The organism is Belnapia rosea (genome assembly GCF_900101615.1).
Classification (GTDB): Bacteria; Pseudomonadota; Alphaproteobacteria; order Acetobacterales; family Acetobacteraceae; genus Belnapia; species Belnapia rosea.
This window is the reverse complement of record NZ_FMZX01000001.1, coordinates 498,098-552,668: the sequence shown is the minus strand read 5'-3', so window position 1 is coordinate 552,668 and position 54,571 is coordinate 498,098. Positions and strand designations below refer to the sequence as shown.

At 70.1% G+C, this 54,571-nt stretch carries 57 protein-coding genes (2 of these 57 cut by a window edge); 20 read left to right on the top strand and 37 right to left on the bottom strand.

Annotation, left to right across the window (positions count from 1 at the left end; translation table 11 throughout):
- The 3 genes from gmd to BLR02_RS02685 all read left to right on the top strand — a co-directional run.
- Positions 1 to 679: the 3' portion of a GDP-mannose 4,6-dehydratase gene (gene gmd, locus BLR02_RS02695; RefSeq protein WP_090660193.1), read on the top strand. The gene continues 302 nt to the left of window position 1, outside the view; 679 of the gene's 981 nt are visible here — the last part of the coding sequence; the start codon falls outside the window, past its left edge; its stop codon occupies positions 677 to 679.
- Positions 680 to 707: 28 nt separating this feature from the next.
- The gene (locus BLR02_RS02690) at positions 708 to 1,673 is read left to right on the top strand and encodes an NAD-dependent epimerase/dehydratase family protein (protein ID WP_090660190.1); all 966 of its coding nucleotides are present in this window, start codon (positions 708 to 710) and stop codon (positions 1,671 to 1,673) included.
- A 72-nt stretch (positions 1,674 to 1,745) separates the two neighbouring features.
- Positions 1,746 to 5,942: a glycosyltransferase gene (locus BLR02_RS02685; protein ID WP_090660187.1), complete on the top strand. Its 4,197-nt coding sequence runs from the start codon at positions 1,746 to 1,748 to the stop codon at positions 5,940 to 5,942.
- A gap of 70 nt (positions 5,943 to 6,012) precedes the next feature.
- On the opposite strand, the gene BLR02_RS02680 is transcribed toward BLR02_RS02685, so the two are convergent.
- The 6 genes from BLR02_RS02680 to BLR02_RS02655 all read right to left on the bottom strand — a co-directional run bounded on the left by BLR02_RS02680 (position 6,013) and on the right by BLR02_RS02655 (position 10,185).
- Positions 6,013 to 6,414, bottom strand: a complete 402-nt coding sequence (locus BLR02_RS02680) for a hypothetical protein (RefSeq protein ID WP_090560838.1) — start codon at positions 6,412 to 6,414, stop codon at positions 6,013 to 6,015.
- Positions 6,415 to 6,538: 124 nt separating this feature from the next.
- Entirely contained in the window at positions 6,539 to 7,321 is a 783-nt protein-coding gene (locus tag BLR02_RS02675) for a class II aldolase/adducin family protein (RefSeq protein WP_090560837.1), read from the bottom strand.
- Between the two features lie 59 nt (positions 7,322 to 7,380).
- The gene (gene opgC / locus BLR02_RS02670) at positions 7,381 to 8,247 is read right to left on the bottom strand and encodes an OpgC domain-containing protein (RefSeq protein ID WP_090660184.1); all 867 of its coding nucleotides are present in this window, start codon (positions 8,245 to 8,247) and stop codon (positions 7,381 to 7,383) included.
- An 11-nt stretch (positions 8,248 to 8,258) separates the two neighbouring features.
- The gene (locus BLR02_RS02665) at positions 8,259 to 8,711 is read right to left on the bottom strand and encodes a hypothetical protein (RefSeq protein ID WP_090660181.1); all 453 of its coding nucleotides are present in this window, start codon (positions 8,709 to 8,711) and stop codon (positions 8,259 to 8,261) included.
- Positions 8,712 to 8,760: 49 nt separating this feature from the next.
- A complete protein-coding gene (locus BLR02_RS02660; RefSeq protein WP_090560834.1) occupies positions 8,761 to 9,123 on the bottom strand; it encodes a hypothetical protein in 363 nt (120 codons plus the stop codon).
- Positions 9,124 to 9,204: 81 nt separating this feature from the next.
- On the bottom strand, positions 9,205 to 10,185 hold the full coding sequence (locus BLR02_RS02655; protein WP_090660178.1) for a hypothetical protein: 981 nt from the start codon (positions 10,183 to 10,185) through the stop codon (positions 9,205 to 9,207).
- Between the two features lie 153 nt (positions 10,186 to 10,338).
- On the opposite strand from BLR02_RS02655, the gene BLR02_RS02650 reads away from it, so the two are divergent.
- Positions 10,339 to 11,121 carry a dienelactone hydrolase family protein gene (locus BLR02_RS02650; protein ID WP_090660175.1) on the top strand — a complete coding sequence of 261 codons (783 nt, stop codon included), beginning with the start codon at positions 10,339 to 10,341 and terminating at the stop codon, positions 11,119 to 11,121.
- Positions 11,122 to 11,132: 11 nt separating this feature from the next.
- On the opposite strand, the gene BLR02_RS02645 is transcribed toward BLR02_RS02650, so the two are convergent.
- Positions 11,133 to 12,233: a helix-turn-helix transcriptional regulator gene (locus tag BLR02_RS02645; RefSeq protein WP_218127839.1), complete on the bottom strand. Its 1,101-nt coding sequence runs from the start codon at positions 12,231 to 12,233 to the stop codon at positions 11,133 to 11,135.
- A gap of 147 nt (positions 12,234 to 12,380) precedes the next feature.
- Here BLR02_RS02645 and queA point away from each other — a divergent pair, with 147 nt between their 5' ends.
- Genes queA through queF form a run of 3 tightly spaced genes read left to right on the top strand, consistent with a single transcriptional unit; the run spans position 12,381 to position 15,026 of the window.
- Positions 12,381 to 13,427 carry a tRNA preQ1(34) S-adenosylmethionine ribosyltransferase-isomerase QueA gene (gene queA / locus BLR02_RS02640; RefSeq protein WP_090661513.1) on the top strand — a complete coding sequence of 349 codons (1,047 nt, stop codon included), beginning with the start codon at positions 12,381 to 12,383 and terminating at the stop codon, positions 13,425 to 13,427.
- Positions 13,424 to 14,563: a tRNA guanosine(34) transglycosylase Tgt gene (tgt, locus tag BLR02_RS02635; RefSeq protein ID WP_090560830.1), complete on the top strand. Its 1,140-nt coding sequence runs from the start codon at positions 13,424 to 13,426 to the stop codon at positions 14,561 to 14,563. The genes queA and tgt overlap by 4 nt, the downstream gene beginning before the upstream one ends.
- Positions 14,556 to 15,026, top strand: a complete 471-nt coding sequence (gene queF / locus BLR02_RS02630) for a preQ(1) synthase (protein ID WP_090560829.1) — start codon at positions 14,556 to 14,558, stop codon at positions 15,024 to 15,026. The genes tgt and queF overlap by 8 nt, the downstream gene beginning before the upstream one ends.
- On the opposite strand, the gene BLR02_RS02625 is transcribed toward queF, so the two are convergent.
- Entirely contained in the window at positions 15,023 to 15,679 is a 657-nt protein-coding gene (locus BLR02_RS02625; RefSeq protein ID WP_090660172.1) for a hypothetical protein, read from the bottom strand. The genes queF and BLR02_RS02625 overlap by 4 nt on opposite strands.
- 137 nt (positions 15,680 to 15,816) lie before the next feature.
- Here BLR02_RS02625 and queG point away from each other — a divergent pair, with 137 nt between their 5' ends.
- From queG to BLR02_RS30790, 3 genes are read left to right on the top strand one after another with little or no spacing between them, the layout of a single operon-like run.
- The gene (gene queG / locus BLR02_RS02620) at positions 15,817 to 16,848 is read left to right on the top strand and encodes a tRNA epoxyqueuosine(34) reductase QueG (protein ID WP_090560827.1); all 1,032 of its coding nucleotides are present in this window, start codon (positions 15,817 to 15,819) and stop codon (positions 16,846 to 16,848) included.
- On the top strand, positions 16,848 to 17,558 hold the full coding sequence (queC, locus tag BLR02_RS02615; RefSeq protein ID WP_090560826.1) for a 7-cyano-7-deazaguanine synthase QueC: 711 nt from the start codon (positions 16,848 to 16,850) through the stop codon (positions 17,556 to 17,558). The genes queG and queC overlap by 1 nt, the downstream gene beginning before the upstream one ends.
- Positions 17,559 to 17,604: 46 nt before the next feature.
- Positions 17,605 to 17,727 (top strand): hypothetical protein, encoded by a 123-nt coding sequence (locus BLR02_RS30790; RefSeq protein ID WP_256336744.1) that lies wholly within the window; start codon positions 17,605 to 17,607, stop codon positions 17,725 to 17,727.
- A gap of 40 nt (positions 17,728 to 17,767) precedes the next feature.
- On the opposite strand, the gene BLR02_RS02610 is transcribed toward BLR02_RS30790, so the two are convergent.
- Positions 17,768 to 18,697 (bottom strand): 3-hydroxyacyl-CoA dehydrogenase, encoded by a 930-nt coding sequence (locus BLR02_RS02610; RefSeq protein ID WP_090660169.1) that lies wholly within the window; start codon positions 18,695 to 18,697, stop codon positions 17,768 to 17,770.
- A 78-nt stretch (positions 18,698 to 18,775) separates the two neighbouring features.
- On the opposite strand from BLR02_RS02610, the gene BLR02_RS29235 reads away from it, so the two are divergent.
- From BLR02_RS29235 to BLR02_RS02600, 3 genes are read left to right on the top strand one after another with little or no spacing between them, the layout of a single operon-like run.
- Positions 18,776 to 18,949 carry a hypothetical protein gene (locus tag BLR02_RS29235; protein WP_176849344.1) on the top strand — a complete coding sequence of 58 codons (174 nt, stop codon included), beginning with the start codon at positions 18,776 to 18,778 and terminating at the stop codon, positions 18,947 to 18,949.
- A complete protein-coding gene (locus tag BLR02_RS02605) occupies positions 18,949 to 19,707 on the top strand; it encodes a hypothetical protein (protein ID WP_090660166.1) in 759 nt (252 codons plus the stop codon). The genes BLR02_RS29235 and BLR02_RS02605 overlap by 1 nt, the downstream gene beginning before the upstream one ends.
- Positions 19,704 to 20,789 carry a toxic anion resistance protein gene (locus BLR02_RS02600; RefSeq protein WP_090660163.1) on the top strand — a complete coding sequence of 362 codons (1,086 nt, stop codon included), beginning with the start codon at positions 19,704 to 19,706 and terminating at the stop codon, positions 20,787 to 20,789. Before BLR02_RS02605 ends, BLR02_RS02600 begins: the two co-directional genes overlap by 4 nt.
- Positions 20,790 to 20,832: 43 nt before the next feature.
- Here BLR02_RS02600 and BLR02_RS02595 read toward each other — a convergent pair whose 3' ends face one another.
- The gene (locus BLR02_RS02595) at positions 20,833 to 22,104 is read right to left on the bottom strand and encodes a serine hydrolase domain-containing protein (protein WP_090660160.1); all 1,272 of its coding nucleotides are present in this window, start codon (positions 22,102 to 22,104) and stop codon (positions 20,833 to 20,835) included.
- Positions 22,105 to 22,237: 133 nt separating this feature from the next.
- Between BLR02_RS02595 and BLR02_RS02590 the strand changes: the two genes are divergently transcribed.
- The 4 genes from BLR02_RS02590 to BLR02_RS02575 all read left to right on the top strand — a co-directional run bounded on the left by BLR02_RS02590 (position 22,238) and on the right by BLR02_RS02575 (position 25,823).
- Positions 22,238 to 23,200 (top strand): Bug family tripartite tricarboxylate transporter substrate binding protein, encoded by a 963-nt coding sequence (locus BLR02_RS02590; protein ID WP_090560821.1) that lies wholly within the window; start codon positions 22,238 to 22,240, stop codon positions 23,198 to 23,200.
- Complete coding sequence (locus BLR02_RS02585) at positions 23,200 to 24,165, top strand: tripartite tricarboxylate transporter substrate-binding protein (RefSeq protein ID WP_090560820.1); 966 nt, start codon at positions 23,200 to 23,202, stop codon at positions 24,163 to 24,165. Before BLR02_RS02590 ends, BLR02_RS02585 begins: the two co-directional genes overlap by 1 nt.
- Before the next feature lie 95 nt (positions 24,166 to 24,260).
- The gene (locus BLR02_RS02580; RefSeq protein WP_090560819.1) at positions 24,261 to 24,677 is read left to right on the top strand and encodes a hypothetical protein; all 417 of its coding nucleotides are present in this window, start codon (positions 24,261 to 24,263) and stop codon (positions 24,675 to 24,677) included.
- A gap of 84 nt (positions 24,678 to 24,761) precedes the next feature.
- Entirely contained in the window at positions 24,762 to 25,823 is a 1,062-nt protein-coding gene (locus BLR02_RS02575) for an alcohol dehydrogenase (RefSeq protein WP_090560818.1), read from the top strand.
- A 4-nt stretch (positions 25,824 to 25,827) separates the two neighbouring features.
- On the opposite strand, the gene BLR02_RS02570 is transcribed toward BLR02_RS02575, so the two are convergent.
- Together BLR02_RS02570 and BLR02_RS02565 are read right to left on the bottom strand one after the other, a co-directional pair.
- Positions 25,828 to 26,463, bottom strand: coding sequence for a nitroreductase family protein (locus BLR02_RS02570; RefSeq protein ID WP_090660157.1), 636 nt, complete (start codon positions 26,461 to 26,463; stop codon positions 25,828 to 25,830).
- 42 nt (positions 26,464 to 26,505) lie between these two features.
- Positions 26,506 to 26,985, bottom strand: coding sequence for a cupin domain-containing protein (locus BLR02_RS02565; protein WP_090660154.1), 480 nt, complete (start codon positions 26,983 to 26,985; stop codon positions 26,506 to 26,508).
- A 94-nt stretch (positions 26,986 to 27,079) separates the two neighbouring features.
- Here BLR02_RS02565 and BLR02_RS02560 point away from each other — a divergent pair, with 94 nt between their 5' ends.
- On the top strand, positions 27,080 to 27,676 hold the full coding sequence (locus BLR02_RS02560) for a cysteine dioxygenase family protein (protein ID WP_090660151.1): 597 nt from the start codon (positions 27,080 to 27,082) through the stop codon (positions 27,674 to 27,676).
- 127 nt (positions 27,677 to 27,803) lie between these two features.
- Positions 27,804 to 28,046 (top strand): DUF3297 family protein, encoded by a 243-nt coding sequence (locus BLR02_RS02555; protein WP_090560814.1) that lies wholly within the window; start codon positions 27,804 to 27,806, stop codon positions 28,044 to 28,046.
- Between the two features lie 48 nt (positions 28,047 to 28,094).
- On the opposite strand, the gene BLR02_RS02550 is transcribed toward BLR02_RS02555, so the two are convergent.
- From BLR02_RS02550 to ltnD, 19 genes are all read right to left on the bottom strand, one after another.
- Positions 28,095 to 29,090, bottom strand: coding sequence for a branched-chain amino acid ABC transporter permease (locus BLR02_RS02550; protein ID WP_090560813.1), 996 nt, complete (start codon positions 29,088 to 29,090; stop codon positions 28,095 to 28,097).
- A gap of 1 nt (position 29,091) precedes the next feature.
- On the bottom strand, positions 29,092 to 29,976 hold the full coding sequence (locus tag BLR02_RS02545) for a branched-chain amino acid ABC transporter permease (RefSeq protein ID WP_090560812.1): 885 nt from the start codon (positions 29,974 to 29,976) through the stop codon (positions 29,092 to 29,094).
- 15 nt (positions 29,977 to 29,991) lie between these two features.
- Entirely contained in the window at positions 29,992 to 31,212 is a 1,221-nt protein-coding gene (locus tag BLR02_RS02540; protein ID WP_090560811.1) for an ABC transporter substrate-binding protein, read from the bottom strand.
- 15 nt (positions 31,213 to 31,227) lie between these two features.
- Complete coding sequence (locus tag BLR02_RS02535) at positions 31,228 to 32,457, bottom strand: ABC transporter substrate-binding protein (protein WP_090660148.1); 1,230 nt, start codon at positions 32,455 to 32,457, stop codon at positions 31,228 to 31,230.
- A 19-nt stretch (positions 32,458 to 32,476) separates the two neighbouring features.
- A complete protein-coding gene (locus BLR02_RS02530) occupies positions 32,477 to 33,700 on the bottom strand; it encodes an ABC transporter substrate-binding protein (RefSeq protein WP_456303789.1) in 1,224 nt (407 codons plus the stop codon).
- A 71-nt stretch (positions 33,701 to 33,771) separates the two neighbouring features.
- Positions 33,772 to 35,001 (bottom strand): ABC transporter substrate-binding protein, encoded by a 1,230-nt coding sequence (locus BLR02_RS02525; RefSeq protein WP_090660144.1) that lies wholly within the window; start codon positions 34,999 to 35,001, stop codon positions 33,772 to 33,774.
- Positions 35,002 to 35,024: 23 nt separating this feature from the next.
- Positions 35,025 to 35,765, bottom strand: coding sequence for an ABC transporter ATP-binding protein (locus BLR02_RS02520; protein ID WP_090660142.1), 741 nt, complete (start codon positions 35,763 to 35,765; stop codon positions 35,025 to 35,027).
- Entirely contained in the window at positions 35,758 to 36,534 is a 777-nt protein-coding gene (locus BLR02_RS02515; protein ID WP_090560807.1) for an ABC transporter ATP-binding protein, read from the bottom strand. Before BLR02_RS02515 ends, BLR02_RS02520 begins: the two co-directional genes overlap by 8 nt.
- Before the next feature lie 138 nt (positions 36,535 to 36,672).
- Positions 36,673 to 37,401, bottom strand: a complete 729-nt coding sequence (locus tag BLR02_RS02510; RefSeq protein WP_176849343.1) for a glycerophosphodiester phosphodiesterase — start codon at positions 37,399 to 37,401, stop codon at positions 36,673 to 36,675.
- On the bottom strand, positions 37,398 to 38,354 hold the full coding sequence (egtD, locus tag BLR02_RS29230; RefSeq protein ID WP_176849342.1) for an L-histidine N(alpha)-methyltransferase: 957 nt from the start codon (positions 38,352 to 38,354) through the stop codon (positions 37,398 to 37,400). The genes BLR02_RS02510 and egtD overlap by 4 nt, the downstream gene beginning before the upstream one ends.
- A complete protein-coding gene (gene egtB / locus BLR02_RS29225) occupies positions 38,351 to 39,553 on the bottom strand; it encodes an ergothioneine biosynthesis protein EgtB (RefSeq protein WP_218127311.1) in 1,203 nt (400 codons plus the stop codon). The genes egtD and egtB overlap by 4 nt, the downstream gene beginning before the upstream one ends.
- Positions 39,554 to 39,688: 135 nt before the next feature.
- A complete protein-coding gene (locus BLR02_RS02500; protein WP_176849341.1) occupies positions 39,689 to 41,938 on the bottom strand; it encodes a tetratricopeptide repeat protein in 2,250 nt (749 codons plus the stop codon).
- A 1-nt stretch (position 41,939) separates the two neighbouring features.
- On the bottom strand, positions 41,940 to 43,379 hold the full coding sequence (locus BLR02_RS02495; RefSeq protein WP_090660137.1) for a tetratricopeptide repeat protein: 1,440 nt from the start codon (positions 43,377 to 43,379) through the stop codon (positions 41,940 to 41,942).
- A gap of 20 nt (positions 43,380 to 43,399) precedes the next feature.
- Positions 43,400 to 43,753, bottom strand: a complete 354-nt coding sequence (locus tag BLR02_RS02490) for a flagellar biosynthesis regulator FlaF (RefSeq protein ID WP_090561076.1) — start codon at positions 43,751 to 43,753, stop codon at positions 43,400 to 43,402.
- A gap of 113 nt (positions 43,754 to 43,866) precedes the next feature.
- Positions 43,867 to 44,700, bottom strand: a complete 834-nt coding sequence (locus BLR02_RS02485; RefSeq protein WP_090560803.1) for a flagellin — start codon at positions 44,698 to 44,700, stop codon at positions 43,867 to 43,869.
- A 108-nt stretch (positions 44,701 to 44,808) separates the two neighbouring features.
- The gene (locus BLR02_RS02480; protein ID WP_090560802.1) at positions 44,809 to 45,414 is read right to left on the bottom strand and encodes a class I SAM-dependent methyltransferase; all 606 of its coding nucleotides are present in this window, start codon (positions 45,412 to 45,414) and stop codon (positions 44,809 to 44,811) included.
- Positions 45,415 to 45,486: 72 nt separating this feature from the next.
- Entirely contained in the window at positions 45,487 to 46,908 is a 1,422-nt protein-coding gene (locus BLR02_RS02475) for a hypothetical protein (protein WP_090660134.1), read from the bottom strand.
- Between the two features lie 110 nt (positions 46,909 to 47,018).
- Entirely contained in the window at positions 47,019 to 47,273 is a 255-nt protein-coding gene (locus BLR02_RS28400; protein WP_143018024.1) for a hypothetical protein, read from the bottom strand.
- 59 nt (positions 47,274 to 47,332) lie between these two features.
- On the bottom strand, positions 47,333 to 48,229 hold the full coding sequence (ltnD, locus tag BLR02_RS02470; RefSeq protein WP_090560799.1) for an L-threonate dehydrogenase: 897 nt from the start codon (positions 48,227 to 48,229) through the stop codon (positions 47,333 to 47,335).
- A 118-nt stretch (positions 48,230 to 48,347) separates the two neighbouring features.
- Here ltnD and BLR02_RS02465 point away from each other — a divergent pair, with 118 nt between their 5' ends.
- A complete protein-coding gene (locus tag BLR02_RS02465; RefSeq protein ID WP_090660131.1) occupies positions 48,348 to 49,679 on the top strand; it encodes an NAD(P)H-dependent oxidoreductase in 1,332 nt (443 codons plus the stop codon).
- Between the two features lie 7 nt (positions 49,680 to 49,686).
- Here BLR02_RS02465 and BLR02_RS02460 read toward each other — a convergent pair whose 3' ends face one another.
- From BLR02_RS02460 to BLR02_RS02435, 6 genes are all read right to left on the bottom strand, one after another.
- Positions 49,687 to 50,187: a GNAT family N-acetyltransferase gene (locus BLR02_RS02460; RefSeq protein ID WP_090560797.1), complete on the bottom strand. Its 501-nt coding sequence runs from the start codon at positions 50,185 to 50,187 to the stop codon at positions 49,687 to 49,689.
- The gene (locus BLR02_RS02455) at positions 50,184 to 51,458 is read right to left on the bottom strand and encodes an MmgE/PrpD family protein (RefSeq protein WP_176849340.1); all 1,275 of its coding nucleotides are present in this window, start codon (positions 51,456 to 51,458) and stop codon (positions 50,184 to 50,186) included. The genes BLR02_RS02460 and BLR02_RS02455 overlap by 4 nt, the downstream gene beginning before the upstream one ends.
- Positions 51,459 to 51,468: 10 nt before the next feature.
- Entirely contained in the window at positions 51,469 to 52,425 is a 957-nt protein-coding gene (locus BLR02_RS02450) for a tripartite tricarboxylate transporter substrate binding protein (RefSeq protein WP_176849339.1), read from the bottom strand.
- Positions 52,426 to 52,613: 188 nt separating this feature from the next.
- Positions 52,614 to 54,083 carry a class I adenylate-forming enzyme family protein gene (locus BLR02_RS02445; protein WP_090660126.1) on the bottom strand — a complete coding sequence of 490 codons (1,470 nt, stop codon included), beginning with the start codon at positions 54,081 to 54,083 and terminating at the stop codon, positions 52,614 to 52,616.
- Entirely contained in the window at positions 54,080 to 54,484 is a 405-nt protein-coding gene (locus BLR02_RS02440) for a PaaI family thioesterase (protein WP_090660123.1), read from the bottom strand. The genes BLR02_RS02445 and BLR02_RS02440 overlap by 4 nt, the downstream gene beginning before the upstream one ends.
- Positions 54,481 to 54,571, bottom strand: the final stretch of a protein-coding gene (locus BLR02_RS02435; protein ID WP_090660120.1) for a zinc-binding dehydrogenase. Its footprint extends 914 nt past the window's final position; only the last 91 of its 1,005 coding nucleotides appear in the window; its start codon lies off the right edge, out of view; it ends in the stop codon at positions 54,481 to 54,483. Before BLR02_RS02435 ends, BLR02_RS02440 begins: the two co-directional genes overlap by 4 nt.

Genomic DNA, 54,571 nt, shown 5'->3' with positions numbered 1-54,571 from the left:
GACAGCCCTTGGCGCCAACAACTTGCTGGAAGCGGTACGGCTCGTCGCGCCGGGCGCGCGCTTCTATCAAGCCTCCTCCTCGGAGATGTACGGCCTGATCCAGGAGCCGGTGCAGAGCGAGAAGACGCCGTTCTACCCGCGGTCGCCCTATGCCGTGGCGAAGCTCTATGCCCATTGGATGACGGTGAACTACCGCGAGAGCTTCGGCCTGCACGCATCCAGCGGAATCCTCTTCAACCATGAAAGCCCGCTGCGCGGCATCGAATTCGTCACGCGCAAGGTCACCGACGGCGCTGCCCGGATCAAGCTTGGCTTGGCCAAGGAACTCCAGATGGGGAACCTCGACGCCAAGCGCGACTGGGGGCATGCCCGGGACTATGTCGAGGCGATGTGGCTCATGCTGCAGCAGGAGAAGCCGGACGATTACGTCGTCGCCACCGGCCGAACCGTTACCGTGCGTGACATGGTGCGCATCGCCTTCGAGCATGTCGGGCTGAACTACGAGGAATTCGTCAAGGTGGACGAAGCCTTCCTTCGGCCTGCCGAGGTGGATGTGCTGCTCGGCGATCCCTCGAAGGCAAAGGAGAAGCTTGGCTGGGCGCCCACCACCACGCTTGAGGAGATGATCCGCGAGATGGTCGAGGCGGACCTGTTCCGCCATCGCGCACGGATGCGCTGATCCCGATGCCGCATCCTGACCTCGCGCCATGACGCAGCCCGGACGCATCCTGCTGACAGGTGCCGGCGGCTTCGTCGGCAGGGCGTTGCTGCCTGCGCTGCGCGCCGCGTTTCCGGAGGCGGTGCTGATCGGCGCCGGGCGGGAAGGAAAAGTGCCAGGTACCGATATCGGCCTGACGCTTGACCTGCGGGAGACAGCAGGTCTCCCCGACGCCATCGCCGAGGCACATCCCGATGCAGTAGTGCATCTCGCTGCCCAGGCCGATGTCGCCGCCTCCTTCCGCGATCCGGGGGAGGCATGGCGGGTGAACCTCCTCGGCACGATCGCGCTCGGTGAGGCCGTGCTGCGCGCGGCACCGGAGGCGTCCTTCATGTTCATCTCCTCCGGCGAGGTTTACGGGCTCAGTTTCCAGTCCGGCCAGCCGCTCGCCGAAGATGCTGCGCTTCGGCCCGCCAATCCTTACGCTGCGAGCAAGGCAGCGGCTGACCTCGCCATCGGCGAGATGGCCTTGCGGGGCCTTCGGGCCGTGCGGCTTCGCCCCTTCACCCATATAGGTCCGGGCCAGGCGCCCAATTATGTCGTGGCTGCCTTTGCCCGTCAGGTGGCGCGGATCGAAGCAGGGCTGCAGGAACCCGTCCTGCGCACTGGCGCCCTGGATCGCTGGCGCGACTTCCTCGATGTGCGCGATGTCTGCGCCGGCTATACCCGCACCCTCGGACTGCTCGACCAGTTGGAGCCGGGCGTCGCGATCAATCTCTGCAGCGGCCATCCGCGCCAGGTCGGGGATATTCTTGGCCAACTTCTCGCCTTGGCCGGCATCACCGCGCGCACCGAGGCGGATGCCGCAAGGCTGCGTCCGACCGATGTGGTGCGTGTTCAGGGAGATCCTTCCCTTGCCCGTCAGCTCCTGGCCTGGGAGCCGCAGATCGCCTGGGAGGACACGTTGCGTACCGTCCTCGATGACTGGCGTGGCCGGGTCGCGGCGGGCGAGTAGCCCCGCACGCGACCGGGCGACTGGCCGTCCGGTTCCACCCTTCGGCCTCACGTTTCGGAACGGACTGCCCTGATGCCGAAGCCCCTTTCCTTCAAGCCGCAGGCGCTGCGCGACCTCGCCGAGATCGATGGCGCCGATGGTTGGTGGCAAGCCCTCGGCGCTGCCGCGGGCTTCCGCCTGGCGCCCTCGGACGGCAGCCTGCCGACGGGCTGGCTCCAGCTCACCATCAGCCTTCAGGCCCCGCGCAACGCCTTCAGGGTGCCGACCGTCACCTTCGACGACGGCACCGGATTCAAGCCGCTGCAAGGCGTCATGCCGCACCGCCTGGGCGATGGACGGCTGCGGGTGATGATCCATGTACCGCCCCAGGCGATCGCGCTGGCCATGGGCGCCCCCGTGGCACAGGGGCCGTTTCGCCTTGGGCCGGTGGAAGCGCGGCCGATGCACCGTCCAATCGCCGGGATGAGGCTGGCGCTGTCGCTCGGCCAGCACTGGTTGCGGGAACCGCGTCAAGGCCTGCAGGCAGCCCGCAGCCTGGGCAGCGCCTTGCGCCTTAGCGGACGGGCTGGGCTGCGGCAGGCAATCGGCCGGGCGATGCTGGAGCGGGATCCGGTCAAGGTCCCACCCACAGCGCAGGACGCGGAGCGGTACCAGCGCTGGAGCGCCGAGCAGGAGACGCTGGCGCCTTTCCTGGCCAGTGGCGCGCCGGCTCGGCGGATCAGCCTGCTCCTGCCGGTATCCCGTGGCCAGACCGCGCAACTGTCCGCAACCCTGGACAGCGTCATGGCGCAGCAAGGCGTCGAATTGGAATGCCGCATCGGCTTCGCACCGGATGCCGAGGAGTTCACGCTGGGGCCGGACCGGTATCGCCGTATCGGCCCCACCTCATCGAGGCTCGGAACCGCGGAGCGTGGCGCCATGCTGGCGGCGCTGGCGGCTGGGGCGACCGGCGACCTGTTGATGGTGCTCGACCCCGGTGATCGGCTGGCGCCCGATGCGCTCTTCACCCTCGCCACGGTCGCTGGGGCCGATATCGTCCATGGCGACGAGGACCGCATCGGCCAGGGCGGCCAGCGCCACAGCCCGTTTCTGAAGCCGGAATGGTCGCCGGAGATGCTGGAGGCCTTCAACTATTTCGGCCGGCCGACCGTGCTGGACCGCGAGGCAGCCGAGCAGGCCGGTGGCTTCGCGGCCAAGGCGGGCGCCGCGGCGGAATGGGACCTGCATCTCCGGATGGTCGCCCGGTCAGCCAAGGTCGTCCGGATCCCCCGCATCCTGTGCCACCGCCCGGCCGATGGGCGAACCGAGCGGCCGGCGGCCGATCTGGCCGAGGCCGCCGAGATGCGGGCGGCGATCGCCGCGCATTGGCGCCGCGTGGGCATCGACGCCACGATCGCCACCCAGCCCGATGGCACGCAGCGGTCCACCTGGGCGCTGGCCGAGCCGCCCCTGGTCTCCGTCATCATCCCCAACCGCGACAAGCCGAAGCTCCTGGAGCAATGCCTGCGCGGCCTCCTGGACGAGACGAACTACCCGCGGATGGAGGTCATCGTCGTCGACAGCGGGTCCACCGATCCGGAGACGCTCGACCTCTATGCCCGGCTGGAGGCAGAGGGGCGGATCAGGGTCCTGCCCTTCCACCTGCCCTTCAACTACTCCGCTGCATGCAATGCCGGAGCACGCGCGGCGAGCGGCGAGCTGCTGCTCTTCCTCAACAACGACATCGCCGTCACCTGCCCCGACTGGCTGGAGGAGATGGTGCGCTACGCCCAGCGGCCCGGCGTCGGCATCGTCGGCACCATGCTGGTCTATCCCGATGGCCGGCTGCAGCATGCCGGCGTCACCATCGGCATGCATCTTTGCGGGCTGCTGTTCCGCCTGGCGCCGGAGGCCGAATGGGGTCCCTTCGGCTCGCCCCTCATCCCCCGAACGCTCTCCGCCATCATGGGCGCCTGCCAGATGGTCCGGCGGGAGGTCTTCGCCGTGATCGGCGGCTTCGATGAGACCTATGCCATGGCGAACAGCGATGTCGCGCTCTGCCTGGCGGCACGGGCGGCCGGCTGGCGCACTGCCTATACGCCCTTCGCCCGGTTGATCCATCACGAGGGGGCCAGCCGCGGGCACCACAACCCGCCGGAGGATATGACGCGGACCGCGATCGATATCCGGCGCTTCGGCTACCGCGAGGATCCCTTCTTTCATCCGGCGCTGGATGCGGACAGCAACATCCCGCGCCTCCGCTTCGGCCAGGAGCTTGGCAACGCGGCCTGCCTGCAGCGCGACCTGCGGCGCCACGGCGCCGGCCTCGCGGCGCCGGTGCCACTCGATCTCTACAACGATGCCGAGGTCATCGAGGCGCTGGGCCTGCCCGCATCGATGGTGTTCTGGACGCCGGAGCCGGCTGCGGCCATCCACGACATCTGGTCGGCAGCGCGCTGGTGCCTCGACCTGCTGCGGCGCCGGGCCGATCTGCGCCAGCGCTTTCCCGATGCGCTCTCGGCCGGGGCGACTGGCGCCTTCGCCCGCTGGGTCATGGGCGATGGCGCGCGGGAGCTCGCCTTGCCCGACAGCGCGCTTGGGCCGATCGGGCTCGCGCTGGCAGGCGATCTCTCGGCGCAAGCCCGCCAAGCAGTGCTGGTGAGGCGCGGATTGCAGGAGGATCTCGCCCTCGCCTTCCTGCCGCCCGGCCGCATCGGCCTGCTCACTTTCCTGCTGCGGCGCGAGCAGGATCCGCTGCGGCTCGAGGAGGCGTGGTGGCTCGCCCTCGAATGCGCCGAGGATCCGGCGCGCGAGCTGGCCCGCAGCTACCGGTTCAACCCAGGCTGGCAGGCGCTCTTCCCGGATGGGCTGACGGTCTTCGGACGGGAGCGCATGGCCGCCTGGTTCCGCGCCACCTACCGCAGCGAGGCCGGCTGGACCGATCCGGCCGCCTGGCCGGAGACGCTGACCCCGGCCGAGCAGATCCGGCTTGGCTGGAACAGCCGCAGCCATTGGCGGGAGCACCACCCCGCACCCTTCGACAGCCCTGGGGCGGCATATGCCCTGCTGGGCTGGCTGGCCGGGCCCGAAGCCGGGCTGACGGCGCCGGAGCGCGCCTGGGTCGCCGCGCAGCCGGCCGAGGCACTGGCGGAGGCGCTGGCAGTGCCTGGCCTCAACGTCGTCGGCCATCTGTGCTACCCGTCGGGACTGCGCACCTCGACGCTCTCGATCATCGAGGGGCTGCGCCAGGTCGGCTACGACCTTTCCCTGCGCGACGTGCCGGTCGATGCCACGAACGACCTGCCACGCCATGCCGAATTCGACGGTCTCGAGCTCCACGACGTGACGCTGCTGCACATCCAGCCGGAGCCCTTCTTCCATCAGGCCTTCGCCCGCTCGGGCCTGCAGCCGAGGCGGCAACGCACCCATCGCATCGGCTACTGGTACTGGGAGCTGGACTCGGTACCCGAATCCTGGTCCCCGGCGGTGGCCGAGGCGGATGAGCTCTGGACCGCCACACGCTTCGTCGGCGATGCCCTCCGCTCGCGGTTCGACATACCCGTCTTCGAGTTCATGCCGGGGCTCGAGCTGCCGGTCTTCACCCGCCGCAGCCCGCAGCATTTCGGGATCCCGCCCGGGCGGTTCACCTTCCTCTTCACCTTCCACATGATGAGCATCATGGAGCGGAAGAACCCGCTCGGCCTGGTGCGCGCCTTCCTGCAGGCCTTCACCGCCGAGGAGCCGGTGACGCTCGTGCTGAAGACCTCCTATGGCGAGAAGCACCCGGCCCTGATCGCCGAGCTTCATGCAGCGGCGGCGGCATCCGGCGGACGCATCCTCATCATCGACCGGGTCTTCAGCGCGGATGAGACGATCGCGCTGATGGACGCCTGCGACTGCTACATCTCCCTGCATCGAAGCGAGGGGCTCGGGTTGACGATGGCGGAGGCGATGCTGCTGGCCAAGCCGGTCATCGGCACGCGCTATTCGGGCAACCTGGACTTCATGGACGACCAGAACAGCCTGCTGGTCGACTACCGCCTGGTCGAGATCGAACGCCCGGTGCCGCCCTACGAGGCCGGGTCACGCTGGGCGGAGCCATCCGAGGCGCATGCCGCCCTGCAGATGCGCCGGGTCTGGGAGGATCGCAACTTCGCCCGGGAGCTTGGCGCCCGCGCCCAGGTCCAGCTGCGGAACAGCCTGTCCATGCGGGCGGCGGGCCAGCGCATGGCCGATCGGCTGGCCGTCATCCGGGCTGCGCGCCGAGCAAGGCAAGCGCCCATCGGGTGAGTCCGCCTGATGGGCGCTTGCCCTGTCCCGGGCAAGCCAGTGCTGGCGCAGGACGCGCACCGGTCCCGTTTCAGCGACGGGCCGGCGCCGCTGCGCCGATGGCACGGATCGAGCCGGCCAGCGCTGCCAGGGCACGGGCCGTTCGCCCGGTCGCCATCTCCTCCTTCGCCAGGACGATGCCTGCCAGCGCTGCCTCCAGGGCGGGCGTCAGCCCATCCCTGGTGATGAGGCGGTGCAGCCGCGTCTCGGCCAGCGCCAGGTTGACCGCGCCGGCGCGCGGATGGTCCTCACGCAGGTCATGATCGGCACCGAGCAGCAGCTCGAGGAGCCGTGCCGCCTCGGGCGAGGCCGCCGGCAGCGGCAGCAGGTGCGGCACCGGCGGGTCATCCGCATGCGCCGTCCGGGGCTGGTAAGGCACCAGGCTGGCGATGAAGGCGTCGAGATAAGGGTGGCGTTCGGTTTGGTTTTGCATGGGACGATGCCTTGCAGGGGGCGATGCTTCGCCGCCCCTATCAATTGGACATCACCCCACGAAATGGTCAGCACGGCTGCGTGACGGAGCTGAAGCTTCGGTCACGCGCCCCTTACGCCGAGGCCTACTCCTTGTAGTCCGGCTCCTTGCGATCGAGGATCCGCTTCAGGGCGGAGAAGTGCCAGTCGCTGTTGGAGCGGCCGCCATACTTCACCGAGTTGTCCCGGAAGGCCGCCATGGTGTGGTCGATGACATCCTGCGGCAGGTGGCGCAGCGGCTTGTTCGTCCACATGGCGTAAAGCTGCACCTGCGCCACGCGCTCGATGTAGTAGAGCCGGTCATAGGCTTCCGCCACGGTGCGCCCGACGGTGGCGACGCCATGGTTCGCCATGATGAGGATCTTCTTGTCGCCGATGACGCCGGCAAGCCGCTCGCCCTCGGCCGGGTCGTAGGCGAGGCCCGTATAGGTGAGGTCATAGGCCGTGCTCAGCATGGTGCCGAGCTCGGTCTGGCCGATCGGCAGGATGCGCGGGTCCTCAAGGCGGGACAGCGCGCTGGCGAAGGGCATGTGCGTGTGGAAGACAGCGGCGGCTTCGGACAGCATGCGGTGCATCGGCGCATGGATGCAGTAGGCGGAGCGCTCGATCTCGCCCTCGCCGGCGAGGCGCTCGCCATCGTAGCCGATCTCCATGAAGCAGCTCGCCGTCACCTCGGACCAGTGGAGGCCGAAGGGGATCTGGTAGTAGCGGTCATCCGTGCCGGGCACGCGCAGGGTGAAATGGTTGAAGATACCCTCGTTGAAACCGTGCATGACGGCGAGGCGATGCGCGGCGGCCAGGTCGACGCGGGCCTGCCAGCGCTGGTCGGCCAGCGTGAGATCCTGGGCGGGGACGGATTCCAACGGCATCGGGCGGCTCCTTCGGCGAGAGGCCCGATGGTAGGCCTCTCCCCTGGCGAGGCAAGCGTTCACCGCGCCAGGGCGGGGTCCCGGCGCCGTCGTTCCGCGGCCTGGGCGACCGCCATGAGGCCGAGCGCGCCGCCGCCGACCAGCGGTAGGTCCAGCCAGGGGACGGCGCCGGGGAAGGCCCGGAACAGGCTGGCCGCCGCGTAGGAGAAGAACAGGCCGAGGCAGAAGACGTTGAGGCTGTTCCGCCCTGCGGCCGCCAGCGCCTGCGCCGGCCAGGCCCGCGGCGTCATCGGCCGCGGCGGGATCAGCACCACGACGACGTAGGCGAGCGGATTGAACTCCACCTCCGTCCCGCCGAGGCCCGGCAGGTGCCAGCCCCAGGCCTGCACCGCCCCGTAGAGCGCCAGCGGGGGCAGCAGCGCCCAGGCCCCCACGCGCTCCATTCCGCGGATCAGCAGCGCCAGCGCCAGCATGCAGAGGATGAAGACGGGGAGAATGCCCATGTATTGCGGCTGGTAGAGCAGGATGGCAGCCGCAGGCAGGGCGAGCCATGGCTCCACCAGCAACCACGACCAGCCCATGGCGGCAGCCTCGCCGGGCCAGCGGAAGGCCATCTCGGTGGCGATGACCAGCGCCGCGAAGCCGCAGACCACGATGAGGTGGGTCCGCCAGAGCCTGGCCACGCGCAGCATCAGGTCCCGCCAGGCGGCGCGAGGGCCGGCGCGGTGCTCCTTCAGCACAAGGACCGAGCCGAGGGCAAAGCCGGACAGGAAGAGGAATTGCTCCGAGCTGTCTGACAAGCCCCAGGCGGCCGAGATGCCCCAGATACCGATCAGCGAGCCATGGGCATGCGAGGCGAAGATCTGCAGCTGCAGCCAGCCGCGCAGCAGGTCGAGCCGGGTATCGCGCGGCGGGCGTTGCAGCATGGCGGCCTCCCTCAAGCGGCGCTCGGACGTGGCCCGAGGCCGAAGCGCGCGGCGAGGATCTGGAGTTCGTCGCGGTGGATCACGAGGATCAGCAGCGCCATCGTCCAGGTGAAGCAGGCTTCCTTGAACAGGCCGCCGCCGTCGCCGTAGGGATCGATGCCAATGGGCCCGATGGTGTGGAAGAAGATCGCCCCGCTCATCAGGCCGAGGGCCAGCAGCGCACCGGGGATTCGCGTGCGCGGGACCAGCACCAGCACCGCAGCGGCGATCTCGAGCAAGGCGACGCAGAGGCGGATCGGCCTCTCATGCGCCGGGATGCCGAACCAGTTGGCCAGCGGCTGGAAGACGCCGTCGATCGAGCCCTGGTTGCCGGTGAGCTTGTACTGCTCGTACCAGAGGAATTCCCCGGCGATCCAGAGCGAGGCGGCCCAAGTGACGAGGCGCAGCGGGAGGGTCTTGCCCATGGCGGCATGCTCCTGCGCGCGGCACCCGTGGAGGCGCCGCGCGGCATCGTCACTTCCGGTCGTACTGCACTTCGATCATGTTGCCGCTGCCGACGGTCAGCCGCGGCACCGCGCCGTCATTGCCGACGCGCATGCCGGGTGCGGCGGTGTCGTAGACCACCTCCAGCATGCCGTTGACATTCTCGAGCCGCAGCACGCGCTGTGACTGCGGCAGGCCCGGCTTCATGTCGTAGACGAGGGTGACGGAGCTGTCGTCGTTCACCATGACCTGGCGCAGCACGCGCTCGCCCATCATCGGGCCGAGCGGCATGCGCTGGCCGGGCTGCATCGGCGCGGATTGCGCGAAGGCGAAGGCGGGCGCGGCGATCAGCGCAAAGCCGAGCAGCGCGGCGAGGCGGCGGGTCTTGGACATGGCGTTCACTCCAGCCAGGTTGCGCTGGAGGTTTCGTCGCCCGCTCCCGGGTGGTTACGGCGACGGCCGGGAAATTTTGCCCTACCCGCAGCCGGGCAGCGCGATGCGGTCCGCCGGGCCGATCAGCTCGAAGCGGTAAGGCTCCGCCGCCTCCGGTTCGAGCGTCACCACCACCGCGCGGGTGTCGCCATCGCCGGGGACCATCACGCGGGTGAGGTTGGGCACGCCCGGCGCCGGATGGTCACGCAGCCAGAAATGGCTGTCGCCATGCAGCAGCAGCACCGGCTTGCCGAAATCGCGTGCCGCCGCGGCCAGCGCATCGCGGGTATCGACATGGCCGGCGACGGTGCCGCGGCCGCAGCGATCGCGGTAATACAGGTCCGCCTGCATCGCGACGACGACCGCCCGACTGCCGGCGGCGGTGGCTACGGCGAAGCCCTCGCGCAGCCAGGCCAGGTTGGCGGCGTTGCGGGCGGGGTATTCCTGCGCCGCACCCGGCGGGGTACCCGGCGCGCCGTCGCGCGGGCGGTTGTTGTCGGAGCCGGGGACATGCAGGGTGAGGAACGTCACCCCGCCGCGCTCCCACCGCGCATTCTCGACATAGAGGCGATGCTGCGGATCGAGATCGGACTGGCGTTGCAGCCGCATCGGCGCGGCGCCGAGGCTTACCGGCGCGCTGAAGAAGCGGGCGCGCAGCAGCCGCAGCCGCTCGACGGGGTCGAAGCCCCCGGCGCGGGGCTGCCAGCAATCGGTCCACTCGTTGTCGCCCGGCGTGTAGACCAGCGGCCCCCGGATGCGGGCGAACCAGCGCGCCGTGCGATCAAGGATGATCGCATCGCTGCAGGCCTCCCCACCCGCCTTGGTGTCGCCGAGGAAGACGCTGAAGTCGGGCCGCGCGGCGTTGATCGCCCCGGTCAGCGCCTCGACGCGCGCCACCTCGCCGCGGCAGGCCTCCGGGTCCCGGTTGCAATAGGGCATGTCGCCGAAGGCGGCGAAGCGGACCGGCTCGGCCGCGGCGGGCGTGGCGAGCAGCAGGAGCAGCGGCAGGAGGACGAGGCGCATGGCGGCCAGCAGTAGCGGAGGCGGCCCGGCCCGGCCAGTGACCAAGTATCGGCGGTGCCGGTTCACGGGAAAGCGACGAGCGGCTCCCCCGAACGGGTGAGGCGAGGCCGGGTGGCCGCGCCCCACCCTTGGAAGCCATCGGAGACACGCACGATGCAAGGCCTCGCTCGGCTCGCCGTTCCCTCCCTCATCCTTGCCATCCTGGCCGGCGCCCCCGCCGCCTGGCCGCAGCCGATGGCCGACAGCTTCGAGATCACGCTCGCCATGCCGGAAGGGCGCGGCCACCGCGTCGCCGTCATGCTCACCACGCCGGCGCCCGGCCGCGCCCTGCCCGGCATCGTCATCCTGCCGGACGAGGCCGGGCTCGACGGCCGCACCGCGCGCCTGGCCGATGTCATGCTGACGGAAGGCTGGGTGGCGATCGAGATGGACCCGGAGCCGCTCTCGCCCGATGGCGCCGCCGTGCCGCCGCCGCCCGCGCCTCGCCGCCTGGGCCAGCTGCTGCGGGCGCTGCATGGGGTGCTGCGGTCGGATATCCGGGTCGATCCGGAGCGCATCGCCGTGCTCGGCCTCGGCACCGGCGGCCGCGGGGCGCTGCATGCGGCCCAGGACGGGGGCGGGCCGGGCTTCGCCGCCCATGCGGCGCTCTACCCCGGCTGCGCCGGCCTCTCGGCCGAGATGGAGGCCGCGCCGGGAGCCCCTGCCCTGCTGCTGCTGCCCGGCGCCGAGGAGCCGGAGGGCGCCTGCGCCGGGCTGGGCGCGGCCGTGCTGCGGATGCCAGGGGCGACCTATGCCTGGGACCATTCCCTCGGTACCGGGATTTGGCGCTGGAGTGCCGCCGGCTCGGTTCCGATCCGCCCCGATCGCCCGACCACGGAGGCCGGCGAGGCCAAGCTGGTCAGCTTCCTTGCTTCCGCCTTCAGCGGCGTCCGTTGACGCTGACAGCCTCAAGGAAGCCCCGCAACCAGGGCGGCGAGCGCCGCCTGGCTCCGGCAGCCGGTCGCGTCGAAGCAGCGAGCCAGTTGGCTGCGTACCGTTTCGGGCGAGAGCGACAAGGCGGCGGCGGTATCCGGCACGCCAGCGCCGCCGGCGATGCGGCGCAGCACCCGCGCTTCGGCGATGGTCAGGCCGAAGGCGGCCTGCAGCACGTCCGGTGCCGGCGGCGTCGCGGCGCCGCCGACCAGGACGGCAACGCTCGCATGCGCGTCACCGAAGAGATGTTCCTCGGCGCCTGGCAGCGGCGTCACCAGCACCGGCCAGGCCGGATTGCCACGGGCACGGCTGATCCGCATGCGACCGCCGAGCCCTGCCGCCACCGCGGTTGCGATCAGCCGTCGCAACTGGCAGCCCTCGGAGGCCAATGCCGTGCCGAGCCGTCCAGGCCCGGCCGGCGCCGGGACCAGCCGCAGGCCGTCCGCCTCCCGCAGCAGCGCCTCGCCGGCAGGGTTGGCATGGCGCAGCCGCCCGGCTGTATCGAGCAGGAGCACAGCACGAGGCGCGGTATCGAGCACCGCGGCTGAGGCTGAGCCGGTGATACGGGCGGCCTGCAGCGTGCCCGCAAGGTCGAGCGCCTGGCGCAGATGCGGCGCAAGCCGGGCAAGGCGGCGCAGCAAGCCTGCCGACGCATCTGCGGCGCGGCGGTCGAGGCGGAACGCGAAACCGCCGCCGCCCTTGCCGCCGCCCCAAGGGGCGTAGTTCAGCATGGCCAAGTCCCCGATGCGCTGCGGCGCCAGCCCTTCGTCCTGCACCGCACCGTGCCGCGGCGCGGCGGTAGGCCACAAGGCGTGGTCGAGCATGGGGCCGGCCTGTGGCGCCCATGGGGTGCGGCGGGCACAGCCGTCTCGGAGATAGAGGCTGGCCAGCGCCGGGTCGAGCCGGCCGGTCACCACGAAGGCGGTCCCCGGCTCATGGCCATGGCGTGTCAGCATGCCGCCAATGGCGCCCAGGTGGTCGGCGAGGTCGGTCAGCGCCTCGGGCCACAGCGTGGGATTCCGCACCGCGGCATGCACCCGGAGCAGAGCCTGGTCGAAGCCGACCCGCCGCATCACGTCGCCTCCCAGCCCAAGGCCGGCAGGCTGCCCGAAACAGCCGGCAAGATTCTTCACAAGAGTTGCAACCATTCCGAATCGGTAGATCACGAATCGCGGAAAGCGGCGCGGTTGCCTTTCGCGCCCCGCCGGGCTACCGCCCCCGCCATGCGCACCGAGGATTTCGATTTCGACCTGCCCGAGCGGCTGATCGCCCAGGCGCCGGCCCGGCCGCGCGATGCCGCGCGGCTGCTGGTCGTCGGGCGGGACGGTGCCGGAGATCGCGGCATGCGCGACCTGCCCGGCCTGCTGCGCCCGGGCGACATCATGGTGGTGAACGACACGCGGGTGATTCCGGCCCGGCTGCGCGGCCAGCGGGGTGATGCCGCCGTCGAGATCATGTTGAACCGCGCCGAGGGCGGCGGCCTCTGGGAGGCGCTGGTGCGCAATGCCAGGCGGCTCCGGCCGGGCGATACAGTGGCGATCGAAGGCGCCCCTGCCCTCGCCCCGCGCGTCGTCGAGCGCCGGGAGGGCGGCATGGTGCTGCTCGATTTCGGCCCCGATCAGGCTGCCCTTGCCATGGCGCTGGAGGCCGCGGGCGAGGTGCCGCTGCCGCCTTATATCGCCCGGCCCGAGGGCCCGCGCCCGGAGGACCGTGAGGATTACCAGACCATCTTCGCCGCCCGCCCCGGCGCCGTCGCCGCCCCGACCGCGAGCCTGCATTTCACCCCGGCCCTGCTGGCGGCGATTGCCGCGCGCGGGGTCGGCCAGGCGGTGGTGACGCTGCATGTCGGCGCCGGCACCTTCCTGCCGATGCGCGCCGAGGACCCGCGCGAGCACAAGCTCCACCCGGAATGGGGCGAGGTGACCGAACAGGCCGCCGCCGCCATCAACGCGGCACGGGCGGCGGGCGGGCGCGTCGTGGCCATCGGCACCACGGCGCTGCGGCTGCTGGAGACGGCGGCGCAGGCGGATGGGCGAATCGCGCCCTTCCGCGGCCTCACCGACATCTTCCTGCTGCCGGGCCACCGCTTCCGCGGCGCCGACCTGCTGCTGACCAATTTCCACCTGCCGCGGAGCACCCTCTTCATGCTCGTCTCGGCCTTCGCCGGCACGGCGCGGATGCGGGCGGCCTATGCCCATGCCATCGCCGAGGGCTACCGCTTCTACAGCTATGGCGATGGCAGCCTGCTCAGCCGCGAGGACGCCGCATGACCCTCCACTGGACCTCCGTCGCGCGGGACGGCGCGGCGCGCGCGGGCGTGCTGCACACCGCCCATGGCATGGTGGAGACGCCGGTCTTCATGCCGGTCGGCACCGCCGGCACCGTCAAGGCGATGACCGCCGATGCGGTGCGGGCGACCGGCGCGCGCATGGTGCTCGGCAATACCTACCACCTCATGCTGCGGCCGGGAGCGGAGCGGTTGGCGCGGCTCGGCGGCCTGCACCGCTTCATGGACTGGCACGGGCCGATCCTCACCGATAGCGGCGGCTTCCAGGTGATGAGCCTGGCGGGTCTCCGCACCATGGATGAGGAAGGCGTGACCTTCCGCAGCCATGTCGATGGCGCACGGCACCGGCTGACGCCGGAGCGCAGCATCGAGATCCAGCACCTGCTCGGCGCCGATGTGACGATGTGCTTCGACGAATGCACGCCCTTCCCGGCGACCGAGGAGGAGGCGGCGAGTTCCATGCGCCTCTCCATGCGCTGGGCCGCCCGCTCCCGCGCCGCCTTCCGGCCGCGTGAGGGGCACGGGCTCTTCGGCATCGTCCAGGGCGGGGTGCATCCGGTGCTGCGGGCGGAGAGCGTCGCCGCGCTGACCGCGATCGGCTTCGAGGGCTATGCGGTCGGCGGCCTCGCGGTGGGCGAGGGGCAGGCGGCGATGTTCGCGACCCTAGACTGCACCACGCCGCTGATGCCGCAGGAGGCGCCACGCTACCTGATGGGCGTCGGCACGCCGGGCGATATCCTGGGCGCCGTCCGGCGCGGGATCGACATGTTCGACTGCGTGATCCCGACGCGATCGGGCCGTACCGGCCGGGCCTATACCAGCGGCGGCATGCTCAACCTCCGCAATGCCCGCCATGCGGAGGACCCCTCGCCGCTCGACCCGGCCTGCGGCTGCCCGGCCTGCGCGCGGCATTCCCGGGCCTACCTCCACCACCTCATCAAGGCCGAGGAGATGCTCGGGCCGATGCTGCTGACCTGGCACAACATCCAGTACTATCAGGATTTGATGCGGGGCATCCGGCACGCCATATGCGAGGGGCGCCTGGCCGATCACGCGGCGGCGCTGGAGGCGGGATGGGCGGCGACGCCCCCACCCCCCGCGGAGGAGAAGGATGGCTGAGGCGACCACCGATACCACCGGCCTGACCCTGCTCGGCCGGCCCGCCGGCCTGCCGGCAAGCCCGGAGGAGGCGCGGCTGGAGCGGGTGCCGAACCCGCATCCCGGCACGCGCTACTGCGTGCGCTTCGCCGCGCCGGAATTCACCTCGCTCTGCCCGCTCACCGGCCAGCCGGACTTCGCCCATCTGGTGATCGACTACATCCCCGGCGAGTGGCTGGTGGAGAGCAAGTCGCTGAAGCTCTATCTCGGCAGCTTCCGCAACCATGGCGCCTTCCACGAGGCCTGCACCGTCGCCATCGCGCGGCGACTGGTCGACGAGCTGTCACCGGAATGGCTGCGCATCGGCGGCTACTGGTATCCGCGCGGCGGCATCCCGATCGACATCTTCTACGCGACCGGGCCGGTACCGGAAGGTGTCTGGGTACCGGATCAGGGCGTGCCGGGATATCGCGGCCGGGGCTAGAGCTCCGCCTCGATCTCCTCCGCCGTCATGAAGGGGAAGCGCATCCAGAGGGTGCTCTTCGGGTCGCCCAGCGCTTTGCACCAGGCCGGGATCTTGCCGGCCGGCGCCGTCTTGATGCCGGTGACTGCTCCGCCATTCGGATATTGCCGGACCTGTGGGTTCATGAAGGCGTGGCCGGCGCTGAGATGGCCGTAGACGCCATAACCTTCCTGTGCCCAGGGCTTCATCGCCTCCGAGATGCGCCAGGCATAGCCGCCATCCACGGCGCAGGAGCAGGCATAGAGCACCACCTTCACCGAGTACTGCCCGCAGGCCCAGACCGCGTTGGTCAGCTGATCGATCGACTTCAGCCCGAAGCCGGCCGAGGGCATGCCGTCCTTGTAGCCATGGCCGAAATAGACGATGGCGTCGTACCAGCCCCCACCGGCGCCGATGCAGAGCGCGTTCAGGATCTGCGCCCGCCGCTGGTCGGCCGGCAGATGGTTGTCGAATTTGTACATCGTCACGTCGCAGCCGAGCTTCTTGTAGTATTTCTCGTACATGGCGGCGCCGGGCTGGAAGGCCCCGGTCGCGTCATTACCCTGCGGGTTATGGATGTCTGGCGCCTGATTATGCATCGGATAGAAGACGAAGCTGCGCTGGGGGGATTCCATGGCTGGCACCTCTTTCTTCCCGTGCCATGTAACCCGATATTCTGGCGTGACGGCCGTCAGTTGCGCGTGAATATTGTTGCGGCGCCCCAGGCGCCGCGCCCCCTGCCAGCATGTGCCATCGGTGCTAAGGACCGCCCGTGACCAAGGACCTGATCCGCGCCGAGGCGCAACGCCTCGGCTTCGATGCCGTGGGCTTCGCCGCCGCCACCCTGCCGGCGGAGGCGCGCGCCCGGCTCGACCGCTTCCTCGCCGAGGGGATGCACGGGACCATGGGCTGGATGGAGGCCCGCGCGGAGCAACGCGCCCATCCCCGCGCGCTCTGGCCCGAGGCGATCAGCATCGTCTCGCTCGGCCTCAGCTATGCGCCGGCGGAGGACCCGCTGGCCAATCTCTCCCGGCGCGACCGCGGCAACATCAGCATCTACGCCCGCAACCGCGACTACCACGACGTACTGAAATCCCGCCTGAAGGCCCTCGCCCGTTGGATGGTGGCGACATGGCCGGAGGCGCTGGTGAAGGTCTTCGTCGATACCGCGCCGGTAATGGAGAAGCCGCTGGCGCAGGAGGCAGGCCTCGGCTGGCAGGGCAAGCACACCAACCTGGTTAGCCGGCAACACGGGTCCTGGCTCTTCCTCGGCGAGGTCTACACGACGCTCTCCCTCCCGGCCGATCCGCCCGGCGCGGATCGTTGCGGCCGCTGCAGCGCCTGCCTCGACATCTGCCCGACCCGCGCCTTCCCCGAGCCGCGCCGGCTCGATGCGCGGCGCTGCATCAGCTACCTGACCATCGAGCATCGCGGCCCGATCCCGGAGGAGCATCGCGCGCCGATGGGCAACCGCATCTATGGCTGCGACGACTGCCTCGCCGTCTGTCCCTGGAACAAGTTCGCCCGCGCCCATAGCGAACCCGGCTTCGCTCCGCGCGCCTCGCTCGACGCGCCGCGCCTGGCGGAGCTGGCGATGCTGGACGATGCCGGCTTCCGCGCGCTGTTCACCGCGAGCCCGGTGAAGCGCATCGGGCGGGACCGCTTCGTGCGCAACGTGCTGGTGGCGATCGGCAATTCCGGCGATCCTGCCCTCCGCGCCACGGCCCAGGCCCTGGCCGAGGACCCGGACCCGGTGGTGGCGGAGGCGGCACGCTGGGCGGCACAACGGTTGGAGGCGGCATGATGCGGGACGACGCGGCGCTGGTGCTGTTCAGCGGCGGGCAGGACAGCGCCACCTGCCTCGCCTGGGCGCTCGCGCGCTTCGCCCATGTCGAGACGGTCGGCTTCGATTACGGCCAGCGCCACCGGGTGGAGCTCGAGATGCGCGACGTCTTCCGAACCCGCCTGATGCGCGAGAATGCCGGCTGGGCACCGAAGCTCGGCGAGGACCACATGCTGGCGCTCGACGCGCTGCGCTCCGTCTCGGACACCGCGCTGACGCGTGAAACCGAGATCGCCATGCAGGCCGATGGGCTGCCGAACACCTTCGTCCCCGGGCGCAACCTGCTCTTCCTCACCTTCGCCGCGGCGCTGGCCTATCGGCGCGGGCTGAAGCACCTGGTCGCCGGCATGTGCGAGACGGATTACTCCGGCTATCCCGACTGCCGCGACGACACGCTGAAAGCGCTGCAGGTGGCGATCAACCTCGGCATGGAGCGCCGCTTCGTGCTGCACACGCCGCTGATGTGGCGCGACAAGGCGGCAACCTGGGCGCTCGCCGAGCGGCTGGGCGGGGCGCCGCTGGTCGAGGCCGTCCGCGAGGATACCCATAGCTGCTACCTCGGTGACCGCAGCCGCCGGCATGACTGGGGCTATGGCTGCGGCACCTGCCCGGCCTGCGACCTGCGCCGCGGCGGGTGGGAGCGCTGGCGGGCCAGCCTCACGGCGGACTGACCGGGCCGCCAAGGCACCATGCATCGGGCATTGCGATGAGGCGGGGATGCGCCTCCTCCTCGCTCTCGCCACCCTGCTGACCCTCGCCGCCTGCGGCCCGCTGCAGCCGGCGAGTGGCCCGCCCAGCTACAACGAACGCAATCTCGGCGGCACCAATAGCGGGGCCTGAGGCGCAAGCCCCTGGTTGCTACACCCCCGGGCGGCCGTGCTCACCCCGCCTGGCCTTTCTTGTGCGCGATCAGCGCCATCAGCCGCCGGTCCCGCCAACCGCTGCGGTCCTCGATGGCATCGAGCGGCAGGGCAGCGCGGCGCACCTCGGCAACGCGCTCGACCGTCGCGGCATCGTAGTCGAAAGGCGTCTGCTCCTCGGTGATGCCGCCCATCAGCGGGCCGAAGCGCTCGGCATAGTCGGCCACCCCGCCGGGCGCGTTGAGGTCGATCGTCTCGAATGGCCCCATGAAGGACCAGCGCAGGCCGAGCCCGTCCTTCACACAGGCATCCACATCCTCGACCGACATCACCCCGTCCCGCACCATGCGGAAGGCCTCCGCGACCAGCGCCGCCTGCAGCCGGTTGAGCACGAAGCCCCGCGTCTCCTTCAGCGCCACCACCGGCACCTGGCCGACGCGGTCCATCAGCGCCCGCGTCCGGGCAACCACCGCGGGGTCGGTCCAGGGTGCCCCGACCAGCTCGACCAGCGGAACGAGATAGGGCGGGTTCACGGGATGGGCGACGAGGCAGCGGCCGCGCCCGGCGAGGTTGCCGGTGAACTCGCTCGCCGGGATGCCGCTGGTGGAGGAGGCCAGCACCACCTCCGGCCCACAAAGCCGGTCGAGCTCGGCGAACAGCTCCTGCTTCGGCGCCAGCCGCTCCGGCCCGTTCTCCTGCACATGGGTGGCGCCGGCGACGCATTCGGCAAGTGTCGGCACGGCGCTGATGCGGGCGGCGATCGCGGCCGGCGCCTCGGTCACCAGCCCGGCGGCATGCAGGTCGGCCAGCCGCTCGGCGATGAGGCCGAGCGCCCCCTCGGCCACGCCCGGCGCCTTGTCCCAGAGCCGCACCGGCACCCCGGCCCGGGCGAAGACCATGGCCCAGGCGCGCCCGATCAGCCCCGCCCCCACCACCGCGACCTGATCCATGAAAATCTCCTTCCGTGACGTTCCGTTGCGTCCGCGCGCTTGATCCGGGCGCGGCTGGGGGCGATCTAACGACCCGCCATGGCCGAACGCAACGCAACCCCTGCCCCATCTCCGCTGGCAACCGCCCCACGGTCGCCGCTCCCGCTGACGACCCCGCTGGTCTGGGCCTGGGGTGGCGTGCTGCTGACGGTGACCACCTGGCTCACCGCCATCATCGCCTTGTTCCGCAGCATTGGCGGGTTGTTCTCCTGATGCTGCAACAGGCTCTCGGCGCCTGGGTCGGCCTCCGCACCCGCTGGCGCGGGCTGGCGCTGCCCATATTCGCCTCCCCGCTGCTGCCGGCGGCGCTCCTCTTCGCCATCGACGGGAACGAGCGGGCGGTGACCGGCTCCGCCCTCGGCTTCGGGCTCAGCCTGCTGGCGGCACGGGCGCTGCGCCGCGGCCGCACCGGCGATGGCAACCGCGCCTCCTGGTTGATGGCGGCCGGCACCGGGCTGGCCGCCGGCCTGGCCGGGGATCTCGGCACGCCCATGTCGCTGATCATGGGGGCTGGCGCCCTGTTCGGCACGCGGATGATGTACCAGGCCCTGCCGGAGACCGCCCCGCCACCACCGCCTGAGCCGCCGCCGCCCGCCCCCGCCCCGCCCGGCCCGATCGAGGAGAGCCGCGCCCGCCTCGCCCGTATCGAGGCGGTGGCAGCGCGCCGGGCGGACCCGAAGCTGCAGGGCGTCGCCTCCGCGATGGAGGGGGTGCTCGACGACCTCACTGCCCATCCCGACCGGCTGCCCCAGGCTCGCCGCTTTCTCGCCGTACATCTGGACGGCCTGGAGCGCATCACCGACCGGCTCGAGGCTGGCGCAGCACCGCCCCCCGGCCTGCCCTCGCTGCTCGATGAGTTGAGCCGGACGGCGGGGGAACTGCGCGAGCGGCTGACGCGTGAAGAGAGCGCGGCGCTCGAGATCCAGGTGAAGGTGCTGTCCGACCGCTTGCGCGAGGAAGGCTTCCGATGAGCAACACGACCGAGAAGACAGTCGCGCTGGAGCCGGTGCTGCCGCCGCGCGAGGCGGAGGTGGCGCGGCTCGCGGCCCATCTCGATATCGCCGACCCGGCCAGCATCCTCCGCTTCGGGCAGGAGGCGCAGAACCGCGCCACCATCGCCGCGGATGCCATGCTGGAGGGCGCCCGCAACCGCGAGGCGGGCGAGGCCGGCGTTACCCTCTCGACGCTGATCGGCACGCTGCGCGGCTTCGACATGCGCGGCCTCGGCGAGAAGACGGGCTGGCTGGCCCGCCTCTTCGGGCGCGCCAGGGCCGAGACGGCGCGGGTGCTGCAGCGCTACGAGAGCATCAAGAGCCAGGTGGAGGCGGTGGGCGACAAGCTCGACACCCATCGCACCCGGCTGCTCGAGGATGTGGAGAAGCTGGAGCGGCTCTACGGCGCGACGCTCGAATGGTTCCATGCCCTCGGCGACCATATCGCCGCCGGCGAGACCGTGCTCGGGCGCATCGAGCAGGAGGCGATACCCGCCATGGCGAAGGAGGTCGAGGGCGGCGACTCGACCGCCGCGCAGAAGCTGCGTGACCTCCGCTCGGCCCGCGACGAGCTGGAGCGGCGTGTCCACGACCTGCGCCTGACGCGCCAGGTGGCGATGCAGGCGCTGCCCTCCATCCGTCTGATCCAGGAGAACGACAAGGCGCTGGCCGCCAAGATCCAGAGCGTCATCGCCAATACCGTGCCGCTCTGGCGCCAGCAGCTCGCCCAGGCGCTGGCCATCCAGAACATGCGCGAGGCCGGGCGCACGCTGAAGGAGGCGACCGACCTCACCAACGAGCTGCTGACCGGCAATGCCGAGCGGCTGCGCCAGGGCAACATGGAGGCCCGGCAGCAGATCGAGCGCGGCGTCTTCGACATCGAGGCGGTGAAGCGGGCCAATGCCTCGCTGGTCGCGACCATCGAGGACAGCCTGCGCATCGCCAACGAGGCCCAGTCGCAGCGTGCCAGCGCGACGAAGGAGCTGGAGAAGGCCGAGGGCGAGATCCGGCGGGTGCTCACCGCGGCCCGCGCCTCCGGCTCCCCCTCCCGGCCGCTCTGAGCGGCCCACCGGGCCCGCGGGGTGCGGGCCCGGCCAGCGAGGCTTACTGCACCATCGTGCCGTAGAAGGCCTCGCGCACCTCGTTGGCAGCGGGACCCCCATTGGTCGCGGTCTGCGTCATGACGATGATCGCCAGCCGGTTCACCGGGTCGATGAAGAAGCCGGTGCCGTAGATGCCACCCCAGCCATAGGTGCCGGCGGGCTGGCGCGTCTTCGCTGCCGCCGGGTCGGTCACCACGCTGAAGCCGTAGCCAAAGTCATAGCCCGGGCCACGCAAATTGACGGGCAGGCCGCCGGTCTGGCCGCGCGTCATCGCCGCCACGGTCTCGGCCCTGAGGATCCGCACGCCGTCCAGCTCGCCGCCGTTCAGCAGCATGCGGGTGAAGCGCGCATAGTCGCCGATGGTCGCCGTCGCGCCGGCGCCGCCCGAGGGATAGGCCGTGCGGCTGAAGGCGCGTTCCGGGTCCGAGACCCAGGTGCCGCGCGACAGCGGATAGGGGATGCGCTCGCCGGAGCGGATTGGCCGGAGCGCGCCATCGACCGGATGCATCGCCGTCACCATGCGGGCCCGCTCGCTCTCCGGCACATGGAAGGCGAAGCTGGTCAGCCGCAGCGGCCCGGCGATCCGCTCCTGGATATAGGCGTCGAGCGGCTTGCCGCTGACCCGCTCCACCACCGCGCCGAGCACATCCGTCGCCAGCGAATAGGCCCAGAGCGTGCCGGGCTGCGCCTGCAGCGGGGCACGCGCCAGGCGGCGCATGTTGTCGCGCGTGCTGCGGCCGGGCGCGGCAAGCCCATCATCCACCCCCTCCCGCGCATAGGCCTCGACGATGCCGGGGACATTGAGGAAGTTATAGGAGAAGCCGCCCATATGCCGCAGCAGGTCGCGGATCGTCGGCTGCCGCGCCGGCACCAGCCGGCCATTCGTCTCGCGTATCCTGAGGTCGCGGAACTCCGGCAGGTGCTTCGCCAGCGGGTCCTCGAGGCGGAGGCGGCCATCCTCGACCAGCGTCATCACCGCGACGCTGGTGACGGGCTTGGTCATGGAGGCGAGGCGGAACAGGCTGTCGGGCCCGATCGGCTCCGCCGCGCCCGGCACGCGCGGGCCCTGGGCGCCCTGGTAGAGCACCTCGCCATCCGCCCGGACGACGACGGCCGAGATGCCGGCGACCTTGCCGCTCTCCACCTGCTGGCGCAGTGCGGCATCGAGCACGGATTGGCGCGAGGGCTGCGCCGCGACCGGCGCCTCCCTCTGCCCGGCACAGGCGACGAGCGGCAGCAGGGCAAGCGCCCAGAGATGGCGACGCAGCATCATGGCATCTTCCCCCAACCCGATTCTTGCTTGGACACGCGAAGGCTATGTCGGCCGCGCCGGCCGGGCAATGCGCGCTCTTGACGGCATCTCAGGCTTCGTGACGAAAGGGTAGAGACCAGGGAGGTTCATAACCATGCTCACCCGCCGCGCCGCGCTCGGCACCGGCCTCTTGCTGGCCGCGCCCGCCATCGCCCAACCCAGCTGGCCGAACGGCCCGATCCGCCTGGTCGCCCCCTTCCCGCCCGGCGGCAGTGTCGATGCCATCTCCCGCCTGCTGCAGCAGCCGCTCTCGGCCTCGCTCGGCGTGCCGGTGGTGGTCGAGAACCGCGCCGGCGCCTCGGGCGCCATCGGCACGCGCGACGTCGCCCGCGCCGCCCCCGACGGCAACAGCTGGGTCCTCGTCTTCGACACCCATGCGGTGAACCCTGCGCTGATCGCCAATCTCGGCTTCGACACCCAGAAGGACCTGGCGCCGGTGCTGCTGATCGGCACCACGCCCATGCTGATCAACGCCTTCCACACCCGCCCCTGGCAGGATTTCGGGGCGCTGGTCGCGGCGGCCAAGGCGAAGCCGGAGACGATCACCTACGGCACCATCGGCAACGGCTCCCTCGCGCATCTGACGATGAAGCTGGTGGAGCGGGAGCTCGGCATCAGCCTGGTCCATGTGCCCTATCGCGGCGGCGGGCCGCTCGGCGTCGCCGCCAGCTCGGGCGAGGTGGACCTGCCGACGGCAACCGGCACCATCTTCGTCCCGCAACTCGAGGCGAAGACCATCCGCCCACTCGCCAGCACCGGGACAAGGCGCTCCAGCGTCGCGCCGCAGGCGCCGACGCTCACCGAACTCGGCGTGAAGGTGACGGCGGAGGCCTTCTGGGGCGTGCTCGGCCCCGCCGCCACGCCGGCGCCGATCCGCGCCCGCATGGAGGCGGCGCTGCGCGATGCCCTGGCCGTGCCGGCGGTGCGCGAGCGCCTTACCGGCACCCTCGGCGTTGATGTCGACCCCAAGGGCGAGGCCGAATTCGCCGGCTTCCTCGACCGGTCGATTGAGACCTGGGGCCGCGTCGTGCGCGAGAACGGCATCCGGCCCGATTGATGCGCCGCCGCAGCCTCCTGGCGGGACTCGCCCTGCCCGCCCTCGCCCCGGCCCTGGCCCGGGCGCAAGCCTGGCCCCATGGCCCGATCCGCATCATCGCCCCCTTCCCGCCCGGCGGCAGCGTCGACACCATTGCCCGGCTCCTGGTGCCATCGCTGCAATCCGCCCTCGGCGTGCCGGTGGTGGTGGAGAACCGCTCCGGCGCGGCCGGCGCCCTCGGCACCGGCATCGCGGCGCGGGCGGCGCCGGACGGCCAGAGCTGGGTGCTGGTCTTCGACAGCCACGTGACGGTGAATGCGCTGAATCCCTCCGCGGGCTTCGACGCGCGGCGTGACTTCGCGCCGGTGATGCTGATCGCCAGCGCCCCCATGCTGCTGACGACGCCGGCGAACCGTCCCTGGCGGACAGTGGCGGAGGTGGTGGCCGCGGCCAAAATGCGGCCAGAGGCCACCACCTATGGCACGGTCGGTGCCGGCAGCCTCGCTCATCTGTCGATGGAGGTGCTGCAGCAGCGTGGCGGCTTCCGGCTGACCCATGTGCCCTATCGTGGTGGCGGGCCGCTGGCGACGGCGGCGGTCGGCGGCGAGATCGACCTCGCCATCGCCTCGCGCGTCGGGCTCGGCGGGCAGGTCGGGACCAGGCTGCGGGCGCTGGCGCAGACAGGGGCGAAGCGCTCGCCCTCCCTGCCCGACCTGCCTACTATTGCCGAATCCGGCTTCCCCGGCTTCGATGCCGAGGCCTTCTGGGGGATGCTTGGCCCGGCCGGGGTACCGGCGCCGATCCTCGCCCGATTCCATGCCGCCCTTGCCGCCGCGCTCGCCGAGCCAGCGACGCGCGAGCGCCTGGTGGAAGGCCAGGGCGTCGATATCGTGGCCTCCTCCCCTGAGGGATTCGGCGCCTTCCTCGACCGGCAGATCACCACTTGGAGCCGGGTGGTGAGCGAGCGGGACATCCGCGCGGATTAGGGCAGCCGGCCTGCGCGGGACGTTTCCGGTCCGAAAATTCCCCTGGCCAGCCTCAACGAGGCCGAAATAATATTGGCTGGTGGAGGAGTGCTGGGATGGCTGGATCCGACTTGCGGCGCTTTGCTGCGGCAGAGATCGTTCTGACCAGGGAAGACGCCTACGCCGTCATCCGTTTCTTCTGGAATGATGTCGGCGTGCTCCCGGAGGCATTCACCGATGCCGATGTGAATTTCGCTCAGGGCCTGCTCGTCGAAGCCGTCGATGCGACCTATGCCATGGGCTACGTCCAGATCGTGTTCGACACCTTCTTCATGAAGGTGCCGCGCGACCTGAACAACCTGTTCGGCATGTTGAAGAAGGTGGCGAAGGCTTCCGCGAAACACTGGTGGAGGCATGCGACGGAGAAGGATCTCGCCGATCCGAAGATCTACGAGACCGTCCGGATGACCTTGGCTCGCAATTTCCGCCTATCCTGGGAGATCCGCAAGCAGACGGGCGAGTTGACCTACTGAGGCCTGCTGCCCCTGCCTTGCGGCGCTTGACCGCCGCGCCACTCCGCTGTCCCATCAGGCCAGCCAAGAAGGAGGGACAAGTCCATGCGCGCCTGGGCCGTGGTCGAGACGGGACAACCGTTGCAGGAAATCGAGATGCCGACGCCCGAGCCCAAGGGCGCCGAGGTGCTGCTCGAGGTGACGCATGCCGGCGTCTGCCATTCCGACCTGCATATCTGGGAAGGCGAGTACGACCTCGGCAGCCGCGGCAAGATGCGGCTGACCGATCGTGGGGTGAAGCTGCCGCTCGCCATGGGGCATGAGATCGTCGGCCGGGTGGTGAAGCTCGGGCCGGAAGCCGAGGGCCAGGGCAGCAAGGTCGGCGACATCCGCGTCGTCTATCCCTGGGTCGGCTGCGGCAAATGCGCCGTCTGCCAGCGCGACGAGGAGAACATGTGCCTCAATGGGCGCAGCCTCGGCGTCTACCAGAATGGCGGCTATGCGACGCATGTGCTGGCGACGCATGTGAAGCACCTGATCGACATCGAGGGCGTCGACCCCTCGCTGGCGGCGACCTACGCCTGCTCGGGCGTCACCGTCTATTCGGCGGTGAACAAGCTGATGCCGCTGGAGCCGGATGAGCCGGTCGTGCTGGTCGGCGCCGGCGGACTCGGGCTGAACGCCATCGCCATCCTGAAGGCGCTCGGCCATCGGCGCATCTGCGTGGTCGACGTCGCCGAGGACAAGCTGGCGGCCGCGAAGAAGCAGGGCGCGACCGACACCGTGCTCGCCTCCGGCGAGGACACGACGCAACGCATCATCGAGGCCTGCGGCGGGCCGGTGGCGGGCGTGGTCGATCTGGTGAACGGCACCCAGACCGCGCGCTTCGCCTTCGATGCGCTGCGCAAGGGCGGCAAGCTGGTCCAGGTCGGGCTGTTCGGTGGCGAGATGAACATCCCGCTGCCGCTCATGCCAATCAAGGCGCTCACCGTCCAGGGCAGCTATGTCGGCAACGTCAAGGAGCTGCGGGCGCTCATCGACATCGCCAAGCGGGGCCAGATCCCGCCCATCCCAGTCGAGAACCAGCCGCAGCGCAATGCCGATGCCGTGCTGCACCGGCTGAAGGAGGGCAAGATCACCGGCCGCGTGGTGCTGGTCGCCGGATAGGCGGTCAACCCTCCTCCGGGATGTCCCAATTCTCACCCCAGCGGTCGAGATAGGTGATGTCCCGGAGTGGGCCCCGGCCGACCGGGCCGAAGCGGCCCATCGGGTAGCCGATGGGCAGGATGGCGTAGGAATGCACGCCAGGGGGCAGGCCAAGCGCCGCCTCCGCCTCCTTCTCGTACAGCAGGTGCCGCGTCGTCAGCGTCGCGCCGAGGCCCAAGGCCCGCGCCGCCAGCAGCATGTTCTGCACGGCGGGATAGATCGAAGCGCCGGACCACCGCGTCGGCTTCTCCTCGGCGATGCAGGCGACGATCCAGACCGGCGCCTCGTGGAAATGCTCGGTGAGGTACTCGACCGCGGCATGCTGTCTTGCATAGCGCTCCGCCGTGGTGCCCGGCGGTGGGGCGCTGCCGGCATAGCGCGGCCCGATCACCTCGTCATAGGCGCGCTTGTACCAGACCTGCACCGCCTGCTTGATCGCCTGGTCCTTCACCACCAGGAAGCGCCAGCGCTGGGTGTTGCCGCCATTGGCCGCCGAGGCGCCGGCGCGGAGGATCCTGGCGATCAGCGCATCCGGCACCGGATCCGGCTTCAGCCGGCGCATGGCGCGGGTGCCGTGCAGGATCTCGAAGACATCGGTCATGGGCAGGCTCCTCCTCCGCCCGCCGAGCCTGTCATGGCAGGCTCAAAGCGGCCAGGGGGCGCCGGTGACGGGCTCGCCCGGCGGGTCCGGCAGGGCGGGGATGGCGGCGATGGCACGCTCGTGCTCGCCCGGCCGGCCGCGATACTCCTCCGGCGCCTGCCCCGGCGGATAGGCGCCGACCACCAGCAGATCGGCGCTGGCACCGAGGTTGCGGTGGCCGGTGCCGGCCGGCAGCACCACCACATCCCCGGCCTCGAGGTCGAGTGCCTCGCCCCCTTCCCCGCCCAGCATCACCCGCACGCGGCCACGGGCAATGGCGAGCGCCTCATGCGCATTGGGGTGGTAGTGGTGATAGGGGTAGATGCCGTTGCGCCAGGCCGGCGGCCAGCCATGGCGGGCGAAGAGCGCCTCCGCGGCCTCCGGCTGGCCGGGTGGGATTGCACCGCGATACAGCAGCGCCGGCAGGCGCGGATTGTTGGGAATGGTCCCGTCATCGGCGAAGACCAGCAGTTCCGGCGTCATGGCGAACCCTCCTGCCGGCTGAAAACACCTCGTCGAAAATCGTTCCAATTCGCCGTGAGCGGAATAGGCTCACAAGCCTGAGGGAGGAACTGACATGTCAGGACTGATCAGGCTGCGGGGCTTCATCCAGGCCATGACGCGGCTGGCCGATGCCGATACCAGTGAGCGCGCCTGGCTGACGGAGGGCGCCGACCTGCTGCGCGGCCTTGTCGCCCAGGATGACTGGCTGCCGGACTCGATGGCCGAGGACGGCCCCACCTACCGGCAGTACCTGCTGCACTGCGACCCGGCGGAGCGTTTCTGCGTCGTCAGCTTCGTCTGGGGGCCGGGCCAGCGGACGCCCATCCACAACCACACCGTCTGGGGCCTGGTGGGGATGCTGCGCGGCGAGGAGGTCTCGACCGAGATGGTGCCTGACCCGGCGGGCGGCCCGATGCGGCCCGGCCGAGTGGACCGGCTCCGGCCCGGCGAGGTGGTGCCGGTTTCGGCCGATACCTACGACATCCACATCGTCGAGAATGCCTTCAGCGACCGTGCCAGCATCAGCATCCATTGCTATGGCGGCAATATCGGCGCGATCCCGCGCAGCGTCTTCGACCCGGCGACCGGCGCGGCGCGGCCCTTTATCTCCGGCTACCACAACAGCGCCGTGCCCAATCTCTGGGACCGCAGCCGCGAGCTGGCCGCCTGAGGCGGTTGGCGCAGCGCCCGGCTTCGATCAGCCCTGCATGGGCCGGTGATTCACGCCCCGGGTGTTTCCACCCAGGGCGATCGCGGGCTATCACCCCGGCATGACCGAAACGCCCGAAGGACAGGCCATGACCGAAACCCTGCCGGATCGCCTGGCGACCGACCCCCGCAGCCCGTTCCACGATGCGGCACTGCTGTCGCGGGGCATCGGCATCCGCTTCAACGGCGCCGAGAAGACCAATGTCGAGGAATACTGCGTCAGCGAGGGATGGGTGCGGGTCGCGGTCGGCAAGACGCTCGACCGCAAGGGCAACCCGATGACCATCAAGCTCAAGGGAACGGTCGAGCCGTATCTCCGGGAAGAGGCCTGAGCCCCCTGGGCCCGGGGACAAAGCCATCCCCGGGCCGGTGAGCCTGCCTTACAGCTTCACCTTCAGCCAGTTGCCGATCTCGCCGACGATGCCGCGGCGGAAGGCCAGCACGCAGATCACGAAGATTACGCCCTGGATCACCGTGACCCAGGCGCCGAGCTCTGCCAGGTAGTTCTGCATCGTCACGATCACCGCGGCGCCGATCACCGGCCCGAAGACCGTGCCAAGCCCGCCCACCAGCGTCATCAGCACCACCTCGCCCGACATCGACCAATGGACATCGGTCAGGGTGGCGATGCCGAAGACGAGCGACTTGGTGGCGCCGGCCACCCCCGCCAGCCCGGCGGAGAGGATGAAGGCCAGTAGCTTGTAGTCATCCGTCCGGTAGCCGAGCGAGGTGGCGCGCGGCTCGTTCTCGCGGATGGACTTCAGCACCATGCCGTAAGGCGAATGGATGATCCGGTGGATCATCAGGAAGCCGAGGATGAAGATACCGGCCACCAGCCAGTACATCGCCATGTCCCTGTCGAGCGACACCACCCCGAGCAGGCTGCCGCGCGGAATGGCCTGGATGCCGTCCTCGCCGCCGGTGAAGGGGGCCTGGACGCAGACGAAATAGATCATCTGCGCCAGCGCCAGGGTGATCATGGCGAAGTAGATGCCCTGGCGGCGGATCGCCACCCAGCCGGCCACCGCCCCGAGCGCCGCCGCCGTGGCGCCGCCGATGATGATGGCGAGTTCCGGCGTCGCCCCCCAGACCTTGGCCGCATGGCCGGCGAGGTAGCCCCCCATGCCGAAATAGGCGGCATGGCCGAAGCTCAGGAGCCCGACATAGCCGATCAGCAGGTTGAAGGCGCAGGCGAAGAGGGCGAAGCAGAGCAGCTTCATCAGGAAGACGGGGTAGAGCACGAAGGGGGCGATGGCCAGGAAGACCAGCATCACCCCGAGCGCGCCGAACTGCGCCCGTGAGAAGCCCCAGATGCCATGCGCCTCCTCCGCCGGGGCGGGGATGGCATTGGCGGTGATGGTCGTTGAGTCGGCCATGTCAGGCCCTCCCGAACAGGCCGGCGGGCCGTGCCAGCAGCACGATCGCCATGATGACGAAGATCACGGTGGCCGAGGCCTCCGGGTAGAACACCTTGGTCAGCCCCTCGACGATGCCGAGGCCGAAGCCGGTGATGATGGAGCCGAGGATCGAGCCCATCCCGCCGATCACCACCACCGCGAAGACGACGATGATGAGGTTGGTGCCCATCTGCGGGTTCACCGAATAGATCGGCGCCGCCAGCACGCCGCCGATCGCCGCCAGCGCCACGCCGAAGCCGTAGGTCAGCGTCACCATGCGGGGCACGTTGACGCCGAAGGCCTGAACCAGCGGGGCGTTCTCGGTTGCGGCACGGAGATAGGCGCCGAGCCGGGTCTTCTCGATCAGCAGCCAGGTGGTGAGGCAGAGGATGAGCGCCGCGATGACCACCCAGCCACGATAGATCGGCAGGAACATGAAGCCGAGATCCCAGGCGCCCTGCAGCTCGGCCGGGATGCGATAGGGCAGGCCGGAGGAGCCGAACTGGTTGCGGAACACGCCCTCGATGATGAGGCCGAGGCCGAAGGTCAGTAGCAGCCCGTAGAGGTGGTCCAGCTTGTAGAGCCGGCTGATCATCAGCCGCTCCATCACCACGCCGGTGAAGCCGATGATGATGGGCACCAGGATCAGCGCCCACCAGTAATTCAGCCCGGCCCATTCGAGCAGCATCCAGGCGGCGAAGGCGCCCATCATGAACTGCGCGCCATGGGTGAAGTTGATGATGTTGAGCAGCCCGAAGATCACCGCCAAGCCCAGCGACATCATCGCATAGAAGGCGCCGTTGATCAGGCCGAGCAGCAACTGCCCGAAGAGCAGTGGTGCGGGTATGCCGAAGATGTCGTCCATGCGCGTCGTCGGTCCTTAACTACGGATAAAGGGGCAACCGCCTTCCGCCAGCGGCCGGGCGGCCGCCTCGGCGGATGTGGTCGCCACGAGCTTGTGCACGTCGAAGGGGCCGCGGCTCTCGGCCGGGCTCTTCACCTGGAAGAGGTAGCCGGGCGTCAGCTTGCGCCCATCGGCGCGAATGGTGCCGGGGCCGAAGGCATCGTCATCCGTCGGCATCGCCTTCATGCGTTCCACCACCTCGAGGCCGGAGGCGCGGGCGCGGGCCGGGCCGAGATCCTTCACCGCCTTCAGGTAATGCAGCGTCGCGCCGTAGCAGCCGGCGCAGGAGGCGGTCGTGACCCGGCCCTGGAGCTTGCCCCGCACCCGCTCGCTGAAGGCGCGGGTACGGTCGTTGAGGTCCCAGTAGAAGCTCTCGGTCATCAGCAACCCCTGCGCCTCCGGCAGGCCGAGGGAGATGCTGTCCACCACGGTCATCAGCAGCGCCGCCAGCTTCACCCCCTGCCGCAGCAGGCCGAATTCGCGGGCCTGCTTGATGCAATTGACGAGGTCGGCGCCGGCATTGGCGAGGCCGATGACCTTCGGCTTCGTCGCCATCGCGCCGAGCAGGAAGGAGGAGAAGTCGGTCGTCGCCGGGAAGGGATAGCGGGCGGCGCCGAGCACCTTGCCGCCCGCCGCCTCGATGAAATGGCTGGTATCGGCCTGCAGCGCATGGCCGAAGGCGTAGTCGGCGGTGATGAAATACCAGGTATCGGCGCCCTGCCGCACCATCGCATCGCCCGTGCCCTTGGCCAGCATATAGGTGTCGTAGGTGTACTGGATGCTGTTCGGGCTGCACTGCGCCCCGGTGAAGACGGTCGAGCCGACGCCGGAGCCGAGCACGACCTTGTTCTTCTCCCGCGCGATGCCGGAGACCGCCAGCGCCACCGCACTGTTCGGCAGGTCGATGACCGCCTCCACCCCATCACGGTCGAACCATTGCCGGGCGATATTGGCGCCGATATCGGGCCTGTTCTGATGGTCGCCGACGATGACCTCGACCGCCATCCCGGTCGCGGCCGAGAATTCCTCGGCCGCTTGGCGGGCACCGGCGAAGCTGCTCGGCCCCGTCAGGTCGCGATAGGGGCCGGACATGTCGGTGAGCACGCCGAGGCGGAGCGGCCCCGGCTGGGCTCGCGCCGCCCCGGCCACGGCCATGCCGGCCCCGGCGAGCAGCAGGTCGCGGCGCTGCAACGGCATGGCCCGCCCTCCCCCTTAGCTGCGGATGAAGGCGCAGCCGCCTTCGTTTAGCGGGCGGAAGGCTTCCTCCGCCGGCGTCGTCTGCAGCAGCTTGTAGTAGTCCCAGGGCGCCTTGCTCTCGGCCGGCGACTTCACCTCGAACAGGTAGGAGGGGCAGAGCTTCCGCCCGTCCTCGCGGATGCGCCCGGGCCCGAAGGCGTCGTCATCGGTCGGCATCGCCTTCATCCGGTTGACGATCTCGACGCCCGAGGCCTTGGCCGCCGCCACGCCCATATCCGCCACCGCCTTCAGGAAGTGCAGCGTGCAGGAGTAGTTGGCGATGGAGGCCATGTTCGGCTTCACATCCTTCAGCCGCGGCTGCAGCCGCTGCGTCACCGCCCGGGTGCGGTCGTTGAGGTCCCAGTAGAAGCTCTCGGTCAGCACCAACCCCTGGGCCGTCTGCAGGCCGATGGCATGCACGTCGGGCAGGAACATCAGCAGCGCGGCCAGCTTCACGCCACGCCGCGTGATGCCGAACTCGGCCGCCTGCTTGATGCTGTTGATGGTATCCGCCCCGGCATTGGCAAGGCCGATGACCTTGGCGCGTGAGGCCTGCGCCTGCACGAGGAAGGAGGAGAAGTCGGTTGTCGCCGGGAAGGGGTAGCGCACGGCGCCGTTCACCTTGCCGCCCGCCGCCTTGATGAAGCCGGTGGTGTCCCGCTCCAGCGCATGGCCGAAGGCGTAGTCCGCAGTGATGAAGAACCAGCTGTCGCCGCCCGCCTTCACCATGGCGCCGCCGGTCGACTTCGCCAGCATGTAGGTGTCGTACATCCAGTGCACCGTGGTCGGGCTGCACTGGGCGCCGGTGAGGTCGGAGGTCGCCGAGCCGGTGTTGATATAGGCCTTGTTCTTCTCGCGGGCGACGTTGTTCACCGCGAGGCCGACCGAGGAGGTCGGCACGTCGATGATGAGGTCGACGCCCTGGTCGTACCATTGCCGGGCGATATTGGCGCCGACATCCGGCTTGTTCTGGTGGTCGGCGCTGACGACCTCGACATTGAAGCCCTTGTTGCCGAATTCCTGCACCGCCTGCCGGGTGCATTCGATGCCATAGGGGCCGCTGATGTCGCGATAGGTCCCCGACTGGTCGTTCAGCACGCCGATGCGGATGGTGTTGGCCGCCTGCGCCCGGCCAAGCCGCGGCAGGGCCGGCATCAGGGTGGCGCCGACCGAGGCGGTCAGCAGGCTGCGGCGTGTTGGGGTCATGGACAGTTCTCTCCTCGTCTCAGCTACGCACCAGCGAGCAGCCGCCTTCGTTGAGTGGGCGGAAAGCCTCCCCGGCCGGTGTGCTCTGCAGCACCTTGTAGTAGTCCCAGGGCCGCTTCGATTCGGCCGGCGACTTCACCTCGAGCAAGTAGGACGGGCAGAGCTTCCGCCCATCGGCACGAATGCTGCCCGCGCCGAAGGCGTCGTCCTCGGTCGGCATCGCCTTCATGCGGTTCACCACCTCGGTGCCGGAGGCCTTGGCCGCGGCGACGCCCATCGCCTGCACCGCCCGCAGGTAGTGCAGCGTGGCGGAGTAGCAGCCGGCATGGATCTGGTTGGGATAGAGGTTGGGCATCTTCGGCAGCACACGCTGGGTGAAGGCGCGGGTGCGGTCGTTGAGATCCCAATAGAAGCTCTCGGTGCAGACCAGCCCCTGCCCCGTCTCGAGCCCGATGGAATGCACATCAGTGATGAACATCAGCAGCGCTGCGAGCTTCGTGCCGCGCTTGGTGATGCCGAATTCCGCCGCCTGCTTCACGCAGTTGATGGTGTCGGAGCCCGCATTGGCGAAGCCGATCACCTTGGCGCGCGAGGACTGCGCCTGCACCAGGAAGGAGGAGAAATCCGTCGTCGCCGGGAAGGGCGTGCGCACCGCGCCGAGCACGCGGCCACCCGCCGCCTTGACGAAGGTGCTAGTATCCCGCTCCAGCGCATGGCCGAAGGCATAGTCCGCGGTGATGAAGAACCAGGTATCACCACCCGCCTTCACCATGGCGCCACCGGTCGATCTCGACAGCATGTAGGTGTCGTAGGACCAGTGGATCATGGTCGGCGCGCATTGCGCCCCGGTCAGGTCCGAGGTCGCCGAGCCGACATTGATGTTCACCTTGTTCTTCTCGCGGGCAACATTGTTGACCGCGAGGCCGACGGAGCTGGTCGGGACGTCGATGATCATATCGACGCCCTGGTCGTACCATTGCCGCGCCAGGTTCACGCCGACATCCGGCTTGTTCTGGTGGTCGGCGAAGATCAGCTCGACATTGAAGCCCTGCTGGCCGAACTCGGTGATCGCCTGCTGCGTGCAGGCGACCGAGCCGGGGCCGGTATTGTCCTTGTAGGTGCCCGACATGTCGTTCATCACGCCGATGCGAATGGTATTCGCCGCCTGCGCGTGTGCCAGCCTCGGCAGCGATGTCACCGCGGCTGCGGTGGCACCGGTGGCGAGCAGGCCTCTCCTTGTCATCTGCATCATGTCCGTCCCCCTGTTGGCGGGGCCGGGCGGTACATGGCCGCACGGTCTCCCGTAACTGCGACTCAGCTCCTGACGAGCGGGCAGCTGCCTTCGTTGAGCGGGCGGAAGGCCTCCTCCGCCGGCGTCGTCTGCAGCAGCTTGTAGTAGTCCCAGGCGCCCTTGCTCTCGGCGGGCGTCTTCACCTCGAAGAGGTAGGACGGGTGCAGCTTCCGGCCGTCCTCGCGGATGCGCCCCGCGCCGAAGCAGTCGTCATCCGTCGGCATGGCCTTCATCCGCGCCACCGTCGCCGCGCCATCGGCCTTGGCCTGGGCCGCGCCCATATCGGCTGCCGTCTTCAGGTAGTGCAGCACGGCGCTGTAGCAGCCGGCATGCGACATGGCGGGCATCGAGCCGGCGAGCTGCGGCCTCACCCGGTTGGTGAAGGCGCGCGTCCGGTCGTTGAGATCCCAGTAGAAGGTCTCGGTCAGCACCAGCCCCTGCGCCGCCTGCAAGCCGAGCGCATGCACGTCGTTCAGGAACATCAGCAGCACGGCCACCTTGGTGCCGCGCCGGGTGATGCCGAATTCAGCGGCCTGCTTCACCGTGTTGACGGTATCCGCCCCGGCATTGGCCAGGCCGATGACCTTGGCGCGCGAGGACTGTGCCTGCACGAGGAAGGAGGAGTAGTCGGTGTTGCTCAGCGGGTGCCGCACCCCGCCGACGATGCGGCCGCCCGCCGCCTTGACGAAGGCGGTCGTGTCCCGCTCCAGCGCATGGCCGAAGGCGTAATCGGCGGTGATGAAGAACCAGCTGTCGCCGCCCGCCTTCACCATCGCTCCGCCGGTCGACTTCGCCAGCATGTAGGTGTCATAGGTCCAGTGGACGGTGTTCGGCGAGCACTGCGCGCCGGTGAGATCCGCCGTCGCCGAGGTCGAGTTCAGGTAGACCTTGTTCTTCTCGCGCACCACGCCGTTGACTGCGAGGCCCACCGCGCTGTTCGGCACATCGACGATGACGTCGACGCCGTCGCGGTCGATCCATTGCCGGGCGATGTTGCTGCCGACATCGGGCTTGTTCTGATGGTCGCCGATCAGCACCTCGACATTCAGGCCGCGGCTGCCGAAGTCCTGGATCGCCTGCCGCACGCAGGCAACCGAGGTCGGGCCGGAGATGTCGCGGTAGACGCCGGACTGGTCGTTCAGCACGCCGATCTTCAGCGTGGCGCCCGGTGCCCCCTGGGCGCGGGCGCCCTGGGCGAAGGCGAAGGGGGCGGCAGCGGCGCCGGTCAGCAGGCTGCGGCGGTCAAGCGACATCGGGACAGGCTCCTGAAGCGATATCAAACACCGAGATATTCATGCAGCCGCCCGAGCGAGGCGTTCAGCTCATCATTCCGCACCATGTCCACCACGCGGCCATGCTCCATGACGTAGTGACGGTCGGCGACGGTCTGGGCGAAGCGGAAATTCTGCTCGACCAGCAGCACGGTGAAGCCACGCGCCTTGATCTCGCGGATCATGGCGCCGATCTGCTGGACGATGACCGGGGCGAGGCCCTCGGTCGGCTCGTCGAGCAGCAGCAGGTTGGCGCCGGTCCGCAGGATGCGCGCGATCGCCAGCATCTGCTGCTCGCCACCAGACAGCTTGGTGCCCTGGCTGCTGGCGCGCTCCTTCAGGTTGGGGAAGAGCTTGTAGATGGTGTCGAGATCGAGCCCGCCCGGCTTCACCACCGGCGGCAGCATCAGGTTCTCGGTGACGTTGAGGCTGGCGAAGATGCCGCGTTCCTCCGGGCAGTAGCCGACCCCGGCCCGCCCGATGAGGTCGGAACGCATGTTGATCGTCTCGCGCCCCTCGAAGCGGATGCTGCCGGAGCGACGGCCGACCAGCCCCATGATGGCGCGCAGCGTCGTCGTCTTGCCGGCGCCGTTGCGACCGAGCAGCGTCACCACCTCGCCCGGATGCACGTCGATATCGACGCCGTGGAGGATATGGCTCTCGCCATACCATGCCTCGAGCTTGCGGACCTCGAGCAGCGGCGCGCCGGTGGCGCCGGGGCGGGCGCGTTCCAGGGTCTCAGCCATGGGCCATCGCTCCTTCCGGGGGGGCTTCGGTGCCGAGATAGGCGGCAACCACGTCAGGGTTGCGTGACACTTCGCCGTAGTCGCCCTCGGCCAGCACGCTGCCGCGGGCGAGCACGGTGATGCGGTCGCAGAGGCCGGAGACGACCTTCAGGTTGTGCTCCACGAGCAACACGGTGCGACCGGCCGAGACCCGCTTCACCAGCGCGACGATGCGGTCGACATCCTCATGCGTCATGCCCGCCGTCGGCTCGTCCAGCAGCATCATCGCCGGGTCCATGGCCATCGTCGTGGCGATCTCGAGCGCCCGCTTGCGGCCATAGGGCAGTTCGCCGGCGGCGATGCGGGCATAGGAGGTGAGGCCGACATCCTCGAGCAGCGCCATGGCGCGGTCATCGAAGCTGCGCAGCAGGCTGTCCGAGCGCCAGAAGTCGAAGCTGCCACCACGCTGACGCTGCAGCGCCATCCGCACATTCTCGAGCACCGAGAGATGAGGGAATACCGCCGAGATCTGGAAGCTCCGCACCAGGCCGAGCCGGGCCACCTCGGCCGGCTTCATCCCGGTGATGTCGCGGCCGTCATAGCGGATGGTCCCGCGCGTTGGCTGCAGGAATTTGGTCAGCAGGTTGAAGCAGGTGGTCTTGCCAGCCCCGTTCGGGCCGATCAGCCCATGGATGCTGCCGCGCCGGACCTTCAGGGACACGCCGTTCACGGCGATGAAACCCCGAAATTCCTTCGTCAGCCCATCGGTTTCCAGGATGGAATCAGTCACCCGGATCGTTCTCCCCGTCGCGGTCGCAACAGGAAGACCCTGGCGCCGTCGTTGCGGCTAGGTATGACCGTGCAGCGCGCCAGATGCAAGGGAGGCTGCGGCTTTCCGCCCGTTTCTATTACGTTATCAGACCCCGCCTCACCCCCTGAGGCGGAGCGCGAGCGGCGGGTCATCGGTGGCGATGGCGTCCATGCCGAGGGCGAGGCCCCGGCGGATGGTCGGCGCGTCATTCGTGCCCCAGGCGCTGACACCGAGGCCGGCATCCCGTATCGCGGCGACGGATGCGTCGTCCCAGTCCTCGATCGCCAGGCCCAGCTCCTCCGCATGGCAGGCGCGGGCGAGTGCGATGGCGCCCTCGGGCCCCATGCCACGCCAGGGCCGCGCGCTCATCAGCAGCACGCTGCGCCGGAAGCCACCGGCAGCGGTGGCGGCGGCGATCGTCATCGGCTCGAAGCTCATCACCACCGTGTGCCGGCGCATCCCGGCGGCATCAAGCACGGCGAGGCAGGCCGGCACGATTCCTGGATAGGGCCGACCGGTCGCATCCGACTTGATCTCAAGGCGCAGCACCCGTCCGGCCTCGCGGACCAGCGCCACCGCCTCGGCGAGGCTCGGCACCCCTTCCCCACCCGTGCCCTTCAGCCGCAGCGCCTGCAGCTCGCCCAGGCGCCGCGCGCGCACTGCGCCAGTGCCGTCGGTGGTGCGATCGAGTGTCGCGTCGTGGATCACCACAACCTCACCGTCCGCGGCGAGATGCACGTCGAGCTCAAGCTGTTCGGCCGGCAGGGCCAGCGCCTGCCGGAAGGCGAGCAGGCTGTTCTCCGGCCAGAGGATCGCCCCGCCACGATGGCTGGCGATCTCCGTCATCCCTCCAGCAGCCATACCGAGAACAATGCCTCCGGATCGGTCCAGTGGCGGCTTATGCGCCAGCCGGCAGCGGCCGCCAATGCGGCGAGGCGCTCAGGGCGATACTTGTGGCTGCTCTCGGTGTGGATCGTCTCGCCGGCATCGAAGTGGATCACGCGGCCGCCGAGCCGCACAGCCTGGGCACGCTCGGCGACCAAGTGCATCTCAACCCGTTCCAGCGCCGCGTTCCAGACGGCGCGGTGCCGGAAGCCGCCCAGATCGAAATCCGCCCCCGCCTCGCGGTTCAGCCGATGCAGCAGGTTCAGGTCGAAGGCAGCGGTGACGCCCGCCGCATCGTCATAGGCGGCCTCCAGCACCGCCTGCGCCTTGACCAGATCGGCGCCAAGCAGCATCCGGGCTCCGGCGCCGAGCGTCCCGCGCGCCCTGCGCAGGAAGGCGATCGCACTCTCCGGCTCGAAATTGCCGATGGTCGAGCCCGGGAAGAAGCCGAGGCGCGGTGCCGTGCCGAGTCGACGCGGCAGCGCAAAGGGCAGGGTGAAGTCGGCAACCACGGGCAGCACCGGCAGGCCAGGTTGCGCCAGGGCGATCCGGTTCGCCGCCCCCTCCAGCCACTCGGGTGCGATATCGACCGGGACATAGGCCGCCGGCGCCGTCAGCCCATCCAGCAGCAGCGCCGCCTTGGCCCCGTCGCCAGGGCCGAACTCCACGACCGCGCGGCCCGGCCCGACCGCCTCGGCGATGGAGCCGGCCTGCTCGGTCAGGATCCGGATCTCGGTGCGGGTGGGGTAGTACTCCGGCAGCCGGGTGATCTCCTCGAAGAGCCGGCAGCCCTCGGCGTCATAGAGCCATTTGCAAGGCAGGGTCTTGCGAGGGGCGGACAGGCCGGCGAGGGCATCGGCGATCAACGCGGCACGCTGCTGCTGCGCCGCATCCTGGCTCTGCGCGCTGCTCATGCTGCGTCATCCGCCAGACGAAGCGCAGTGAACTGCCAGCGCGCATCGGCTGGAAAGAAGTTGCGGTAGCTCTCCCGCGCATGGCCCGGCGGCGTGGCGAGCGACCCGCCCCGCAACACCATCTGATTGATCATGAACTTGCCGTTGTACTCGCCAACCGCTCCCTCCCAGGGGTGGAAGCCGGGATAGGGACGATAGGCGCTGCCGGTCCATTGCCAACCGATGCCCTCGGCATCGCGCAGACCCGGCACGGCACACGCCGCCTCCCATTCCGCCTCGGTCGGCAGCCGCTTGCCGGTCCAGCGGGCATAAGCCTCCGCCTCATACCAGGAAACATGCCGAACCGGTGCGCCGAGCTCGAGCGACCGCAAGCCGCCCAGCCCATATTGCAACCAGCCCCCCTCGCGTCGGTGCCAATACATCGGCGCCTGCCAGGCCTCCGCCTGACATCGCGCCCAGCCCTCGCTCATCCACAGCGTCGCCGTGCGGTATCCGCCATCGGCGATGAAATCGAGCCACTCGCCATTCGTCACCAGCCGATCGGCGATGCGGTAGGGGTCGAGCCAGACCTTGTGGCGCGGCGCCTCGTTGTCGAAGGCAAAGCCGGCGCCGGCATGGCCGATCTCCTGCACGCCCTCGGGTCCGGACAGCATCCGCATCGGCCCGCTCGCCGCTACCGGCTCACGCCAGTCCGCCTCATAGGCAGGCAGCAGCGGGTTCTGCGCCAAGGCATGCAGGACGTCCGTGAGCAGCAACTCCTGGTGCTGCTGCTCATGCTGCAGGCCAAGCTCGACCAGCGGCAGGACCTCCGCCGGCGGGTCCTCCAGCAACCGGACCATGGCTGCATCGACATGGGCGCGATAGGCGCCGACCTCGGCTGCCGAGGGGCGCGTCAGCATGCCGCGCTTCGGGCGGGCATGGCGCGGCCCGGCGGCTTCGTAATAGGAGTTGAACAGAAAGCCGAATTCCTCGCGGAAACGTCGGTATCCCGGCTGGTGGGGCAGCAGCAGGAAGGTTTCGAAGAACCACGTGACATGGGCCCGGTGCCACTTCACCGGGCTCGCATCCGGCATCGACTGGATCGTCTGGTCCTCAGCCGAGAGCGGCGCCGCCAAGGCCTCAGTGTGGTCGCGGATGGCGGTGAAACGGGCCACCAGAGCGGCGTGGGACGACACCGGGCGGGTATCGAGAAGGGTCATAGGCGCTCCTGCTTCCTTATCCCGCAAGCCGGGACCGCAACGGCCGAGAGGCCTTGCCGGTTCCGTTGAGATGGGAGCCGCTTCGCGCCGGTCCAGCCAGAGGTTACCAGAAGCCTAACACGCGGGCGTGACACTTCATCGAGCGGCGGTGGCCCAGGCCTGACGCAGGACTCCACCGAGGGCGCGGGCGAAGCGCGGTGCATCGACCAGCGGCGAGGCCGCGACACGCCCCCGCAGTCCCTGCCGCAGGGCGGCGAGGCCGTCCAGGTCGCAGGCCCGGGCAATGGCCTGCGTCACATACTCATCAGCAGTCCCAGCCACCCAATCCGCCAACCCGACATTGCTGAGATGGCTGAGCGCATGCCGGCCACAGAAGCTGTCACCCGCCAGCGCTAGAACCGGCACGCCCATCCAGAGCGCCTCGCAGACGGTGAGGCCACCCGCGTAGGGAAACGGATCAAGCGCGATATCGATGTCGCCGTAAGCCGCCAGCAACTCGCGATGCGGCAGCCCACCCTCCAGCGCAACCCGGCCGAGCGGCAGCCCTGCCCTGGCCAGCCTTTCGCCGACACGTGCCCGCGTCGTCGCCTCGCCGAGCGCATGGGTACGCAGCATCAACCGTGCCGTCGGCAGGGCAGCGAGTATGCGTGCCCAGGCGGCGAGCACCGGCGCCGTCACCTTCGCCAGGTTGTTGAAGCAGCCGAAGGTCACGCCGTCCGCCGCCAGCGCCGGCAATGGCGTAACCGGCGGCGCATAGGGGGGTGGCAGGTAGCAGACATAGCCATCCGGCAGCCGCAGCAGGCGCTCCGTGTAATGGGGCTCGGCACCCAGCGGCGTCTCCCAACGGTCGGTCAGTATCCCGTCGCAACCGGCAAGGCCGAGGGTCGAGAACTGCGCGCCGACCCATTTCAGCTGCACCGGCGCCGGTCGGTATTGCAGCACGAAGGGGCGTCCCCCCTCCCCATAGCCGCCCATTTCGATCAGGATGTCGATGCCATCCTCGGCGATCAGCCCGGCGATCGCGGCATCCTCCATGGCGCCCACCTCCCGCCAGCGGGCGCAGCGAGCCCGGAACCGCGCCGCCAGCGGATCCGCCCGCGGCTTCAGCGCATAGGCGAAGAGCTCGAATTCGACCTCTGGCAAGGCTTCCAGCCCCGCCAGGGTCAGCCAGCCAACTGGGTGCTGCCCGAGACCACCCGAGAGCAGCCCAACCCGGAGACGGCCCTCCCCCAAGCGCCGCCGCACGACCAGCGGGGCCTGCAGCGGCATCGCCTGGCCGATCGCCTCCGCCGCAGTGCGCAGCCCGGCAGCCGTTCCCGCCTCAGGGTGGTACGGCAGTACCGCGATGCGGTTCACCAGCGCCGGCACGCCGCCTCCCGCCAGCGCCGCCTCGGCCGTGGCCAGTGCCGCTTCCTGCTCGCCAATCGCATTCAGCGCCAGCGCCCTGTTTTGCAACAAGGTTGGATGCGGACCGAAATCCCGGATCGCCGCCTCTAACAGATCCAGCATGGCTGAAAGGCGGTTAGCCTTCCACAGCACCGTCGCCAGCCGGTTCCGCAGGTCAAGATCTCCCGGCCGCGCGGCGATGGCGGCGCGCAGCGTGGCCTCCGCCTCGGCAGTACGCTCGGCCCCGGCCAGGGCATGGCCGAGCGCGGCGAGAATCTCCGGCACCTCGGGCGCCAGCAGCTGCGCCGTGCGCAGATCGGCGAGCGCCGCCGCCGGCCCCTCGGCTGCCTCCCGCAGCCAAGCCCCGGCGAGTGCCCAGCCGGCAGCGAAGGGGTCCGCCTCGGCGCAGGCCGAGACCTCCGCCAGGGCCGCCGTCATCCCGCCCAGGGCGAGGCTCGCCTCGGCAAAGAGCCGGGCCGCTGCCGCATGGGCCGGCCGCATCGCCAGCACCTGCGCTGCCCCCTCCCGCGCGGCATCGGCGTTGCCCTCCGTCAAGGCGAGCCGCGCCAGGGCGAGGATCAGTTCGGGCTCCGATGCATCGAGCCTATGCGCTGTCTCCAGCAGGGCACGCGCCGCGGCGCGGTCGCCGGCCTCCTCGGTTAGGGCGGCAAGTGCCGCATGAGCCGGGATATGGGCTGGGTCGCGCGCCAGGGCCGCACGGAACAGCGCCATCGCTGAAGCCGGATCGCCACGGAGCCCGGCGATGGTGCCGAGCCGGAAGGGCGGTTCCGCCAGGTCCGGCAATGCCGCCATCGCCATCGCCAGATGCCCTTCGGCCTCGGCAAGCCGACCCAACGCCTGCAGGGCGAGGCCGAGATTGAGCCGCGCCCATTCCCCATGCACGGGATCGTCCAGCGTTGCGGTGAGCGGCGCCAGCGCCTCTGCGGGAGTCCCCGCGCGCAATGCCTCCAGCCCAGCCCGGTAAGCCACGGCACCCATCTCAGTGCGGCGCCGGCCGGGCAAGAACGAGCAATCCCGGCACCGCATGGTCCGTCTCCAGCCGCAGATCCTCCATGCGCTGCTCCACCGGCACGAGACCGGCCTCGCTGAGGCAGCGCGCCAGATAGTCCGGCGCATGGGCGTAGCGGCCGGAGGGGCCAAGTCGCCAGGGCGGGCCGTAGGGTTCCGACCGCTCGAGGCTGAAGATCAGCATCCCATCCGGCGCCAAAGCCGCCCTGCACCGGCCGAGCACCTCCTCCAGCCGCCCGAAATAGATGAAGACATCGGCGGCAACGATCAGCGCCTGGGGCGGCACGCCCTGCTGAAGGAAGGCGCCGATCTCGCACTCATGCAGCCCGGCATAGAGTTGCTTGGCAGCCGCCAGTTCCAGCATCCCGCGCGAGAGATCGATGCCGGTCAGTGGACCGCCAAGGTAATCCGCCAGGGCCACGCCGACGAGGCCGGTGCCGCAGCCAAGGTCGAGCACGGGGCCGAGCCTCTCCTGCCCCGCCGCCACGGCCGGGCAATGCCGTTCGACCATGCGCCGGATCAGCCCAGGGACCCGGTAGCCAAGCGAGAGCAGCGAGGCCTCAAAGCGTGGCGCATAACCGTCGAACAGGGCAGCGACATAGCTCTCGGTCGCCCGCTCCGTCCCCTCGCCCGTCGCAGCGGCGGCCAGATGCGCGAGATAGCCATTGCCGGGCGAGAGCCGCGCGGCGGCGGCGAAATGCGGTGCAGCCTCCCCCATCCGCCCGGCCGCGACCAGCGCATGCGCCAGCACGCTGTGCAGGGAAGCCTCGGCGATGCCACTCCCGAGCCCGGCCCGCGCCATCGCTACCGCCCCCTCGGCATCCCCCGACAGCAGGGCATTCTGTGCCTGCAGCGCGGCCAGCCCTGGCTCTCCTGGCTTGGCCGCCAGTAATTGGGTGAATTGCTCCGCCGCGGCCGCATGCCGGCCGGCAAGCATGAAGGCTTGGCCCAGGCGGCGGCGGAAGCCGGAATGGCTTGGCTCGGCCTGCATCGCCTCACCGAGGAACCAGATCGCCTCATCGAAAAGGCGTTCCTCGAGGAGGGCGGTTCCGAGCAGGGCCTTGGCGCCAGGGTCCCAGGGCGTTGCCATGACCGCAGCAGCGGCATCATCGATCGCCGCCTTGGCCGCGCCGCGTGCAAGCCGGATACGGGCACGAAGCTGCCGTGCGGCAGACCATTCGGGATCCTCGGCCAGTGCGAGATCAGCCGCTGCCTCGGCCTCCGCCAATCGCTCCAGTCCAGCCAGCGCCTCGGCCCGCAGCAGGGCGGCGGCGGTGGCGAGTCCAGGCAGTCGCGCCAGGCGGTCCAGCATGGGCAGCGCTTCCGCCGGCCGTTGATCCTGCAGGAGCTGCCGGGCACCGGCATGCAACCTGACGCCCAGGCTTTCGTCGGGCATGGCGAGCATCGTCATGGCGGCCTCCCTCCTTTATCTCAGCGCCAGAGGGCGGCGGCGAAGTGGTCATTCATCTCGGCGATAAAGTCGAGATCGGGCTGCTCGGCGCCGCATTCCCGCAGCACCGCCATGGCGACACCGGCAATGCGGGCGCGCAACTCCACGGGCAGGTTGTTGGTCGGGTCGACCACGGCCACCTGTACGGCATCCCACAAGCGGCGATTATCGGCGATGGCACGGGCATGGGCAAGCGGACCGCCATTGCGGCTGTCCCGGATAGCACGGTTGGCGCGGGCGAAGACTTCCGCCTCCATCTGCTTGGTGGAGAGGCGGCGGCGATAGGCGGCGGCGCCCTGCCTCGGCTGGGCTTGGGCTTCGGTGTCGGGGATCATGCGCCACATTCCTTCCTGGAGGGATACGCGGCCTGTGCCGGGAGCCGGCCTCCTGCCGGCTTGGCCACGACCCGCTGGCGGGACCGGGCCTGCTGACGCAACGGCCTAGGGATTCAGCGGAACAGGCTCAGCAGCGTCTGCGGCGCCTGGTTGGCGATCGACAGCGCCTGGGTGCCAAGCTGCTGGCGGATCTGCAGCGACTGCAGCTTGGCTGACTCCTTTGCCAGGTCTGCATCGACCAGTGCACCGATGCCGCTCTGCTGGGCGTCCATCTTCGCCTTGTTGTAGTTGATCTGGCTGTCGACGAAGTTCGAATAGCTGCCGAAATTATTCATCTGGCTCAGCGTGTTGGTAATCGCCTTGGAGACGGCGCCCGTCTTGGTCAAGGCTGCCGACGCATCGCCGCGGGTCCAGGCATTGGCGCCGGAGACGATGTTGAAGATGTTGGTGGCTGCCTTGTAGCCGCTGAAGGTGTAGGTCTCGCCCGCGCCATTGCGCACCACCTTGTTCGCCAGCGTCATCGGGTCGTTCAGCACATTGGTGCCGTTGTAGGTAGCATCCTTGATGAAGGACTGGATGTTGTTCGTCAGCTCCTTCGCCTGTGACTGATACTGCGTGCGCTGCTCCGACGAGATGGTGCCGTCCGCCAGCTTCACTGCCACCGACTGCAACTTCTGCAGGGTGCTGGAGACATTCTGCAGGCTGGCCGCCGTGACATCGATGAGGCCCTTGGCGCCACCCAGCTGCTCATTCGCCGAGGTATTCGCCGCGACCTCGCCGCGCACGCGCTCGGCGACGGCGAAGGCGGCGCCATCGTCCTTGGCGTCGGCGACGCGATAGCCGGTCGAGATGCGCTTCTGGGTGGAGGTCAGCTCCTCGGCCGTCTTGTTGAAGGAGGCCAGCGCCACCTGGGCACCGGCGTTGGTGATGACGGAGTTCAGCGGCATTCGGGTTTTCCCTCTGATCGCAGGTCCGGTTCGTCCGAAACCATGCGGCCATCCTCCACGCCCGGGGTGAAGATGCGGTTAAGGTGCCGGCCTGCATTGCCGGCGCTGTCAGCCAGGGTCGAAGGCGTATGCGGCAAGATCGGCCGCCAGCATCGCGGCGGCGGTAGCGCGCGGCGTGAGCAGCGCCAGCGTGCCCGCGCTGCCCGCCAGCTCGTAATGCCGCAGCAGCGGTGGCCGGTAAGCGGCGCGACTCCAGAAATCATGCACGAGCAGCAGGGCACCGGGCGCCAGGCGCGGCAGCCCAAACAGGGCGCAGGCGATGCGGAAGCGGCCATCGACCAGCACAAGATCGACCGGCCCCGCCACGGCCTCCCACGGGTCCCGCCAATAGGCCGGCCAGCGCGGCAGGCAGGCCGGGTCGGTCGGCCAGCCCCAGGCCGCGGTCGGGCCGATATCGACATGCATCAGCCGCAACCGGCCCGCCGCCATGGCCTCGGCATTGGCCGGCTCCACCGCCACGCGGTCGAGCCAGGCGCGGTCGCTATCGACCGAGAGCAGCCGCCCCAGCCCGGCCGCCAGCAACAGGCCGGTACTGCCGCCGCAGCCGAATTCCAGCCCGGCCTGCCGCCCGGCCGCCGCGGCGCAGAGCAGGGCCTGCTCCGCCTGACTCATGGCGGGCAGGAGCCCGGTCAGGGGCTCTGAGATGGCGTCCACGCGGCGGCTCCGTTCTGGGGCGCCGCCAGACTGCACTGCAGAGGGTTATCGAAGCCTCAAGGCCACCGCCGTTCAGACGAAGACCACGTCACCCGCCCCGAGTGCCGTGACGCCGGGCAGCGTCACGCTGTGGCCCGCCGCATCGAAGGTGACGACAAGGCCGCCCGCCCCTGGCGCGACCGTGACGCTCTCCGCCCCCATCCCCTGGAAGGCGAGCCGGTCCTCGCCCGGGGTGAAATCAGTGATCGTCGCCGAGCCCGCGCCGGCGACGATCCGCCACTGGTCGGCACCGGCGCCGCCGGCATGGCTGCCCCCGCCGCTGCCGGCGCCGAGGCTGAACGTATCGGCACCGGGACCGCCCGCCAGCACGGCGCCCTCGGTCACCGGCGCGTGGATCACCCCATCCGGCGCCAGCCCCTCCGCTCCGACCCAGATTGGCATGCCCTGGTCGTCATAGACGGCATTGCCGCGCCCACCGCCATCCGCCCCTTCCAGCCGGCCATAGCCGTAGCCGTAATGGAGCCGGGCATCGGCGGGCAGCGGTGAGTCGAAGCGCAGCAGCAGCGTGTCGGGGCCGGTGACGCTGGCGGCGCTCGCCTCCACCTCGCCGGTGGTGCCGAGGAGCGACCAACCGGTGCCGCTCGCGGCATCCGCGTCGAGCGGCAGCAGCGCACGCGCCGCATCATGTGCCACCCTGACCGCCACTTCGTCGTCGCCGGCCACGACGGCCTGCACCACCTGTGGCCCGAGGTCGTCGACCGCGCCGCCGGCCAGCGCCACCGGCGAGCCCGGCCGTGCATACTCTGCCCAGTCCTGTGCCAGGGAGAAAGCGATCCGCTCCGCCGTCTGCAGCCCATCCTCGTTCGACTGGTGCGCCCCGCCATAGTCGCGCGTGGACCAGTCGCCATCGGTGTTGTCGAACCGCATGTCGGCGTCGAGCGCGCGGGCAGCGATATGGGCGTTGAAGGCCGGGTCGGCCGCCAGCTCCTCCATGCCGATGCGGATGGCCTGGTGGCCGGCATCGGTCCCCTGGGGATAGGGAATGGCGCTGACGAAGTGGTAGGCGAGCGTCTCGGCGGATTGCCCATAGGCTGCCCGCAGCATCGCCGCCTCGCTGCGGACGGCGCCTTCCCACTCCGTCGGGGTCAGGCCGGCATCGCGGCTGTCATACTCGCTGTGGAACCACACGACCGCAGTCGGCTCGGCCTTCTGCTCGGGGGTGATGCGGCCGACGACGTTGAGCAGGCTCTGCTCCAGCGCGGCCGGCGCCCAGTTCTGCCCGTCACCCGCTGGCGTCAGCCACTCGCCGAGGAAGGCGGTGCCGCTGAACACGGTGCTCGTTTGCCGGCCCTGGCTGGAATATTCGAGATGCACCCGGTCATTGGTGCCGTCGAAGCCGAGCAACTCCTCAACCTTCGCCACCATCGCCTGGGCACCGCCATTGTAATCGCCCATGAGTTGGGCATTGGACTGGCCACGAAGCAGGATGTTCAACTGCAATGAAAAACCTCACGATGTCATCGATCCAGGCCAGGAATGGCCCGCAGATGGCGCCGTGATGGATCAATACTGTCGAACAGCCTACACGCGATGGCGTGAGGCATTCACGGTTGCATCGCCGCGGTGAGGATCGCCTGCGGCCCAGCCTCCGCCTGCTGTTCCATGCGGAACACCAGCTCCGCCGAAACCCAGGACAGGGCCAGCGCCAACATTCCCACCAGGCAGGCCTCCTGCAATGGCCCGAGGCCTATGATGGTGATGCGCAGCCCACCCGCCACCGGGCAGGGCCGCGCCGGCCCGTGGGCACGGCGCGGCGGCGGGGGAATGTGGTTCGGGTCCAGCGGATGGATCGTCGGCATACACCGATGAGAACAAAGACCGAACTTTGAATCAAGTGTTAATGTTCGCGACCTGTTCGCTATTTCTCCTGCGGCAGCCGGATCCCGGTCAAGGCCTGATAGGCACGGATGACGAAGGCATCGTCCTTGCCACCATGCCCCTGCGCGCTCGCCGCGATGAAGAGCTGCTGCGCCTGCGCCGCCAGCGGTGCCGGGAAGGCGACCGAGCGCGCCAGGTCACCCACCAGCCCGAGATCCTTGACGAAGATGTCGACCGCGGAGCGCGGCGTCTCGTCGCCCTCCAGCACATGCGGCATGCGGTTCTCGAACATCCAGGAGTTGCCGGCCGCGCCGATGACGATGTCGAACAGCGTCCGCGCGTCGAGCCCCGACTTGATGCCGAGCGCCATCGCCTCGGCCGCGACCGCGATATGCACGCCGGCCAGCAGCTGGTGGACCACCTTCATGGTGCTGCCGAGGCCGGGCGCATCGCCCAGGGTCCACACCTTCTTCGACACCGCGGCGAGGACGGGCCCCGCCTTCGCCATGGCGGCGGGCGAGCCCGAGGCCATGACCGTCATCGCCCCCGCCCGCGCCCCGACCGCGCCGCCCGAAACCGGCGCATCGACATAAAGCAGCCCCTTGGCCTCGGCCATGCCAGCCAGCCGCCGCGCATCCTCCGGCGCCATGGTGGAGGAGACGATGAGCACCGCCCCCGGCGCGAGCCGCGGCGCCGCCCCTTCAGGGCCGAACAGCGCCGCCTCGGCCTGATGCGCATTCACCACCAGCACCAGCACGACCTCGGTCCCCTCCGGCAGGTCGGCCGCGCGAGGCACGGCCTTGCCACCGGCCGCGGCGAATTCGGCACGCGCGCCCTCGCGCGGGTCGACGCCGGCGACGTGGAAATCCGCCACCTTCAGCAGGCTGAGCGCCGCGCCCATGCCCATGCTGCCCAACCCGATCACGCCGACCTGCATGCCGCCCTCCCCTGTGCTTGCCGCCCAGGCTCCGGTGCCCATGGGCGGCCGTCAAGCGCGCTGGCCGGCGCCCCTTCACCGGTCTAGCCTGCCCCCACTCAAGGGGAAGGAAACGGCGATGAACCTGCATGCCATGCTGCGCCGCCGTGCGGCGGAAGGGAGGCCGGTCACGGTCGGGGTCATCGGCGCCGGCAAATTCGGCTCCATGTTCCTGGCCATGGCCATCCGCACCCCGGGCATCCATGTGGCCGGCATCGCCGACCTCTCCATCCCCCGGGCGCGGGAGGCGCTGGCGCGGGTCGGCTGGCCGGCCGGGCAATACGCCGCCGCCTCGCCCGATGCGGCGCTGGCTGCCGGCACCACCCACCTCACCGAGGATGCAATGGCGCTGATGGCGGAGCCGCGCATCGAGGTCATCATCGAATGCACCGGCCACCCGGCCGCCGGCATCCGCCACGCGCTCGCCGCCATCGACCACGGCAAGCATGTCGTCATGGTGAATGTGGAGGCGGATGTGCTGGCCGGCCCGCTGCTCGCCGCCCGCGCCCGCGCCGCCGGGGTCGTCTATTCCCTGGCTTACGGGGATCAGCCGGCGCTGGTCTGCGAGCTGGTCGACACCATCCGCGCCATGGGCCTTCCCATCACCGCCGCCGGTAAAGGCACGAAATACCTCCCCGTCTTCCATGAGAGCACGCCGGAGACGGTCTGGGGCCATTACGGCCTGACGGAGGAGCAGGCACGGCTCGGCGGCATGAACCCGCAGATGTTCAACTCCTTCCTCGACGGCACGAAATCGGGGATCGAGATGGCCGCCATCGCCAATGCCACCGGCCTCGCCCCGCCGCATGACGGGCTGCTCTTCCCGCCCTGCGCCACGCATGACCTGCCGCGCGTCTTCGCCGGCGCGGGGGGCGTGGTGGAGGTGATCTCCTCCCTCGAGCGCGACGGGCGGCAGGTGGTCGGTGACCTCCGCTGGGGCGTCTATGCCGTCTTCGAGGGCGAGACCGACTATATCCGCCGCTGCTTCTCCGAATACGGCGTCCATACCGACCCGTCCGGCCGCTTTGCCGCGCTCTGGCGCCCCTATCACCTGATCGGGCTGGAGCTCGGCGTCTCGGTCGCCTCGGCAGCGCTCCGCCGCGAGCCGACCGGCGCGCCCGAGGCCTGGCGCGCCGATGTCGCCGCGACCGCCAAGCGCGACCTGGCGGCGGGCGAGGTGCTGGATGGCGAGGGTGGCGCCATGGTCTGGGGCAAATGCCTCCCCGCGGAACGCTCGCTGGCACTCGGCGCCCTGCCGATCGGCCTCGCCCATGGCGTGCGGCTGCTGCGGCCGGTGGCGCACGGTGCGACGGTCGGCTGGGCCGATGTGGCGGTGGACGAGGCGAGCGAAGCGGTCCGCATCCGCCGGGCGATGGAGGCCGAGGCGGCGCCGGCGCGGGCCGCGGAATAGGCTCGGCTCAACCGAGGCTCAGCGCCATCAGCACCTCGTCATGGTCGTGTCCCGCGACCCGCAGCGCCCGCTCCTCCCGCCCATAGGCGTGGAAGCCGAACCGCTCATAGAGGCGGAGCGCAGCCTCGTTCCCGGCGGTGACCGTGAGGCGGACCTCCTCCGCCGTCCCGCGCGCCGTCGTCAGGGCGGCCGTCAGCAGCGCCGTGCCGAGGCCGCTGCCGCGCGCCCCGGACTGGACATAGAAGCCCCAGATCACCGCCTTGTGGCGCAGCTTGGCCGTGGCGGGCCGCATCAGCCCCACCATCCCGAGAAGCGCCGCATTCGGCCCCGCCGCGGCCCAGACCTGGCTCGTCTCCAATCGCTCGGCGAACCAGTCGAGCGGGCGGGCCGCCTCCTCCGCCCAATCCGCGGCGAAGGCCTCCGGATGCAGGCGGAGGGCTTCCAGCCGCAGCACCCGGTAGGCGGCGGCATCGGCGGGGCCGAGCCGGCGCGGCGGGGAGGCGCTCATGGACGGAAAGCGTCGAAAAGTTCGGTAGTCGAGGCGAGGCGGTCCGGGTGGCGCGCCATCTCCCACATCCGCTCCCACCGCCCGCCATGGCTCGGCTCGACGCTGCGGCGGAATTTCTCGCGCAGCGCCGCCTCGGGCAGCGGCCGGTCCGGGTCGCCCGGCGTACCGCAGACGACGCGCTCGCGGCTGGAGCCATCCGCCAGGCGCAACGTCAGCCGGCACAGCCGTTCCGCCGGCAGCCGCGCCGTATAGGCGGGATCCTCGACCACGCCCACCTTGGCGGCCAGCGCCCGCGTCGCCGGATCGGCGATGGCATCCCGGGAAAAAGCCTCGATCCAGGCATGGCCACGGAGGATGCGTGTCGCCACGGTGAAGGGGATGGAGAAGCGCCCGGCGATCGGCGCCGCCGGAGCGCGCTCGGCCAGCGTCGCAGCGGAGGCGAAGGTCGCCACCTCGATCGCCTCGACCTGCCCGGCCTCGATCGGCGCCTCGGCCAACAGCAGCTCGACCGCCTCGAGCGCACCTTGGGTCTCCCGGCAGCAGCTCGCCTGCTTCAGGAAGCTCTCCAGGATGAACCATCGCCCCTCGGCCGCCACATAGGCCACGGCGTCGAAGGCTTCGCCGATCACCCCGCCGAACACCACGGGGATGCCCCCCGGCTCGCCGGTCACGCCCGCCTCCAGCAGGTCGGCCGCCAGCAGCCCGTTCTGTGCCGCCATGCCGGCATAGACATTCCGCACCGAGCCGCCGCGCAGCGAGGCGGTGCCGCTGGTGGCAAGGCCAAGGCTCGCCGCGAGGTCGAGCGCCGCCTGCCGCCGTGCCGGGTCGTAGCCGCGCAGGCTCGCCACCGCTGCCGCCGCGCCGATCACGCCCCAGGTGCCATGCGGATGCGCCGCCGGCCGCAGCCGCATCGCATGGCCGACGCGCGAGCCGGCCTCGTAGCCCTCGATCACCGCCGTCAGCAGCGCGGCGCCGCTCGCCCCGAGCGCCGCCGCCTCGGCCAGGGCCGGCGCCACGGCATGGATCGCCGGATGCCCACCCGCCGGGTAATTGCCCTCATCCAGCTCCACCGCCGTGCCGGCGAAGCCGGTGAGGAAGGCAGCCATCGGCGGCGGCGCGGCGGCGGCCGCGCCCAGCAGCGGCACCCCGCCCGTGGCATGCCGCTCGACCATCACCCGCACCTCCCGCTCGGCATGGCCGGCGAGGATGGCGCCGAGCGTATCGGCCAGGATCAGCCCGGCATGGGCGCGGACATGGTCGGGAACCGGCATAGGGGCGGCCTCATTCGAGCCGCGCCAGCTTGCCCTGCCGCACCAGCCCCTGCCAACGCTCCACATCCGCGGCGAACCAGCGGCCGAACTCGGCCCCCGTCGGCGGCAGCGGCATGGTGGAGGATTGCCGCAGCTTCTCCTGCACGCCGGGAAGCGAGAGCGCATGCAGCACGGCGGCCTCCAGCCGCTGCCGCGCCGGCTCCGGCGTTCCGGCGCGGACGAAGAAGCCGAGCCAGATAAGGAATTCGAATCCCGGCAGGCCCGATTCCGCCAGTGTCGGCACATCCGGGAATTGTGCCGAGCGTTCCGGCGCGGTGATGCCGATGGCGCGCACCGCGCCTGCCGTTACCTGCCCTGCCGAACTGCCCATGCCGTCCAGCAGGAAGCCGATGCGCTGGGCGATCAGGTCAGGATAGACAGCGCCCGAGCCGCGATAGGGCACATGCGTCATCTCGACATCGGCCTGCGCCGCCAGCAGCACGCCAGCCAGGTGGCTGCCCGTGCCGGGGCCGGAGGAGCCAAAGGTCACCTCCCCCGGCCGCGCCCGGGCCGCGGCCAGCACGTCACCGAGGCTGCGGAAGGGACTGTCAGGCGAGACCACCATCAGGCTCGGCACCGCGCCCAGCGCGGCCACCGCCACCAGGTCCCGCAGCGGGTCGAAGGAGATGGCCTGCAGCGCCGGCGCCGTTGCCAGCGAGATGGAGCCGAGCAGCATGGCATGGCCATCGGCCCGGACGCCATTCGCCACATGCGCCGCGCCGATATTGCCGCCGGCACCGGGGCGGAGCTCCACCACCACGGGGTGGCCGAGGAACTCGCTCATCGGTGGTGCCAGGACCCGCGCCAGCACATCGGCCGAGCCGCCCGGCGCATAGGGCACGACGAGGGTCACCGGACGGTCCGGAAAGCCCTGGGCACGGGCAAGGGCCGGCGCGGCGGCCAGCGCCAGCAGCGATCGTCGGTACATGGTCGTCATTCTCCCGGCTGGAGCGACGGCCGTTTCCTGCCCTTCCGAAGTGCGGGCACCGGCGTTCGGAGCGACCGCAGGCATCAACCGCACTATATGACGATAATCTAAGGCGGATTGACGCCAGGTCAATCCACCTATTCGAATGCCGAAATTCCCGCCCCTATTTCACGAAAAAAATTCGCACATCAAGCCAGCCGTTCCCGAGCCCAGGCGGCGAGCTGCGCCTTGTCGATCTTGTTGGTCCCCATCAGCGGCAACGCCTCCACGAACCAGACGCGGCGCGGGTGCATATAGGCGGGGGCATGGGCCAGGGCGTGGGACTTCAGCGCCGCCTCATCCACAGTGGCCCCGGCGCGGCGCACGACGAAGGCGACGGGCTTGGTCCCCTTGATGTCGTCGGGCACCGGGATGACCGCCGATTGCTCGACGCCCGGATGCGTCTCCAGCACCTTCTCCACCTCGCTCGGGAAGATGTTCTCGCCGCCCGAGATGAACATGTCATCCACCCGACCGACCACGGTGAAGAAGCCGTTCTCGTCGCGGTGGAAGACATCGCCGGTGACGTAGAACCCGTCCTCGGTGATCGGCGGCCTGAGGTCCGGCCGGTTCCAGTAGCCGTTCATCATGCCGGGGCATTTCTGCTCCAGCACGTTCTGCGCGTTCAGCCGCAACTCGACCGCCGGATGCGGATAGCCGACCGAGAGCGGCGGCGTCGGCAGCCCGTCCGGATGCAGGCCGAAGACGACCGGCCCGCATTCCGTCGTGCCATAGCCATTGACGAACCTCGCCTGCGGAAAGGCCGCCTTGATCGCCGCCAGCAGCGCCGGCGAGGTCGGCGCCGAGCCGCAGCGCACATGCCGCACCGAGGAGGTGTCGGTCGCCGCCAGCAGATCGCGCTCCTGCAGCAGCATCGCCATCATCGGCGGCACGCCGGTGATCCAGGTGGCGCGATGCTCGCCGATCGCGCGGAGATAGGCCCGCGCCTCGAATTGCGGCAGCAGCACCACGGTGATGTGGGCGGCGGAGGCGAGCTGGGCCAGCGCCAGCCCGTTCATGTGATAGAGCGGCGCCGCGATCAGCGCCCGCTCCTGCCGCATGTCGGCCCCTTTCAACCGCTGCTCCACCACCCAGAGATGCGACTGGTGCGAGAGCACAACGCCCTTCGGCCGGCCGGTCGAGCCGGAGGTGTAGAGGAAGAGCGCCGGCTCGGCGGGCTCCGGCGTCACCGCCTCGAAGGGGCCGGGATCGAGCAGCGCCTCCCACTCCACGCCGCCCAACTCTACGCGCGGCAGGCCGGCCGGCACCGCCGCCAGCCGGGCCGCATCGGCGAAGACCAGGCTGGCGCCGCTGTTGCCGAGGACGTACTCGACCGTCGCCGGCGGGAAGCGCCAGTTCACCGGCACCGCCACGAGGCCGGCCCGCATCGCACCGTTCAGCGCCGCCAGGAACTCGGTCGAATTGGCGGCGAGGATGCCGATGCGGTCGCCGCGCCGCAGGCCGCGCCGCAGCAGCCCGCGCGCCACGGCATTGCTCAGCGCATCCAGCTCGCCATAGGAGACATGGCGCGCGCTGCCGCCCGCCATGTCGATCAACGCCGTCTTGCCCGCATCCGCCGCCGGGTCGATCAGCGCGCCGAGATTGCGGAAGCCGGTCACTTCGGCGGGGCGGTGAGGTAGACGCCGCGGCCGGAGGCGCAGAGCTTGCCGTCGAGGTCGAAGATCGAGGCCTCGGCGACCGAGAACATCCCGCCCTGGCGCACGATCTTGCCCTTGCAGACCAAGTCGCCCGGCATGGCCGGCCGGTGGTAGTCCACCCGCATGTCGACGGTCGGGATGCCGCGTCCGAGCGCCGCGCCCAGCGCCCAGTCGGCGGCGAGATCGACCAGCGCGGCGAGGATGCCGCCATGGGTGTAGCGGCGGTCCGGGTTCACCACCCATTCCTCGCGCCAGGTGGCACGGATCTCGATCTCGCCCTCGCCGAAGGACACCACCTTCAGCCCGAGCCACTGGTGATAGGGCGCGCGGGTGACGAGCGCCTGGAGTTCCTCGAGCGTCATGGCGTCACCACCACCTTACCCATGACCTTGCGGTCGCGGATGAGCGCCAGCCCCTCCGCCGCCCGCTCCAGCGGCAGCACCGTGTCG

Coding starts and splice junctions, on each gene's coding strand:
- tgt (WP_090560830.1), top strand. CDS start 13,424: ATGACCCTCCACTGGACCTCCGTCGCGCGGGACGGCGCGGCGCGCGCG.
- opgC (WP_090660184.1), bottom strand. CDS start 8,247: ATGCTGCAACGCCCGCCGCGCGATACCCGGCTCGACCTGCTGCGCGGC.
- BLR02_RS02495 (WP_090660137.1), bottom strand. CDS start 43,379: ATGACGATGCTCGCCATGCCCGACGAAAGCCTGGGCGTCAGGTTGCAT.
- BLR02_RS02520 (WP_090660142.1), bottom strand. CDS start 35,765: ATGGCTGAGACCCTGGAACGCGCCCGCCCCGGCGCCACCGGCGCGCCG.
- BLR02_RS02550 (WP_090560813.1), bottom strand. CDS start 29,090: ATGGCCGACTCAACGACCATCACCGCCAATGCCATCCCCGCCCCGGCG.
- BLR02_RS02660 (WP_090560834.1), bottom strand. CDS start 9,123: ATGTCCAAGACCCGCCGCCTCGCCGCGCTGCTCGGCTTTGCGCTGATC.
- BLR02_RS02680 (WP_090560838.1), bottom strand. CDS start 6,414: ATGCAAAACCAAACCGAACGCCACCCTTATCTCGACGCCTTCATCGCC.
- BLR02_RS02530 (WP_456303789.1), bottom strand. CDS start 33,700: ATGACAAGGAGAGGCCTGCTCGCCACCGGTGCCACCGCAGCCGCGGTG.
- BLR02_RS02540 (WP_090560811.1), bottom strand. CDS start 31,212: ATGCCGTTGCAGCGCCGCGACCTGCTGCTCGCCGGGGCCGGCATGGCC.
- BLR02_RS02605 (WP_090660166.1), top strand. CDS start 18,949: ATGCTGCAACAGGCTCTCGGCGCCTGGGTCGGCCTCCGCACCCGCTGG.
- BLR02_RS02525 (WP_090660144.1), bottom strand. CDS start 35,001: ATGTCGCTTGACCGCCGCAGCCTGCTGACCGGCGCCGCTGCCGCCCCC.
- BLR02_RS02610 (WP_090660169.1), bottom strand. CDS start 18,697: ATGGATCAGGTCGCGGTGGTGGGGGCGGGGCTGATCGGGCGCGCCTGG.
- BLR02_RS02510 (WP_176849343.1), bottom strand. CDS start 37,401: ATGACGGAGATCGCCAGCCATCGTGGCGGGGCGATCCTCTGGCCGGAG.
- BLR02_RS02600 (WP_090660163.1), top strand. CDS start 19,704: ATGAGCAACACGACCGAGAAGACAGTCGCGCTGGAGCCGGTGCTGCCG.
- queF (WP_090560829.1), top strand. CDS start 14,556: ATGGCTGAGGCGACCACCGATACCACCGGCCTGACCCTGCTCGGCCGG.
- egtB (WP_218127311.1), bottom strand. CDS start 39,553: ATGACCCTTCTCGATACCCGCCCGGTGTCGTCCCACGCCGCTCTGGTG.
- BLR02_RS29235 (WP_176849344.1), top strand. CDS start 18,776: ATGGCCGAACGCAACGCAACCCCTGCCCCATCTCCGCTGGCAACCGCC.
- BLR02_RS02650 (WP_090660175.1), top strand. CDS start 10,339: ATGCAAGGCCTCGCTCGGCTCGCCGTTCCCTCCCTCATCCTTGCCATC.
- BLR02_RS02590 (WP_090560821.1), top strand. CDS start 22,238: ATGCTCACCCGCCGCGCCGCGCTCGGCACCGGCCTCTTGCTGGCCGCG.
- BLR02_RS02450 (WP_176849339.1), bottom strand. CDS start 52,425: ATGTACCGACGATCGCTGCTGGCGCTGGCCGCCGCGCCGGCCCTTGCC.
- BLR02_RS02455 (WP_176849340.1), bottom strand. CDS start 51,458: ATGCCGGTTCCCGACCATGTCCGCGCCCATGCCGGGCTGATCCTGGCC.
- BLR02_RS02685 (WP_090660187.1), top strand. CDS start 1,746: ATGCCGAAGCCCCTTTCCTTCAAGCCGCAGGCGCTGCGCGACCTCGCC.
- BLR02_RS02565 (WP_090660154.1), bottom strand. CDS start 26,985: ATGACGCCGGAACTGCTGGTCTTCGCCGATGACGGGACCATTCCCAAC.
- BLR02_RS02595 (WP_090660160.1), bottom strand. CDS start 22,104: ATGATGCTGCGTCGCCATCTCTGGGCGCTTGCCCTGCTGCCGCTCGTC.
- BLR02_RS02575 (WP_090560818.1), top strand. CDS start 24,762: ATGCGCGCCTGGGCCGTGGTCGAGACGGGACAACCGTTGCAGGAAATC.
- BLR02_RS02465 (WP_090660131.1), top strand. CDS start 48,348: ATGAACCTGCATGCCATGCTGCGCCGCCGTGCGGCGGAAGGGAGGCCG.
- BLR02_RS02560 (WP_090660151.1), top strand. CDS start 27,080: ATGTCAGGACTGATCAGGCTGCGGGGCTTCATCCAGGCCATGACGCGG.
- BLR02_RS02690 (WP_090660190.1), top strand. CDS start 708: ATGACGCAGCCCGGACGCATCCTGCTGACAGGTGCCGGCGGCTTCGTC.
- BLR02_RS02625 (WP_090660172.1), bottom strand. CDS start 15,679: ATGGAATCCCCCCAGCGCAGCTTCGTCTTCTATCCGATGCATAATCAG.
- BLR02_RS02460 (WP_090560797.1), bottom strand. CDS start 50,187: ATGAGCGCCTCCCCGCCGCGCCGGCTCGGCCCCGCCGATGCCGCCGCC.
- BLR02_RS30790 (WP_256336744.1), top strand. CDS start 17,605: ATGCGCCTCCTCCTCGCTCTCGCCACCCTGCTGACCCTCGCCGCCTGC.
- BLR02_RS02585 (WP_090560820.1), top strand. CDS start 23,200: ATGCGCCGCCGCAGCCTCCTGGCGGGACTCGCCCTGCCCGCCCTCGCC.
- BLR02_RS02580 (WP_090560819.1), top strand. CDS start 24,261: ATGGCTGGATCCGACTTGCGGCGCTTTGCTGCGGCAGAGATCGTTCTG.
- queC (WP_090560826.1), top strand. CDS start 16,848: ATGCGGGACGACGCGGCGCTGGTGCTGTTCAGCGGCGGGCAGGACAGC.
- BLR02_RS02545 (WP_090560812.1), bottom strand. CDS start 29,976: ATGGACGACATCTTCGGCATACCCGCACCACTGCTCTTCGGGCAGTTG.
- BLR02_RS02535 (WP_090660148.1), bottom strand. CDS start 32,457: ATGACCCCAACACGCCGCAGCCTGCTGACCGCCTCGGTCGGCGCCACC.
- queA (WP_090661513.1), top strand. CDS start 12,381: ATGCGCACCGAGGATTTCGATTTCGACCTGCCCGAGCGGCTGATCGCC.
- BLR02_RS02555 (WP_090560814.1), top strand. CDS start 27,804: ATGACCGAAACCCTGCCGGATCGCCTGGCGACCGACCCCCGCAGCCCG.
- ltnD (WP_090560799.1), bottom strand. CDS start 48,229: ATGCAGGTCGGCGTGATCGGGTTGGGCAGCATGGGCATGGGCGCGGCG.
- BLR02_RS02665 (WP_090660181.1), bottom strand. CDS start 8,711: ATGGGCAAGACCCTCCCGCTGCGCCTCGTCACTTGGGCCGCCTCGCTC.
- egtD (WP_176849342.1), bottom strand. CDS start 38,354: ATGAGCAGCGCGCAGAGCCAGGATGCGGCGCAGCAGCAGCGTGCCGCG.
- BLR02_RS02490 (WP_090561076.1), bottom strand. CDS start 43,753: ATGATCCCCGACACCGAAGCCCAAGCCCAGCCGAGGCAGGGCGCCGCC.
- BLR02_RS28400 (WP_143018024.1), bottom strand. CDS start 47,273: ATGCCGACGATCCATCCGCTGGACCCGAACCACATTCCCCCGCCGCCG.
- BLR02_RS02655 (WP_090660178.1), bottom strand. CDS start 10,185: ATGCGCCTCGTCCTCCTGCCGCTGCTCCTGCTGCTCGCCACGCCCGCC.
- BLR02_RS02485 (WP_090560803.1), bottom strand. CDS start 44,700: ATGCCGCTGAACTCCGTCATCACCAACGCCGGTGCCCAGGTGGCGCTG.
- BLR02_RS02500 (WP_176849341.1), bottom strand. CDS start 41,938: ATGGGTGCCGTGGCTTACCGGGCTGGGCTGGAGGCATTGCGCGCGGGG.
- BLR02_RS02675 (WP_090560837.1), bottom strand. CDS start 7,321: ATGCCGTTGGAATCCGTCCCCGCCCAGGATCTCACGCTGGCCGACCAG.
- BLR02_RS02440 (WP_090660123.1), bottom strand. CDS start 54,484: ATGACGCTCGAGGAACTCCAGGCGCTCGTCACCCGCGCGCCCTATCAC.
- BLR02_RS02570 (WP_090660157.1), bottom strand. CDS start 26,463: ATGACCGATGTCTTCGAGATCCTGCACGGCACCCGCGCCATGCGCCGG.